We start from the raw sequence: 57,671 nt of genomic DNA on the forward strand, positions 1-57,671 counted from the left end.
CGGGTCATGCCCATGAAGCCCAGTGCATAGAGCGGCATGAACGCGACGAAGAAGCCCGAGATCCAGAACCAGAACGCTGCTTTACCCCAGCCTTCGTGCAGCTTGAAGCCGAACGCTTTCGGGAAGTAGAACGCGAAACCAGCGATGTAACCGAATACCGCGCCGCCGATGATCACGTTGTGGAAGTGCGCAATCACGAACAGGCTGTTGTGCAGAACGAAGTCAGCACCCGGGATGGCCAGCAGTACGCCGGTCATGCCGCCGATGGCGAAGGTCACCATGAAGCCCAGAGTCCACAGAACCTGGCTGGTGAAACGCAGACGGCCCTGGTAGATGGTGAACAGCCAGTTGAATAGCTTCACACCCGTCGGGATGGAAATCAGCATCGTCGCCAGACCGAAGAAGGCGTTGACGCTTGCACCCGAACCCATGGTGAAGAAGTGGTGCAGCCAAACCATGAAGCCCAGGACCGAGATCGCGCCCGAGGCGTAGATCATCGAGTGGTGGCCGAACAGTTTCTTGCCGGTGAAGGCCGAGATCACTTCCGAGAAGATGCCGAATGCCGGCAGGATCAGGATGTAAACCTCAGGGTGGCCCCACGCCCAGAACAGGTTGACGTACATCATTGGATTGCCACCAAGTTCATTGGTGAAAATGTGGAAATCCATGTAACGGTCAAGGGTCAGCAGTGCCAGGGTAGCGGTCAGGATCGGGAACGAAGCCACGATCAGAACGTTTGCCCAGGTGCAGGTCCAGGTGAAGATCGGCATGTCCATCAGTTTCATGCCTGGGGTACGCATTTTCAGTACGGTCGCGAGGAAGTTAACCCCCGTCAGCGTCGTACCTAACCCGGATAGCTGTAGCGCCCAGATGTAGTAGTCCATACCCACGCCAGGGCTGTATTGCAGACCCGACAATGGTGGATAGGCAACCCAACCGGTCTTGGCGAATTCGCCGACGCCCAAGGACAGGTTGATCAGTACTACGCCGGATACCAGCAGCCAGAAGCTCAGGGAGTTCAGGAACGGGAACGCAACGTCACGCGCGCCGATCTGCAGCGGCACTGCAAGGTTCATCAGGCCGGTGAAGAATGGCATCGCCATGAAGATGATCATGATCACACCGTGAGCGGTGAAGATCTGGTCATAGTGTTCAGGTGGCAGGTAGCCAGGCGAACCCTCGGTGGCCATGGCCAACTGGGTACGCATCATGATGGCGTCGGCAAAACCGCGCAGCAGCATGACCATGGCGACGATGATGTACATCACGCCGATTTTCTTGTGGTCAACCGAGGTCAACCACTCGGTCCACAAGTAGGTCCACTTCTTGAAGTAGGTGATTGCAGCGAACAGCGCCAGACCACCGAGGGCGATCATGGCGATGGTCACCATCACGATCGGCTCGTGGAATGGGACTGCTTCCCAACTTAATTTACCAAACATCGTTTACTCCTCTGCCCCGGCAGCTGAATGCGAACTCGAGTCAATTTCCGTGGCCGCCACTTCTTTCTCTTTCTTCTCGTGCTTCAGCGGCTTGCCCGGCTTCATACCTTCGTACTTGTCGACGATGATCTGGAACTGGTTCGGCGTGACCGAGGAGTAGAGCTCGACTGGGTTGTTCTGGCTCGGTTTGGCAAGGGCCGCGTATTCAGCTTGATCAAGCTGTTTAGGTGACTTCTTGACTTCACTTACCCAGGCGTCGAAATCTTCCTGAGTGGTGGAGATAGCCTTGAATTTCATACCGGTGAAACCCGCGCCGCTGTAGTTGGCGGAAATACCGTCCATTTCAGCGTTACGGTCAGCGATCAGGTGCAGCTTGGTCTGCATGCCCGCCATCGCGTAGATCTGGCCGCCCAGACCCGGGATGAAGAACGAGTTCATCACAGCGTCAGAGGTGATCTTGAAGTTGATTGGCGTGTGCGCCGGGAACACGATCTTGTTGACCGTGGCAATGCCTTGTTCCGGGTAGATGAACAGCCACTTCCAGTCCAGCGCGACCACTTCGATGGTCACAGGCTTGACGTCGGACTGGATCGGACGATACGGGTCCAGTTCGTGGGTCGAAATGTAGGTGATGTAACCCAGGGCAATGATGATCAGGACCGGGATGGTCCAGACTGCCACTTCGATTTTGGTCGAGTGCGACCATTTCGGGGTGTAGACGGCGTTCTTGTTCGACGCGCGGTACTTCCAGGCGAACAGGAAGGTCATGACGATAACCGGCACGACGACCAACAGCATCAGCAGGGTCGCGGTGATGATCAGGTTTCGCTGTTCCAGGCCAACCTGGCCCGTTGGATTGAGCAAGGTCATGTTGCAGCCTCCCAGCAACAACGTGCCGAGCAGCGGCACTAGGCCTAGTAATCTGGGGTACCTGTTTTTACTCATCTCACGACCTCTAAAGCAGCTTGCGCAATGCAGTTGGGTTTTGATCGCCAACACTTCACCCTGCCAAGGGTTGGCATTTTCTTTGGATTGAATAAGGGCCGCCCGTCGCGCGTCAGACGCTCGACAAAACCTGGGACAGCGGTCAGTTCTTATTCGAATTCGTGGTCAAAGGCCTTGTTACAGACCAATTCCATTTGGTGCGGAAAGTTGGAAGGCACCGACACCTGGGTGTCTTGAAAGCCTTTCGACTCACTCGACACCCGACTTCCTGCTCGCCTCCTTAATAAAGGCTGAACAGTGCCGGGAATTCAGTGCGGGCGATTGTAGATAGGTAGCGCCCTATACACCATGTCTTATCCCGAAATAATTTTTATCCGTTCGAGCAACAATCCATCGCCATTTTTGCAAAAGTTCCGCATCTTATCGAAATCAATTCTCAACTAAAACACCAAAAAATGTAGGTGTACCCGCGTCAGTTCAGACAGCTCTGAAGGCTTTTTCCGAACGCTGGAACAGCGCAAAGCCCGATAACCCAAGGCTTTTAGCCATCTGCCAGCGCTTGTTAAAACTGCCTGCTCTGGCACTCGCGTGCTAAAGCCGAAAAACCCCGAATCAGACCAATCCTTTTTTGTAACAACGGCCGATTCCGCGTCACTGAGGAGCCCTGCGACACGGCGCGTGTGACAACATGTCGCACACCTGCCGCACCCTGCCTTGCCGTCCGTCACGGTGTTTTCACAAACACTCTGAAATGCAAAACGCCCCGATTGGCTGATCCGCAAATCGAGGCGTTTTCTGTATCGGCCAGACTGCCGAATAGTTGACTCAGCGCAGTGCTTTTCGGTTACGCGAGGTCAGCAGCGGCACCAGGATCACCACCAGCACGAACGCCACCAGCGCCCACTGTGCCAGCGACAGACCGAGGATCGGCGGGTACGGCGTCGAGCAGAAACCGTCGACCTGGAAGCCCAGCGGGAAGATCTTCGCCAGCGGCAGATCATCGACAATCGGCTGCAGCACATCGATGCCGCAGCTCACCGCCGGATAGAACTGGGTGTACACGTGATGCCCGGCCACACCGGCCCCGGCAATCGCACAAATCACCACCAGCACTTCGAACACGGTGATGCTGCGCTTGGTCCGCATGGCCGCGCCGATAAACGCGAACAGCGCGATCAGCAGCAACGCATAGCGCTGCAAAATGCACAGTGGGCACGGTGCTTCGCCGAGCACGATCTGCATGTACAGCGCACCGCCGATCAGTGCCAGGCAGATGATGCCCAGCAGCACCAGAAAGCGCCGCTCACGTCCCAGTCGAATCGTTTCCTCGCTCATCGCGTTTCCCTTATATGTCCATGGTTCAACCGGCTCGCGGCTGAAAGTTGTCGCAAGTTTACACCGGGGGAATAAACGATAAAGCGGTTAAGGAACCATTAACCTTGGATCATATTTCACAAATTCAGACCGCATAACGGCCTTCGCGAGCAAGCTCGCTCCCACATTGGATCTGCGTCAAACAAAGATCCTGTGGGAGCGAGCCTGCTCGCGAATGAAGGTGACTCGGTTCTGGATTATTCCAAAGCCGAAGCCGGCCCGAAGAACTCATAACGGCTCTGCTTTTCCGGCACACCCAACGCTTTCAAATGCCGTTTGATCGCGCCCATGAAACCCTTCGGCCCAAGGAAGTAAGCATCGACATCACGCTGCTGCGGCAACCATTCGCCAAGCAGTGCCTGATCGAGCATCCCGACCTTGTCCGCCGCCGGACTGACACCGTCATCTTCGGCGTAGCAGTAAAACCGCTTGAGTTGCGGATGACGCTCAGCCAGATCATCAATCCAGTCACGGAACGCATGCACGCTGCCATTACGCGCGCAGTGAATAAAGTGCACCGGACGCTCGGTTTCCAGCGCCGCTTCAAGCATCGCCAGAGTCGGCGTGATGCCGACACCACCGCTGATCAGCACCAGTGGCTTATCGCTTGCAGTCAAGGTGAACTCCCCCGATGGCGGAAACAGTTGAATGCTCGCGCCGACCTGCAGTTGATCGTGCAAGTGGTTGGACGCCCGGCCACCCGGTTCGCGTTTGACGCTGATGCGGTACTGACCGTTATTCGCCAGGGCCGACAACGAGTAATTGCGGCGGATTTCTTCACCGTCGAGGATCAGCTTCATGCCGATGTACTGGCCCGGTTCGGCGGCCAGAATCGGGCCTTTGTCTGCCGGCTCGAAGTAGAACGAAATGATTTCCGCGCTCTCCTCGACCTTGGCCGCGACGATGAACTCCCGCGCACCGCGCCAGCCGCCGACGGCTTGTTCTTTCTGGTCGTAGATCGCGGTTTCGGCGCCTATCAGAATGTCCGCCAATTGGCCGTAGGCCGCACCCCAGGCGCTCATCACTTCCGGGGTGGCGATCTCTTCGCCGAGCACTTCGGAAATCGCCCGCAGCAGGCAGGCACCGACAATCGGGTAATGTTCCGGGAGGATCTGCAGGGCGACGTGCTTGTTGATGATTTTCGCCACCAGATCGCCCAACTGGTCGAGCTGATCGATGTGCCGCGCATACATCAATACGCCGTTAGCCAAGGCCCGTGGCTGGTCACCGCTGGCCTGGTGCGCCTGGTTGAACAGCGGGCGAACTTCCGGGTATTCAGAGAGCATCATGCGGTAGAAGTGAGTGATCAGCGCTTCACCGCCGCTTTCCAGCAGAGGCACGGTGGATTTGACGATGGCACGATCCTGGACGCTAAGCATAAGCATGACTCCTGAGCTTTCTTGAAAAGTTACCTTAGGATTATCAGGTTCCGTGCCAACTTATTTATCCATAAAAATCAATAGTTTGAGAATATCGTAGTCATAAAGACTCAAAGAGCTTTATAGTCATCCAGACTACATCTTGTCTCTTTGACTACAAGACCATGACCGCCAAATCCCTGCTCACCGCCCTGCTCCCTCTCGTCTCCGACCTGTCCCGCGAATTGCCCGAGGGCGAGCGTTATCGACGTTTGCTCGAAGCCATGCGCGCCCTGCTGCCCTGCGATGCGGCGGCGTTATTGCGCCTCGACGGCGAATCGCTGGTGCCGCTGGCGGTGGACGGTTTAAGCGCCGACACCCTCGGCCGGCGCTTCAAGGTCAGCGAACACCCGCGCTTCGAAATACTCCTCAGCGGCGCCGGACCCACGCGGTTCGCCGCCGACAGCGACTTGCCTGATCCTTATGACGGTTTGGTCGACGGCCTCGACGAGCATCTGGAAGTTCACGATTGCCTCGGCTGTCCTTTATTCGTCGATGAAAAGCTCTGGGGCTTGATCACCCTCGACGCCCTCGATCCCGAGCGTTTCGAGCCGATCGAACTCGATGCCTTGCAAGCTTTCGCCAGCCTCGCCTCGGCCACGGTCAACGCCGCCGAACGCATTCAACGCCTGGCCAATCGCGCAGAAGATGAACATCAGCGCGCCGAGGTCTATCGTCAGGCCAGCGGCCAGCAGAACCGCGAAATGATCGGCCAGAGCAAGACGCTGAAGAAGTTAGTAGAAGAAATCAATCTGGTCGGCGGCAGCGATCTGACCGTGTTGATCACCGGCGAAACCGGGGTCGGCAAAGAACTGGTCGCCCAAGCGATCCACGCCGCGTCACCGCGCGCCGACAAACCGATCATCAGCCTCAACTGCGCCGCACTGCCGGATACGCTGGTCGAAAGCGAACTGTTCGGCCACGTGCGCGGCGCCTTCACCGGTGCCACCAGCGACCGTCGCGGCAAGTTCGAACTGGCCAATGGCGGCACGCTGTTTCTCGATGAGGTCGGCGAGTTGTCGCTGACCGTGCAGGCGAAATTGCTGCGTGTTTTGCAGAGCGGCCAGTTACAACGTTTGGGCTCGGACAAGGAGCATCAGGTCGATGTGCGCCTGATTGCCGCGACCAATCGCGACCTGGCCGAAGAAGTGCGCAGCGGTCGCTATCGTGCCGACTTCTATCATCGCCTCAGCGTCTACCCGCTGCGCGTGCCGGCGCTGCGTGATCGCGGCCGCGACGTGTTGTTGCTCAGCGGTTTTTTCCTCGAACAGAACCGCTCGCGCATCGGCCTCAACAGCCTGCGCCTGAACAGCGACGCCCAGGAAGCGCTGCTCGCCTACACTTGGCCGGGCAACGTGCGCGAGCTTGAGCACTTGATCGGCCGCAGTGCGTTGAAGGCGTTAGGCAATTGCAAGGTGCGGCCGAAGATTCTCAGTTTGAGCGCGGCGGATCTGGATTTACCGCGCGAGGTTGTGGATAACTCGGTTGAGGCTGTTGCCGGTGTCGTGGCTGAGATGCCATTGATCAGTGGGGATTTGCGCAGTGCGACCGAGCAGTATCAGCGGCGTTTGATCAGTGCTGCGCTGGAGCGTAATCAGGATAACTGGGCGAGTGCGGCGCGGGAGTTGGGGCTGGATCGGGCGAATCTTGGGCGCATGGCCAAACGACTAGGCATGAAGAGCTAAAAGCACACCCTCACCCTAGCCCTCTCCCAGAGGGAGAGGGGACTGACCGAGGTGTTTTGCGTAATACGCCGACCTGAAACATCGAGGCGATTATGGACTCGGCAGAGCAGGTTCAGGTCGGTGAATTACTACAATATTCCCCAATCGGCCCCCTCTCCCTCGGGGAGAGGGCTGGGGTGAGGGGCTTTGGCTTTGGCTTTTGATCTGCACGCCACCCGACAACTAACCTAAAGCCCAACCTTTTGACGCCGATAACCCGGCATCAATAGTTTCTGGCGATTTCCACCCTCGCCCACCACCTTTCCACAGAAGGTTCATATGTCCTCCACCAAAGCCCGCGCAGACTCACTTTCGCTTCTGCTGTTTACCTTGCGCAGCGGCAAGCTGATGGCGATCAACCTGCTGAAAGTCAGTGAAATCATTCCCTGCCCGCCGCTGACCAAACTGCCGGAGTCGCACCCGCACGTGAAAGGCATCGCCACGTTGCGCGGCGCCTCGCTGTCGGTCATCGATCTCAGCCGTGCCATCGGCGAGCGCCCGCTGGAAGACCCGAACGGCGGCTGCCTGATCGTCACCGACGTCAGCCGCTCGAAGCAGGGCCTGCACGTGCAGGCGGTGAGCAAAATCGTTCACTGCCTGACCACCGACATCAAACCACCGCCGTTCGGCTCCGGCGGCTCGCGCGCCTACATCACTGGCGTAACCTCGGTGGACGGCACGCTGGTGCAGGTGCTGGACATCGAAAAGGTTATCCACAGCATCGCTCCGGCACAGATCGAAATGGCCCCGACCGACCTGAGCATGGAAGACGCTGATGTGCTCGGCAACGCACGCATTCTGGTGGTCGACGACAGCCAGGTGGCGCTGCAGCAATCGGTGCACACCCTGCGCAACCTCGGCCTGCAATGCCACACCGCACGCAGCGCCAAGGAAGCCATCGACTGCCTGCTCGACCTGCAAGGCACGGCGCAGCAGATCAACCTGATCGTTTCCGACATCGAGATGTCCGAGATGGACGGGTACGCCTTCACCCGCACCCTGCGTGAAACGCCGGACTTCGCCCATCTGTACGTGCTGCTGCACACCTCGCTCGACAGCGCGATGAACAGCGAAAAAGCGCGGCTGGCCGGGGCGAACGGCGTGCTGACCAAGTTCTCCTCGCCGGAACTGACCCACTGCCTGATCGAAGCGGCCAAACACGTCGCCGCCCACGGGCACTGAGTCTTGGCCGAGACGTATTGTTTTTTGATGCGGCGCGACCTCGGTAAGGACGCGCCGGATGCACCTTGGCCACAAGACATTGAACTGTGCACGTACTCCGTCGAACTGGCGGCGGACGTGCATCATTTGATGCAACTCGGTTATCGCGAAGGCGGCGGCCGGGTGCCAGCGCTGGACGCCTGGCAGCAGCAGTTCGAAACCGATCCTGAATATGATCCGACGCTGTGTTTCATTGCCCGCGATGGCGAAGCTGTCGTCGGCGTGGCGCAATGCTGGACCAGCGCCTATATCAAGAATCTGGTGGTGCATCCGCGCATGCAGGGTCGCGGACTGGGTCGGGCGTTGCTGTTCAATGCATTCAAGGTGTTTCAGCAACGGCGCGAAGGGTTTGTTGATCTGAAGGTGCTGGAAGACAACCGGCGGGCGCAGCGCTTGTATGAAAGTGCCGGGATGTATGTGGTCCGCCGCGAGCTGGTGCCGGACTGATCGACCGTCTTCGCGAGCAGGCTCGCTCCCACCCTGGAATGCATTTCAAACTGTGGGAGCGAGCCTGCTCGCGAAAGGGCCGGCACAGGCAACTTCTAACACTCAGGCAGACTCCAACCTTGGCCACCCACGACCAAGGATGCCCCCCATGAAAGCCATCACCTTAAGCCTGCTCTGCCTCACCGCCCTCACCTCCCAGGCCCACGCCTCCAGCCCCGACGCCTGGGCCGCTTACGACAAAACAGTACTCGCCAGTTGCACCAAAGCCAGTGGCCTGAAAAACGCCAAACCCGTCGGCACCCCCGCACAATTCGATGACCGCGTCGGCTACACCGCCGTTCTGCTGCAAGGCCAGTACCCACAAAAACACATGAAAGGCCAGCAAGGCACCGAACTGTGTCTGTACAACAAACAGTCGAAAACCGCCTTCGTCACCGAGTGGGACTCGATCCGTCCGAGCGCCAAATCCCAGTGAGTGGCGCATAACTTGCTTCGATCCGCGTCTGTGCGGTGGTTTTCCGCCACCGTTTCACACCCTGATTGAAGACAGATCGCTCAATGAATACGACGTTTTCCTGCGTAGGCTGCGGCAAATGCTGCACCGATCACCATGTCCCGCTGACCCTGGCCGAAGCCCGCATGTGGGCGGCGGATGGCGGTCAGGTGATCGTGCTGGTCGAGGCCTTTCTTGGTAATGGCCTGGGTTTGCCGGCGCAGCAGCGGGAACATGCCGAACGACGTTCGGTGGTCGTTCGCAGCGGCGCGACAGACGCCCATGTGGCGATCACCTTTGCCGCGTACAACGTCGGCCCCTGCCGGAATCTTGACGAAGACAAGCTGTGCCGGATCTACGAGCGGCGGCCGCTGGTATGTCGCATTTATCCGGCGGAAATCAACCCGCATATCCCGCTCAATCCTGCGGCCAAGGACTGCCCGCCGGAGTCCTGGGAACAGGGGCCGGTGTTGATTGCCGGCGGTGAGTTGGTGGATCAGGAACTGGTGGAATTGATTCAACGCTCGCGCCAGGCGGATCGGGATGACATCGGCATCAAGGATGCGATTTGCGCGATGCTCGGGATTCGTACCACAGCGCTGAAGGGTGACGGGTTTACCGCGTATTTGCCGAATATGAGCGCGTTTGCAGCAGTGATTGATCAGGTCACTGCGCAACCGCTGACGACGGCACCGAGTGAGTGGGTGTTTCATGTGTCCGGGGATGATGTGGCCGGGCAAGTGTTGGCCGCTGGGGCACAGGTGGTGACTGAACCGGCGCAGACGTATGCGTTTATTTCGCTGCGGGCGGCTTGATCCAGATTCTTTAGCGTCCGCCCGGGCCTCATCGCTGGCAAGCCAGCGAAAGGTCCGGCACAGGCAGTATCAATCGCCGCGTTGAGCGCAGGCGGGATTAAAACTCAGCGTTTGCCCATCGAACGACGGGTGCCCGGCGGCGCCATGCCCGGGGTCTTGGTGTGGCCGTTCTTGGCGCCGTTCTTGTACCACGGCTGGTTCGAGCCTTTGGCAGAGGCCAGCTCGCCCGGCTTGAACGGAAATTTGAACGCCGGGATTTCGGCTTTGGTATCGCTGGTTTCGGCCAGTTCAGCCGGGACATCGCTCACAGCGTCGTCAACCGGCGGCAGGGTCGGGGAAGTCATAAAAGCTCCGGAAAGCAAAAAGTCGGGCCCGATCAGTGAGCCGCGAAGGCGCGCAGTATACCTGTGCGCCTTGACTCGGCACCTGAAGATTTTGCAGCGCACGCCGAACGGTTTACAGGTAAGTGATGGTAACGATGCCTTTGTCGGTCGAGGTCTTCAGCGCTTCGTAGCGCATGGAAATCGGCAGCGACTGATGACTGCAAGCGTTGCGATCGGTGTCGACATCGACTTTCACGCCGGGCTTGATTTCGATCTGGCGAGACTCACGAGACGCAAACGCCCCGACCGGTCCGACCTGACAGCCCGAATCAACGATTTGCCCGGTAAAGCGGATCTCGCCGGATTGACTGGCCGGCGCTGCAAACGTAGTGAGTGGAAGCAAGAGGAGTACAGATGGCAGAGCGGTTTTCAGCTTCATTTCAAGACACTCCCGAAGTGGACGGCCCAGAGAGATTTGGGCCGCGCGCAGCCTGAGCCATACAAGCTGTATCCGCTCATAGAGGCGGATCTTTAAGAGATTAGTCAGGATCGCAAGCCGTACCGGATGTCAGTTCATTCGTTGCTGGACGTTACTCAACAATTGCGAGGCGCTTTCCAACAACTGCGCCAGAAGCGCGTCATCCTCATCCATATACCCTTCGTATTCCGCGAGATTGCGCCGCTCATGACACAACGCGAACAATCGCACCTGAACCTTGCTGATATGCGCCGTATGCACCAGACACTGAAAGACCAGATAGCGTTTATCCGATCGATAGCCACTCAATCGAAGCGCCGTCAGCGCCAACGCGTGCGCTGCGTTATAAGCCAAGTCGAAACGGCTGGAAAAAGACAACGTAGAAGTTTGCGCATCCTTGAGCCGATCCACGGCCGAGCGCATCAAGCCCTCGCACTCCTTGCGATCCGGCGGCTCCGCTTTCAGCCCACCGCTACGTAGAAGATTCTCCAGACTCTCGTTGCTGCCCATCCTTGGACTCCAAAGGGTTTGCCCCTAACAGATCGATTTTTTCCTGCTGCACCACCCGCACGACAAAGCTGTTGTGCGCAGCCAGTTTCGCCGCCCAGTCTTGCGGGGTGTAAAGCGTCGGGTTGATGGGACGACCCAATTGCTCCTCCATGGGCATGAGCCGTTCCATGACGTCACTGTAGTGCAGGCCTTCGCCGATCAGCATGAGATCAATGTCACTGAGTGTGTTTGCTGTGTCCTTGGCGATGGAGCCATAGACAAACGCCCAGGTGATCTGCTCGGTAAATGGCTGCAATGCCTGACGCAGAGGCTCGGCGATACCAAACGTCTTGCGGGCGATACCCAGTAGTTCGGCATAGATGGGACAGGTGGGATTGGCCTGGTAATGGTTCTGATTGCCCACCCTTGTCATGCGCAACACGCCGGCTCGCTGCAGACGGTCGAGTTCACGCATGAGACTGCCTTTGCCAACACACGCCCAGCGCGCGATCTCATTGGCATAGAAAGTCTGGTCAGGCTTACCGAACAGCAGACCCAACACTTTTTGTTGAGTGGTGGTAAACAGCGCTTCGCTTAGAGAGATAGTTTCCACTGTGAAGGCCAAAGAGTCCCAAAAAGGGAACGATAGGTCCCTTTTTGGGACTTATCAACCTTGAGAATATTTCCAGAGACAGCGGCCACAGACCAATCGCCATCGCGAACAGGCTCACACCTACATTTGGAGTGCGATCCCCTTGTAGAAGCGAGCCTGCTCGCGAAGAACGATGACGCGGTGTTCGAACGAATTAAGTCTGCGGATCAACCCGATCCAGCGCCCGGTTTACCGCCAGCTCGGCGAGCATGACGATCTGCTGGATCGCCAGCGCCGTACTGCGCTGCGGGCGACTGAGCTGATCAGCCAGATCAGCGGCCATGACATTGGCTGAAGCCAGTGATTCGCAGGCGTGGGCCAGCAGGCTTTCGGTGTCGATGTTCGGGTGGATGAGGAACATCGTACTGGGCTGACGCGGTTTGACCGGTTCGGGGCAGAGGTAGAAATCGAGAGCGCGCTTGATGGCTTCGCGGGTTTTGATCTGGTCGTCGGCGCGGATGGCGTCTTCGAGTGGGGTGGTGGGATCGATGGGTGGATCGGGTACGGGCTTAGTCATTTACTCAGTCCTCACTGATTGGAGCCAACAATTACCGTTTCTCACGCGGCGAATTGGGTGGCAGCTACGTACGGGGTGAGAAACCGGGCAAGGACCAGTACAACCTCCGGCCGGACCGAAGTCCGCCCGTACATAGCCGCCATAAAAATGTAGGCAGCAATCAGCTGGCGCCGATTATGACGGTACTGGTATTGGAATAATACTTAGCCCGGGTTCTCACACCCGATCACCGAGTTTTCGGCGACAGCCAAAGACTAGAGAGCGCACGTCCGACGGACAACCTGAAAACATTGTGGGAAGGTTCTGGTTATTTGACACAAATTTAAACAGCCAAAAGCCAACCCTCACCCTAGCCCTCTCCCAGAGGGAGAGGGGACTGATCGGGGTGTTTGGCAGAGCTACGCCGACGTGCGATACCGTGTTGAACTCAGGTTTTGAAACAGATCAAAAGCCCCTCACCCTAGCCCTCTCCCGGAGGGAGAGGGGACTGATCGTGGTGTTTGGGAGAGCTACGCCGACGTGCGATACCGTGTTGAACTCAGGTTTTGAAACAGATCAAAAGCCCCTCACCCTAGCCCTCTCCCGGAGGGAGAGGGGACTGATCGTGGTGTTTGGGAGAGCTACGCCGACGTGCGATACCGCGTTGAACTCAGATTCTGAAAAGCTCACAAATCGGCTCCCTCTCCCTCGGGAGAGGGCTGGGGTGAGGGGCAGCCCCACCACAGAATCAAAGCCCAGCACGCTGTGCTCCTCACCACTCAACAGGATGAGCGTTAGCTCGGCTGCAGCTCTTGATCTGTAAGGCGACGTCGGAAGGCTGAGTGGAGGGATTGATCCGGGCGTGGGAGCGCAGCGACCGTTTGGCGAAGCCAAACACAGCGAGAGGAGGTGCAGCGAAGCAAACCGTAGGCGCTGCGCCCGGATCGATCCCGCAGCGAAGGAACCCCGAGCCCCAGCGAGCGGGCCGCACGCAGGAGCAAGCCTTTTTGGTTACTTTTTCGGCGTCTGGAAAAAGTGACCCGCCGTAAGGGCGGAACCCTAAGCCGCCGTTACCGCAGCAACGGATATGCACCCAACGAAACTGACAGCGCTGACAGCTAGCCGTCACCCTACTGACCCGCAGACAGGTTTATAAAGACAACAACCCTGCCCAAACTCCGTCCGGCGCCCACCCCGCATGCGAATCCAAAAGAACAAAGCCCTGCTCGCCACCCTATTGATCGTCCTCGCAGGCGCAGGTCTGTGGTACGCCCTGAAACCCGCCCCGACCAAACTCGCCACGCCCACCGCCATCCCCGTGCGAGTCATAGCGGTCAGCGAAAAAGACGTCCCCCGCTACACCAGCGGCATCGGCTCCGTACTCTCATTACACAGCGTCGTAGTGCGCCCACAAATAGACGGCACCCTCACCAAAATCCTCGTCAAAGAAGGCCAACTCGTCAAAACAGGCGACCTGCTGGCCACCATCGACGACCGCTCCATCCGCGCCAGCCTCGACCAGGCCCGCGCCCAACTGGGCGAAAGCCAGGCGCAACTGCAAGTCGCCCTGGTCAACCTCAAACGCTACAAACTGCTCACCGTCGACGACGGCATCTCGAAACAGACCTACGACCAGCAACAAGCCTTGGTCAACCAACTCAAAGCCACCGCCCAAGGCAACCAGGCGTCGATTGACGCGGCGCAGGTACAACTTTCCTACACACAGATCCGCTCCCCGGTCACCGGCCGCGTCGGTATTCGCACAGTCGACGAAGGCAACTTCCTGCGCATGACCGACACCACCGGCCTGTTCACCGTCACCCAGATCGACCCGATCGCCGTCGAATTCTCCCTGCCGCAGCAAATGCTGCCGACCCTGCAAGGCCTGATCACCGATCCGCAGCGCGCATCAGTCAAGGCCTACATCGGCGCCGACACCGACGGCGAAACCGGCAACCTGCTCGGCGAAGGGCATCTGACCCTGATCGACAACCAGGTCAACGCCAACACTGGCACCATCCGCGCCAAGGCCGAATTCGCCAACGCCAGCCAGAAGCTCTGGCCCGGTCTGCTGGTCACGGTAAAAATTCAGACAGCCCTCGACAAAGATGCGCTGGTCGTCCCGCCGACAGTCGTACAACGCGGTCTCGACCAACACTTCGTTTACCGGGTGAACGGCGACAAGGTCGAAGCCGTGCAAGTGCAGATGGTTTATCAAGGCAGCGGCCAGGACATCATCAAAGGCGTGAAGGCCGGTGACGTGCTGGTCACCGATGGCCAGTCGCGGCTTAAACCGGGCTCCACGGTGCAAGTCATGACCGAACCGGCGCAGGTGGTGCAAGCGGAGCCGAAACCATGAAGGCGCACAAAGGCGTCTCCACGTGGTGCATCGATCACCCGGTCGCGACGATTCTGCTGACCATCGCGCTGGTGCTGGTCGGCGCGATTGCCTTCCCGCGCCTGCCAATCGCCCCACTGCCGGAAGCGGAATTTCCGACGATTCAGGTTTCCGCGCAGTTGCCCGGCGCCAGCCCCGACACCATGGCCTCGTCCGTGGCCACGCCGCTGGAGGTGCAATTCAGCGCCATCCCCGGCATGACCCAGATGACCTCCAGCAGTGCCTTGGGCTCCAGCCTTTTGACCCTGCAGTTCACCCTCGATAAAAGCATCGACACCGCCGCGCAGGAAGTCCAGGCGGCGATCAACACCGCCGCCGGCAAACTGCCCAAGGACATGCCGACGCTGCCAACGTGGAAGAAGGTCAACCCGGCCGACAGCCCGGTGCTGATCCTCAGCGTCAGCTCGACGCAGATGCCCGGCACCGAACTCAGCGACCTGGTGGAAACCCTGCTCTCGCGTCAGATCAGCCAGATCGACGGCGTAGGCCAAATCAACATCACCGGTCAGCAACGTCCGGCGATCCGCGTACAAGCCTCGGCGGACAAACTCGCGGCGATCGGCCTGACCCTCGCCGACATCCGACTGGCGATCCAGCAGACCAGCCTCAACCTCGCCAAAGGTGCGCTGTACGGCGAATCGAGCATTTCCACACTGTCGACCAACGACCAGTTGTTCCATCCCGAGGACTACAGCCAGCTCATCGTTTCCTACAAGGATGGCGCCCCGGTTCACCTGCGCGATGTCGCCAAAGTCGTCAACGGTTCGGAAGATGCCTACGTGCAAGCGTGGGCCGGTGACCAACCCGGTGTGAACCTGGTGATCTCGCGCCAGCCCGGCGCCAACATCGTTGAAACCGTGGACCGTATTCAAGCCGCCCTGCCCGGCCTCGAAGCGATGCTGCCGGCGTCGGTGCAGGTGAAGACCTTGATCGACCGCACCCAGACCATTCGTGCCTCGCTGCATGAAGTCGAGATCACCCTGTTGATCGCGATCCTGCTGGTGGTCGCGGTGATGGCGCTGTTCTTGCGCCAATTGTCGGCAACCCTGATTGTTTCGGCCGTTCTCGGCGTGTCGCTGATCGCCAGTTTCGCCCTGATGTACCTCCTCGGTTTCAGCCTGAACAACCTGACGCTGGTGGCGATCGTCGTCGCGGTCGGCTTCGTCGTCGACGACGCGATTGTGGTGGTGGAAAACATCCACCGCCATCTGGAGGCCGGCGACGACATGCGCAAAGCGGCGATCAAGGGCGCCGGCGAGATTGGCTTTACCGTGGTCTCGATCAGTTTCTCGCTGGTGGCGGCATTCATTCCGCTGCTGTTCATGGGCGGTGTGGTCGGGCGACTGTTCAAGGAATTCGCCCTGACCGCGACCTCGACCATCATGATTTCCGTGGTGGTGTCGCTGACCCTCGCGCCGACGCTGGCGGCGCTGTTCATGCGCAAACCGGTGCACCACGCCCACACAAAACCGGGCTTCAGCGAACGTTTGCTCGGCTGGTACGAGAAAGGTCTGCGTCGCGCCCTCGCCCATCAGAAATTGATGATTGGCGTGTTCGGTCTGTCGCTGGCGCTGGCCATCGGCGGTTACATCTTTATCCCCAAAGGTTTCTTCCCGGTGCAGGACACCGGTTTCGTCCTCGGCACCACTGAAGCAGCTGCGGATATTTCCTACGGCGACATGGTGAAAAAACACTTGGCCATGGCCGAAATCGTCGCCGCCGACCCGGCGGTGCAGGCGTTTTCCCACTCGGTGGGTGTCTCCGGCAGTAACCAGACCATCGCCAACGGCCGCTTCTGGATCGCCCTGAAAAAACGCGGCGACCGCGACGTCAGCGCCAGCCAGTTTATCGACCGCATCCGCCCACAGCTGATGAAAGTCCCCGGCATCGTTCTCTATCTGCGCGCAGGGCAAGACATCAACCTCAGCTCTGGCCCGAGCCGTGCGCAGTACCAATACGTGCTGAAGAGTAACGACGGCGCGACCCTCGCCACATGGACGCAACGCCTCACCGAAAAACTGCGCAGCAACCCGGCGTTCCGCGACATTTCCAACGACCTGCAACTGGGCGGCAGCATCACCCATATCAGCATCGACCGCAGCGCCGCCGCCCGTTTCGGCCTGACCGCCAGCGATGTTGACGAGGCGTTGTACGACGCCTTCGGCCAGCGGCAGATCAACGAATTCCAGACTCAGGTCAATCAGTACAACGTGATTCTGGAGCTGGACACCAAACAACGCGGCAAGGCCGAAAGCCTCAACTATTTCTACCTGCGTTCGCCACTGAGTGGCGAGATGGTGCCGCTGTCGGCGCTGGCCAAATTCGACGCGCCGACCATTGGCCCGTTGTCGATTGCCCACGACGGGATGTTCCCGGCGGCCAACCTGTCGTTCAACCTGGCGCCCGGCGTGGCGTTGGGTGATGCGGTGATTCTGCTCAATCAGGCCAAGGCCGAGATCGGCATGCCGACAGCGATCAGCGGCAATTTCCAGGGTGCAGCGCAGGCGTTCCAGAGTTCGCTGGCCAGTCAGCCGTGGCTGATTCTCGCGGCACTGGTGGCGGTGTACATCATTCTTGGCGTGCTTTATGAAAGCTTCGTACATCCGCTGACGATCATTTCGACGTTGCCGGCGGCGGGTTTGGGTGCGGTGATCATGCTGTGGATCTGCGGTCAGGACTTTTCGATCATGGCCTTGATCGGCCTGGTGTTGCTGATCGGTATCGTCAAGAAGAACGGCATCCTGATGATCGACTTCGCGCTCGAAGCGCAGCGCCACCGAGGCCTGTCGCCGCAGGATGCGATTTTCGAAGCATGCATCACGCGGTTCCGGCCGATCATCATGACCACCCTCGCCGCCCTGCTTGGCGCGCTGCCGCTGATGCTCGGTTACGGCACCGGCGCCGAACTGCGCCAACCGCTGGGCATCGCGGTGGTGGGCGGTTTGCTGGTCAGCCAGATGCTGACGTTGTTTACCACTCCAGTCATATACTTGTGGCTTGAGCGGCTGTTCCACCGGCCCAAACCGATGCCCTCGCCGGCATTGGCGACCACAGACTGAGGCAGGGTCATGCGCGTTCTGATTATCGAAGACGAGGAAAAAACCGCGGACTATCTGCACCGCGGTCTGACGGAACAGGGTTACACCGTGGATCTGGCTCGCGACGGCGTCGAAGGCCTGCATCTGGCGCTGGAAAGCGACTACGCGGTGATCGTCCTCGACGTCATGCTGCCGGGCCTCGATGGCTTCGGCGTGCTGCGCGCATTGCGTGCGCGCAAGCAAACCCCAGTGATCATGCTCACCGCCCGCGAGCGCGTCGAAGACCGCATCAAAGGCCTGCGCGACGGTGCCGACGATTACCTCGGCAAACCGTTTTCCTTCCTTGAACTGGTCGCGCGCCTGCAAGCGCTGACCCGTCGCAGCGGCGGCCATGAACCGGTGCAAGTGAGCATTGCCGACCTGTGGATAGATCTGATCAGCCGCAAGGCCACTCGCGCCGGCACACGCTTGGATCTGACCGCTAAAGAGTTCTCGTTGTTGAGCGTGTTGGCCCGCCGGCAAGGTGAAATCCTTTCGAAAACCGCGATTGCCGAGATGGTCTGGGACATCAATTTCGACAGTGACGCCAACGTCGTCGAAGTGGCAATCAAACGCCTGCGCGCCAAGCTCGACGGGCCGTTCGACGAGAAACTGCTGCACACCATTCGCGGTATGGGTTATGTGCTGGAGAGCCGTGGTGTCCAGTAATTCCATTGCCCTGCGCCTGAGCGGCATGTTCACCTTGGTGGCGCTGCTGGTGTTTCTGTTGATCGGCGGCGCGCTGTATCAGCAGGTCGACAAAGGCCTGGGATTACTGCCGGAAGCCGAGCTGGATGCGCGTTACAGCGTGCTCGAATCGGCGCTCAATCGCTTCGGTACGCCCGAGCACTGGGTGAAGATAAACGCCAAGTTGAAGCTGCTCGGCGAAGAGGACAAACGTATTCGGTTCTGGGTGGTGAGTGGTGATCCGGGTTACGAATATGGTCAGCCGGACGCCGCGATTCGCGCCTTCGCCCAAGGCCCGTTGGGCATGCATGACCTGCAGTTGGCTGACCATCCTTATCCGCTGAAAGTGTTGCTGACCGAGCTGCCGGCCAAGGATCAGCGCCCGCCGCTGCGCTTCATGATCGGCATTGATACCGAGACGTTTCATGAGACTCAGCACAATTTGCTGATCGCGCTGATCGGGCTGGCGATTGTCGGTGTACTGATGGCTTCTGCACTGGGTTATTGGGTTGCCCGAATTGGTTTGAAGCCGTTGATCAAACTGTCCCACGAGGCTCAGCGATTGGCGCCACCACTACGCGCCGGGCGCTTGCGTTTGTCACCGCTGCCACCGGAGCTGGAGCAGTTTGTCGACTCATTCAACTCGACGCTGGAACGGGTCGAGCAGGCCTACTCGCGGCTGGAATCGTTCAACGCCGATGTCGCCCACGAGTTGCGCTCGCCGCTGACCAATCTGATCGGGCAGACGCAGGTGGCGCTGACTCGCGGGCGCTCAGCCGAACACTATTTCGAGGTGCTGCAATCCAATCTTGAAGAGCTGGAACGGCTGCGTTCAATCATCAATGACATGTTGTTTCTGGCCAGTGCCGATCAGGGCAACAAGGCGACCAAACTCACGTCCACTTCGCTGGCGGATGAGGTGGCGACGACGCTGGAATATCTGGATTTCATTCTTGAAGACGCACAGGTTGAAGTGCAGGTCAGCGGTGATGCGCTGGTGCAGATCGAGGTCGCGCATCTGCGTCGGGCGTTGATCAATCTGTTGAGCAACGCGGTTCAGCACACCGGCGCGGGTCAGGTGATCGAGGTGCGGATTGAGGTTGAAGAGCATCAGGTGAGTATTGGTGTGGCCAACCCCGGCTCGCCGATTGCCAGTGAGCATTTGCCACGGTTGTTCGAGCGCTTTTATCGGGTTGATGCGTCGCGTAGCAACAGTGGCAATAACCATGGGTTGGGGCTGGCGATCGTCAAGGCGATTGCGCTGATGCATGGCGGGGATGTGTTTGTGCGCAGTGATCGGGGGATGAATACGTTCGGGATTTATTTGCCGGTCTGAAAAGCCCCTCACCCTAACCCTCTCCCGGAGGGAGAGGGGACTGATTGGGGGATGCTGCAAATGTGCACCGACCTGATCTTGATTCACCGAATCCATAATCGACTCGATCTTCCAGGTCGATGTACAACGCCAGACACCTCGGTCAGCTCCCTCTCCCTCCGGGAGAGGGTTGGGGTGAGGGGCTTTTGACTGACATTGAAATATCGAGTCGAACTCAGGCTTTGAAAAGCCCCCAATCTGCTCCCTGTCCCCCTTGCCCCATTGGGGGAGAGGGCTGGGGTGAGGGGGTGATTTTTGCTCTTGCTGTAACAGTCATTTATGAAAATCACGCTGTTTCCCAACGCCCGGCAACCTTATCTTTGCCCGCACCAAACAGCACTCGCCAAGCGAGAAGGTTTTCAAGATGTCCAACAGTATGGGTATTGCCAGCGCGTTCGTTTTGTCCTCATTGATCCTGTCGCCGATGGCGATGGCTGAAGAATCGCAGTCGTTCGTGGCGCATAATGTCGCTCGCGCTCAGGCATTCGATCAGCATCAGGCCGAAGTGATGGCCAAGGCTCAGGACGCCTCGCAAGCCCCGCAGGCTGCCACTTCCCAGGCTCAAGCAAGCGAGACAGACAGCTGAGCCGCGCACCGCGCCAACGTTTCCCTCGACGCGGTTGTTTGGCTCTTCCCGTTCAACCGTCGTCATTCCAGGCCGCTGCCTTTCAGCGGCCTTTTTTCGTTGTGGTCTGAAAGCCGTTTGGTTCGTCTGTAACAACAAGAAACATCGAGCGCCTCAAAATATAGAGGCGCCAGTTGACCCAAGGAGCTCCATTGCACGTGCGTTACCCAGTCCGCTTCACCCCGCTGTTCATTGCAATTGCCGCAACGATTGCCCCTGCCGCTCACGCTGACGAGCCTGCCAAACAAGGCTTTGTCGAGGGTTCGAGCCTCAACCTCAACGCCCGCAACTACTACATGAATCGCAACCGCTTGCAGAAAGCGGACGACAACATCGAGTGGGGCCAGGGGTTTCTCGGGATTTTCAAGTCGGGTTACACCGAAGGCACGGTCGGTTTCGGCGTTGATGCCCACGCCATGCTCGGGTTGAAGCTGGATGGCGGTGGCGGCACGGACGGTTCGAGCATCCTGCCGGTCAGGGAGAGCGGCGGCAAAGCGCCGGGGGCTTTTTCCACAGCAGGTGGCACGCTGAAAATGCGCGCGTTCGATACCGAATTGAAGGCCGGTGATCTGTTCCTCACCAACCCGGTAATTGCCGGCGGTGAAACGCGCATGCTGCCGCAGACCTTTCGGGGTGTGAGCCTGACCAACCACAGCTTCGATGGCTGGTTGATTGAAGGCGGCCAGGCCAGTTTCACCAAGCCTTACAACCAGAGTGGCCACACGCGCATCGGCACTTCCTACGGGACATTGGCCGATGGCGACGAGAGCCAGCACCTGAACTGGGCCGGTGTGGCCTGGAGCGGCGTCGAAGGTCTGACCAGCAGCCTCTACGCTTCCGAGCTGAAGGACATCTGGAACCAGTACTACTACGACCTCGACTACACGTGGCAGTTGAATGATCTGGTCAGCCTCAACCCGGGCGTGCATTTCTATCACACGCAAGACACCGGCGATGCGCTGCTGGGCAATATCGACAACAACACCTACAGCGTGCATTTCACCGTTGGCGTCGGTAATCACAGCGTTACTGCCGCGTATCAGCGGGTCAACGGCAACACGCCGTTCGACTACATCAGCCAGGGCGACAGCGTTTACCTCGACAACTCCCAGCAGTATTCCGACTTCAACGGCCCGAACGAGCGCTCGTGGAAGCTCAAATACGCCTACGACTTCGCCGGTGTCGGCGTACCGGGGCTGACCTCGGCAGTCTCCTATTCGCGCGGTACGGTGGACCTGACCAAGGTGGATCCGAACAGCAAAGGCTATTCCAACTGGTACAGCGCCGACGGCCGCAACGCCAAGCACTGGGAGCGCGATCTCGATTTGCAGTACGTTGTGCAGAGCGGCCAGGCCAAAGATCTGGCGGTGCACCTGCAATGGGCGACCAACCGTGGCGGCAACGGTTACGGCGCGATTGATTCGGATACAGATGAATACCGCGTCATCATCGACTACCCGATCAACGTCTTCTAAGATCGGCGCCATAACACCGTCTTGAATTCAGTGATGCCCGCCCTGTGGGAGCGAGCCTGCTCGCGAAAGCGGTCTACCATTCGACATCCAGGTTGAATGACACTGCGCTTTCGCGAGCAGGCTCGCTCCCACATTGGGAATGGTTTCTGGTTTTGGCAGCAGTGTTTGTGCAACTACTCTTATAAGACTTCCCCCCAACCGACAGCCCAATCATGATCGCGAGCCGTACCCCACCCGTTGCGGGCAAGACCGGACGCCCCGAGCTGCTGCTGATCTGCGGCAGTTCGCTGACCGTGATCGCGATTCTGTGCATCGTCACGTTCCTGCTGATCCGCGAGCACGCCAACGCTCAGGAATCGGCGACCCGCAGCGCCACCACCATCGCGCAACTGATCGACGCCGATGTGCTGCGCACGGTCGAGCTGTATGACTTGACGTTGCAAGGCCTGATCGCCGCCGCCCAGCGGGATGACCTGCAGGATGTCTCGCCGCAGATCCGTCATCTGGCGCTGTTCGACCGCTCCACCACGGCGCGCTTCAAGGGCGACATTCTGTTGCTCGACAAACACGGCGATGTGGTCGCCGACTCTTCGCGGGTCGAGCCGAAACCGGGCAACTTTGCCGACCGCGATTATTTCCTCGCCCACGCGTTCAATCGCGATGTCGGCATGTTTATCAGCCGCCCGTTCAAGACCCGTTGCGACTGCGATGAAGCCAATCAGTGGCGCATCAGCTTCAGCCGACGGATTTCCTCGGACACCGGTGAGTTCGCCGGTGTGGCCGTGGCGTCGATGAAACTCGACTACTTCGATCGGTTGTTCAACAGCCTCGACATCGGTAAAGACAGCACGTTGAACATCATCGACAACGACGGCGTCCTGCTGGCGCAAAAGCCCTATTTGCAAAGCGACTCCATCGGCAAAAGCTTCGGCAACCGGCCCAACGTCATACGGATACTGCGCGACAGGAGTGGCAATGGCAGTTTCAACAGCGTTTCGAGCATCGACCATCAACAACGTCTCTATACCTATTCGCGGGTTGGCAATCTGCCGTTGATCGTGATGGTCGCGCTATCCAGCGACGAGGTGTTCGGCACGTGGCGTCGTACCGCCCTGTTGATCAGCGGCGCCACGGGGGTGTTGTGCGTGGGGTTGCTGTGGCTGACCTGGCTGCTGGCCCGCGAGTTGCGCCGACGTCAGCGCGCCGAGCACGAACTGGCGCAATTGGCCGCCACCGACGCGCTGACGGGGGTGGCCAACCGGCGAATGCTCGATCAAGCACTGCGTCACGAATGGTTCCGCGCCCAGCGCTCGGGCAAAGCGATGTCGGTGATGATGATCGATGCCGATCACTTCAAGGCCTTCAATGACCGGCATGGACATCAGGCTGGAGATCAGGCGCTGAAGACGCTGGCCCGTGTCATCACTGAAAATGTGCGGCGACCGGCGGATCTGGTTGCGCGTTATGGCGGAGAGGAGTTTTCGGTGATTCTCGCCGAGACTGACGGTCATGGCGCGCAGCAGATTGCCGAGCATATTCGCCAATCGGTGGAGCAGTTGCCGTTGGTAGACGGGGCCGAGCGGCCGATGACGGTGAGCATTGGCATCGCCACATGGACGGCGGCGAGTGAGATGACGCTGGAGCAGTTGCTGTTTGCGGCGGACAAGGCGTTGTATCAGGCCAAGGAAGGTGGGCGTAATCGGGTGGTGGTGGCTTCCTGATAGATGTAGTGGCTTCACCGGCCCTATCGCGAGCAGGCTCACTCCTACAGGGGAATGCATTTCAAATGTAGGAGTGAGCCTGCTCGCGATGGGGCCGGCCCAGGCAACACAAAAACCACAGGCATAAAAAAAGGCCATCCGGGGATGGCCTTCAAAAAACTAGAGAGGTTTTTTACTTACACTGCCGCAACCGGGCGCATGTAAGAGATTGGTGCGGTGCTGGCGTCTTCGAACGTCACCACTTCCCAGGCATCTGTCTGCTCAATCAACTTGCGCAGCAGCTGGTTGTTCAGTGCGTGGCCGGACTTGAAGCCCTTGAACTCACCAATCAGGCTGTTACCCAGCAGATACAGGTCGCCAATGGCATCGAGGATCTTGTGCTTCACGAATTCGTCTTCATAGCGAAGGCCGTCTTCGTTCAACACGCCATCGGCATCGACCACGATTGCGTTTTCAACGCTGCCGCCGAGTGCGAGGTTGTGCTTGCGCAGGTACTCGATATCACTCATGAAACCAAAGGTACGGGCGCGGCTGACTTCTTTTACGAACGAAGTGCTGGAAAAATCCACGCTTGCACTTTGGGTGCGGTCCCGGAATACCGGGTGATCGAAATCGATCTCGAAGCTCACCTTGAACCCTTCGAAAGGGACGAAAGTGGCGCGCTTGTCGCCGTCTTCCACTGTCACTTCACGCAGGATGCGGATGAATTTCTTGGCGGCGTCCTGTTCTTCCAGGCCTGCCGATTGAATCAGGAATACGAAGGGTCCAGCGCTGCCATCCATGATCGGGACTTCGGACGCGGAGAGCTCGACGTAGGCGTTATCGATGCCCAGGCCAGCCATGGCCGAGAGCAAGTGCTCTACCGTGTCCACTTTCACGTCGCCGTTAATCAGCGTCGTCGACATAGTGGTTTCACCGACGTTTTCCGCGCGGGCAGGAATCTGCACCACAGGGTCGAGGTCAGCGCGACAAAACACAATGCCAGTGTCGACAGGCGCAGGCTTGAGGGTCAGATAGACCTTCTCACCGGAGTGCAGGCCTACACCTGTGGCACGGATAATATTTTTCAGTGTGCGTTGTTTAATCATGGCTTGGGCCGCTTCAGCGCAAATTGCGAACTGGTATCAACAAAGGCTGGCGATGATAGCAGACCATGCCTTTGCTGAACACCAATCACCTTCATAGCCCTGATACATTCCATCAATCGGCCTGACGACGCAGGAAAGCCGGGATGTCCAGGTAGTCCAGATCATCTTGCGGATTCATCTTCGCGGCAGCCGCAGCACCGGCCTGAGCCTGGTTGCGCATGACGGTCGGACGGTCCAGATCACGGTAGTTGACCGCTGGCGCTTCCTGACGGGCCGCAGCCGGTTGTTGCACCTGGGCGGAAGCCATGGAGGTGTGAACGGTGTTGTCGATGACCTTTACAGGCTTCTCGATTTTCGCGCCCAGACCGGTGGCAACCACAGTCACGTGCAGCTCGTCGCGCATGTCCGGATCGATAACGGTACCGACCTTGACCATGGCGTGCTCGGAAGCGAAGGCTTCGATGATGCTACCCACGTCGGAGTACTCACCCAGAGACAGGTCAGGACCGGCGGTGATGTTCACCAGGATGCCGCGTGCGCCTTGCAGGTTCACGTCTTCCAGCAACGGGTTGCGGATCGCCGCTTCAGTGGCTTCACGTGCACGGTTCGGACCGCTGGCGCAGCCAGTGCCCATCATCGCCATGCCCATTTCGCTCATCACGGTGCGCACGTCAGCGAAGTCGACGTTGATCATGCCCGGACGCTTGATGATGTCGGAGATACCGCGAACGGCACCGGCCAGTACATCGTCAGCCTTGGCGAAAGCCGACAAGAGGCTTGCGTCTTTACCGAGGATGGTCAGCAGCTTCTCGTTAGGAATGGTGATCAACGAGTCGACGCTTTCCGAGAGCATGCGGATGCCTTCATCGGCGATCTGCATACGCTTGCGGCCTTCGAACGGGAACGGACGCGTTACGACAGCAACGGTCAGAATGCCCATTTCCTTGGCCACTTCGGCGATGATCGGCGCAGCACCGGTACCGGTACCGCCGCCCATGCCAGTGGTGATGAACACCATGTTGGTGCCCTGCAGGACTTCGGCAATGCGCTCACGGTCTTCGAGAGCGGCCTGACGACCTACTTCAGGGTTGGCGCCGGCGCCCAGACCTTTGGTCACGCCGGTGCCCAGTTGCAGAATGGTGCGCGCGCCGATGTTTTTCAGCGCTTGAGCATCAGTGTTGGCGCAGATGAACTCAACGCCTTCGATGTTGCTCTTGACCATGTGATTGACAGCGTTGCCGCCGCCACCGCCAACACCGATAACTTTGATTACCGGGCTTGCGGGGATGTTGTCTACGAGTTCGAACATTTTCCCTCTCCTTACATTCTCTAGTTTTTTCGCCTACTGCATTTTTGTCGCGGTGCATCTACTGCTACTGCTTGCCGCTCGAAGCTTGACGCTTCGAACTGCTCTTAAAAGTTGCCTTGAACCCACTTCTTCAATCGGTCCAGCAACGGCGCCTGTGGCTCTTCGTTGCTGTAACTGTCGCGGCTGCCGATGCCGGAGAACGAAACCCCGTCGGACTGCTTTTGCAGGCCGTACATCAACAAGCCAACGCCAGTGGAATAAATCGGGTTGCGCACCACGTCATCCAGGCCTTTCACACCGTGCGGCACACCGAGGCGTACCGGCATGTGGAAGATTTCTTCGGCCAGTTCAGTGGCGCCTTCCATCTTCGACGTACCGCCGGTCAGGACGATGCCGGCCGGGATCAGGTCTTCGTAGCCGCTGCGACGCAGCTCGGCCTGGATCAGCGTGAACAGTTCGTCGTAACGCGGCTCGACCACTTCGGCCAGGGCCTGACGCGACAGTTCGCGTGGTGGACGATCGCCAACGCTCGGCACCTTGATGGTTTCACCGGCGCCGGCCAGTTTGGCCAGGGCGCAGGCGTAACGGATCTTGATTTCTTCGGCGTACTGGGTCGGGGTGCGCAACGCCATGGCGATGTCATTGGTCACCTGATCACCGGCAATCGGGATCACCGCGGTGTGGCGGATCGCGCCTTCAGTGAAGATCGCGATGTCGGTGGTGCCGCCGCCGATGTCGACCAGGCACACGCCCAGTTCTTTCTCGTCGTCGGTCAGCACCGAGTACGCGGACGCCAGCTGCTCGAGAATGATGTCGTCGATTTCCAGACCGCAGCGACGCACGCATTTTTCAATGTTCTGTGCAGCGTTGACGGCGCAGGTGACAACGTGAACCTTGGCTTCCAGACGCACGCCGGACATGCCCAGAGGCTCGCGCACGCCTTCCTGGTTATCGATCACGTAATCCTGCGGCAGGGTGTGCAGCACGCGCTGGTCAGCCGGGATCGCCACGGCCTGGGCGGCATCGAGCACGCGCTCAAGGTCGGCCGAGCTGACTTCACGATCACGGATCGCGACGATGCCGTGGGAGTTCAGGCTGCGGATGTGATTGCCCGCCACGCCGACGAACGCCGAGTGAATGCGGCAGCCCGCCATCAGTTGGGCTTCTTCGATCGCGCGCTGGATCGATTGCACGGTGGACTCGATGTTGACCACCACGCCCTTCTTCAGGCCACGGGACGGATGGGTACCGATCCCGACGATTTCCAGCGAGCCGTCGTCGGAAACCTCGCCGACCAGCGCCACCACCTTGGAGGTGCCGATATCGAGACCGACGATCATTTTGCCGCTTTGCACGTTTGCCATGGGTCCTGCCTCTTCTTAATTCTTTGCGACAGCGGGTTGGGCTGTCGTCGGCGCTACAGGTTCCCGCCAGCCAACAGCGAGGCCGTTGGCGTAGCGCAGATCGATGCGCGCAATGTTCGTAATCTGGTCTTTAAGCGTCTTGTCATAGATGGCGATAAAACGGCGCATCTTTTCCACCAGGTTGCCGCGTCCCAGCAGCAACTCGATGCCGGGGCCAGAACTGCCGGCACCGGTGGTCAGGAACCAGCTTCCGCGTTCACGCAGTTCCAGGCGTGCGATCGAGAAGCCCAACGGCCGCAGCATCTGGCTCAGCACCTGATACTGCTGCATCACTTGCTGCTGGGCCCGCTGTGGGCCGAACAGCTGTGGCAGGTGTTCGTAGTTCGCCAGTTCCTTGGGCGTAAATGCCTGGCCCTGGTTGTTCAGTAACGACTCGTCGCCCCAACGCGCCACCGGCAGTTGTTCTTCGAGGCGGATCACCACTTGGTCCGGCCATACCCGACGTACTTCGGCATGGGCAATCCACGGCATTTGTTCAAGCTCGGTGCGCATGCCGGCCAGGTCGATGGTGAAGAAGCTCGACGCCACAAACGGGGCGATCCGCTGCTGCACCGCTTGCTGGCTGATGTAGCTCAGGTCGCCCTGCACGGCGATCTTGGTGATCGGCCGGTCGGCGTACGGCAGCAGACGCGTTGCACCTTCGTAAGTACCGAAGCCCAGCGCGACCAGCAGCACCGGCCAGAACAGACTTTTCAGAAAACCAAAATTGGCTTTCGGCAGGCGTGCGGACATCGGCTCTTTCGCCACCATGCGGCTGGCACCCCGCGGCACCGGCTTGCGGCCGGGTGCGGGAGGCTGATGTCGGAGCTGAGCGCCTTGCATCGTCTTAACCTCGAGCGTCTTCAACACTGGCGGCCAGAATGGCCAGAACCAGTTGCTGGAAATCCAGACCGGCCGCACGCGCGGCCATCGGCACCAGACTGTGATCGGTCATGCCCGGAGCGGTATTCACTTCCAGAAACCAGAACTGCCCGTCAGCGTCCTGCATCACGTCCGCCCTGCCCCAACCGGCAATACCCAGCGCCTCACAGGCCTTGGCCGTGAGATCCATGAGTTGCTGTTCCTTGGCGGCATCCAGCCCGCACGGAATGCGGTACTGGGTATCGTTGGCGATGTACTTGGCGTCGTAGTCGTAGAACGTGTGCGGTGTACCCAGGGCGATAGGAGGCAACACCTGGTCACGCAGGGTGGCGATGGTGAACTCCGGACCTTGAATCCATTGCTCAACCAAGACTTGCGAATCGTAGGTACTGGCCGCTTTCCATGCGTCGATCAACTCGGACGCAGAACTCACTTTGGCCATCCCGATACTTGAACCTTCATGCGCCGGTTTGACGATCAAAGGGAAGCCCAGTTCCGTCGCCGCCGAAATACAATCGGCTTCGCTGCACAGCACGGCGTGACGCGGCGTCGGAATCCCGAGGCTGTGCCAGACCTGCTTGGTGCGCAGTTTGTCCATCGCCAGGGCCGAAGCCAGAATGCCACTGCCGGTGTACGGAATGCCCGCTACTTCGAGCAGGCCCTGCATGGAGCCGTCTTCACCGCCACGACCGTGGAGAATGATGAACGCGCGGTCGATCTTTTCGCTGAGCAGACGTTGCAGAATGTCCTCGCCAACGTCGATGCCGAACGCGTCCACGCCAGCGCTTTGCAGCGCCTCGAGCACGGCGTTACCGGATTTCAGCGAAACCTCACGCTCGGCACTCAGGCCGCCGAAGAGCACGGCGACGCGGCCGAAGTCTTTCGGCGCGATCGTGGAAAACAGCTTGGCGTAGGCAGCAGTCATTTCAACTTCCCCTCGACCGGCGCCGCCACGGCGCCAGCGAACAATTCACTTTTCAACAGCTTCGGCGCGAGACCGCCGATATCACCAGCGCCCTGACACAACAGGATGTCGCCGGCACGCAGCAGCGGCTTGACCAGCGGCGCCAGATCGACGCCACGCTCGATGTAGATCGGGTCGAGCTGACCGCGCTGGCGGATGCTGTTGCACAGCTTGCGGCTGTCGGCACCGGGGATCGGCTCTTCGCCGGCCGGATAGACTTCCATCAACAGCAGCACGTTGGCGTCGGCCAGGACATTGACGAAATCGTCGTACAGATCGCGGGTGCGGCTGTAACGGTGCGGCTGATACACCATCACCAGACGGCGCTCCGGCCAGCCACCGCGTACGGCTTTGATCACCGCGGCGACTTCGGTCGGGTGGTGACCGTAGTCATCGACCAGCATCACGTTGCCGCCGTCCACCGGCAGTTCGCCGTAGACCTGGAAGCGTCGACCGACGCCCTGGAAACCCGACAGGCCCTGGACGATGGCTTCATCGCTGACGCCTTCGTCGGTGGCGATGCAGATGGTCGCCAGCGAGTTGAGTACGTTGTGGTTGCCCGGCATGTTCACGGACACGTCCAGCGGCTCGCGGTCAGGACGCAGCACGGTGAAGAAGGTCTGCATGCCTTGCTGACGAACATTGATCGCGCGCACGTCAGCGTCTTCGCTGAAGCCGTAGGTCACGGTCGGACGCTTCACCAGCGGGAGGATTTCGCGCACTACAGGATCGTCCAGGCACATCACTGCCAAACCGTAGAACGGCAGGTTGTGCAGGAACTCGACGAAGGTTTTCTTCAGTTTGTTGAAGTCACCGTCGTAGGTCGCCATGTGGTCGGCGTCGATGTTGGTGACCACGGCCACCAGCGGTTGCAGGTGCAGGAAGCTCGCATCGCTTTCATCGGCTTCGGCGATCAGGTAACGGCTGGTGCCGAGCTGGGCATTGGTGCCCGCGGCATTCAGACGACCACCAATCACGAAGGTCGGGTCCAGACCACCCGCCGCGAACACCGAAGCGATCAGGCTGGTGGTGGTGGTTTTGCCGTGCGTGCCGGCGACGGCGATGCCGTGGCGATAACGCATCAGTTCAGCGAGCATCTCGGCACGCGGCACCACCGGAATACGACGCTCAAGGGCAGTCGCGACTTCCGGGTTGGAGGTGTTCACAGCGCTCGACACCACCAGCACATCGGCAGTCGCGGCGTTCTCGGCACGGTGGCCGATATAGATCTGTGCGCCGAACGATTCCAGACGCTCGGTGACCGGCGAAGCTTTCAGGTCGGAACCGGAGACTTCATAACCCAGGTTCAACAACACTTCGGCAATGCCGCACATGCCCACGCCGCCGATGCCGACGAAGTGGATGCGACGGATGCGGCGCATTTCCGGTTGCGGCATGGCTTTCTGATTCTCAACCATGGGCCACCTCCAGACAGGTATCGACCACGCTACGGGTGGCATCGGGTTTCGCCAGACGGCGGGCCGCTTGGGCCATATCTTCGAGTCGTTGCGGTTGCATCAAGACCTCTGTCAGGCGCGCGGCAAGGTCCGCGGCACCAGTCGTTCTTTGCGGCATCAGGAAGGCAGCGCCTTCACGGGCCAAATAATCGGCGTTGCGGGTCTGGTGATCGTCGATCGCGTGGGGCAAAGGCACCAGCATCGAGGGCAGACCGGCGGCAGCCAGCTCACTGATGGTCAACGCGCCTGCGCGGCACACCACCAGGTCAGCCCAGCCATAGGCCTGGGCCATGTCTTTGATGAACGGCTGCACCTGCGCATCGACGCCGGCGGCGCGGTAGCGCTCTGCAGTCACTTCATCGTGGTTTTTGCCGGCCTGATGGAACACTTCCGGGCGCAAATCGGCAGCGACTTGGGCCAGGGCTTCAGGCAGCAACTTGTTCAACGGTTCTGCGCCCAGGCTTCCGCCGAGGATCAGCAAACGCGCTTTGCGACCGGCCAGAGCAGGTCGCGATGTGTCGAGGAACAGCTCGCTGCGCACCGGGTTTCCGGTGGTACGGCGGGTGTCCGACAGAGTAAAGGTGTCGGGGAACGCTTCACACACCCGGGCGGCGAACGGCACCAGCAACCGATTGGCGGTGCCGGCCACGGCGTTCTGCTCGTGAACGATCACCGGCACGCCAGCCAGTTTCGCGGCAAGGCCACCGGGACCAGTCACATAACCACCGAAGCCGACCACACACACTGGCTTCAAGCGACGAATGATCGCCCGCGCCTGCCATACCGATTTCAGCAGCATGAACGGCGCCTTGAGCAGCGACAGCTTGCCCTTGCCGCGCAGGCCGGTGGCGTTGATGCGGTGCAGTTCAAGACCTGCCGCGGGCACCAGTTCGTTTTCGATTCCGCGTGGCGTGCCGAGCCAGTGCACGGTGTAGCCGCGCGCCTGAAACTCGCGGGCACAAGCCAGCGCCGGGAACACGTGGCCGCCGGTGCCGCCGGCCATGATCAATACGTTAGCGCCCATGATTCGGCTCCTCGGCGAAGTCGCTCTCATGGAATTCCATCTCTTCACTGCCCAGGTGGGTTCGACTCTCCCACTCAATCCTCAATAACAAACCGAGGCAGGCACAGCAGATCACCAACGAGCTGCCGCCATAACTGAGGAACGGTAAGGTCAGACCTTTGGTTGGCAGCAGGCCGACGTTCACCCCGATGTTGATCAGGAACTGACCAATCCACAGGAACGACAGGCCGTAGGCCACATAAGCGGCAAAGAACTGCTTGGCTTTCTCGGCCCACAAGCCGATGTACATGCCACGAATACACACGAACACGAACAGCGCCACGGTGCACAGCGAACCCACCGCGCCGAGTTCTTCAGCCAATACCGAGAACACGAAGTCGGTGTGCGCTTCCGGCAGGTAGAACTGCTTCTGCACGCTGTTGCCCAGACCGACGCCGAGCCATTCACCGCGACCGAAGGCGATCAACGCTTGCGACAACTGATAGCCGGCGCCGAACTGGTCAGCCCACGGGTCGGCGAAGTTGGTCAGACGCGCCATACGATACGGCTGCATTTGAATCAGCAAGACCACGGCCCCGACCGCCAATACCACCATCAGCGAGAAGCGGAACAGCCCGACCCCGCCAAGAAATAGCATGGCCGCCGCAGCGCCCATCATCACGACGGTGGCACCGAAGTCCGGCTCCATCAGCAGCAGGCCCGCCATCGGCAGCAGCACGATGAACGGCTTGAAGAAGCCCATCCAGCTCTCGCGCACTTCCTTTTGACGGCGCACCAGATAACCCGCGAGGTAGATCACCACGAACACTTTGGCGATCTCGGACGGCTGCACGTTGAAGAAGCTGAAACCGATCCAGCGCATCGAACCGTTCACTTCGCGCCCGATGCCGGGGATGATCACCATCACCAGCAAGCCGAACGCACCGATCAGCATCAGCCACCCGAGACGCTGCCAGGTGGCGATCGGAATCATCATGGTGACGATGCACGCGCCCAATCCGAGCACCACATAAATAAGGTGGCGAATCATGTAATACAGCGGACTGCCCGACTGCGCGGCCGCGACTTCCGTGGAAGCCGAGGCGATCATGATCAAACCGAGACCGAGCAGCGCCAGGCAACCGGCGAGCATCGGAAAATCGAGATCGATGCCGCGCCCGGTGATGATCGGCGACGGATACGGCTTGATGATATTGAACAGACTCATGCCAGTTCCTCCACAGCGCGGACGAACTGGTGACCACGGTCTTCATAGTTCTTGAACATGTCGAAACTGGCGCAGGCCGGCGACAGCAGCACCACATCACCCGGCTGGGCGGCGGCGCGGCATTGCGCAACGGCGTCGACCAGCGAGGTCGCGCGAATCAGCGGCACGGCATCACCGATGGCCTCCCCGATCTTGTCGGAGTCACGGCCCATCAGGATCACCGCGCGGCAGTTGGCCGCCACCGGATCACGTAGATCGTTGAATTCGGCGCCCTTGCCATCGCCACCGGCGATCAGGATGACCTTGCCGTCGATGTCCGCGCCCAAGCCTTCGATGGCGGCCAGAGCGGCGCCGACGTTGGTGGCTTTCGAATCGTTGTAATACGCCACGCCGTCGAGATCACGTACCCATTGGCAGCGATGTTCGAGGCCGGCAAACGTGCGCAGGGCCGAGAGCATGGCGTCGAACGGCAAGCCCACGGCATGCCCCAGCGCCAATGCCGCGAGGGCGTTGGACTGGTTATGTGCGCCGCGAATCTTCAGCTCACGCACCGGCATCAGGTTCTGGAATTCGAAGGCCAGGTATTTCTCGCCGTCTTCTTCGCGGATACCGAAGGCTTTGAAATCCGGTTTGGTCAGACCGAAGGTCCAGCACGGCTGGCCCTCGCCCATCAACGGACGGGTCAGCGCATCCTGACGGTTGACCACAAACTGCTTCGCGCCACGGAAAATCCGATGCTTGGCCAAGTGGTACGCCGGCAGACCGCTGTAGCGATCCATGTGGTCTTCGCTGATATTCAGCACGGTGGCCACTTCAGCGTTGAGCTGGTCGGTGGTTTCCAGCTGGAAACTCGACAGCTCCATCACGTACAGCTCGACGTCGTCGCTGAGCAGATCCAGCGCCGGGGTGCCAAGGTTGCCGCCGACGGCGACGCGTTTGCCGGCCGCAGCCGCCATCTCGCCAACCAGGGTGGTGACGGTGCTCTTCGCGTTGGAACCGCTGATGGCGACGATCGGCGCCCGCGCGTTACGCGCGAACAGCTCGATGTCGCCGGACAGTTTCACGCCACGGGCCGCGGCGGCTTGCAGGGCCGGGGTCGCCAGCGCCAGGCCGGGGCTCACGTAGAGCTCGTCGGCGCGGCACAGGAATTCGACGTCCAGCTCGCCACAACGCACTTCCACGTGCGGATAGTCACGCTTGAGCGTGGCCAGTTCCGGTGGATTTTCCCGCGTGTCTGCCACGGCAAACGACGTGCCCCGGTTCGCCAGGAAGCGAACCAGGGACATGCCGCTCTTGCCGAGGCCGACAACGATGCGGAAGTGGTCAGAAGCGATCAGAGACACTCGTTCTACCTCAGCTTCAGGGTGGCAAGGCCGATCAGCACGAGAATCACGGTGATGATCCAGAAGCGGACAATCACGCGCGGCTCGGGCCAGCCCTTGAGTTCAAAATGGTGGTGGATCGGTGCCATGCGGAACACACGGCGACCGGTCAGCTTAAAGGACGCAACCTGAATGACGACTGACAGGGTTTCCATCACGAACACGCCGCCCATGATGAACAGGACGATTTCCTGACGGACGATCACGGCGATGGTGCCCAGTGCCGCACCGAGTGCCAGCGCACCGACGTCACCCATGAACACTTGCGCCGGATAGGTGTTGAACCACAGGAAACCGAGACCGGCACCGATCAGCGCGCCGCAGAACACGATCAGCTCACCCGCGCCCGGCACGTAGGGAATCAGCAGGTACTCAGCGAATTTCACGTTACCCGACAGGTAGCAGAAAATGCCGAGGCCGCCGCCAACCATCACGGTCGGCATGATCGCCAGACCGTCGAGGCCATCAGTCAGGTTGACCGCGTTGCTCGAACCGACGATCACAAAGTAAGTCAGCACGATGAAACCGAGGCCCAGCGGAATGCTGTAGTCCTTGAGCATTGGCAGAATCAGCGTGGTTTCCACCGGCGTGGAAGCAGTCATATAAAGGAAGATCGCTGCGCCGAGGCCGAACACCGACTGCCAGAAATACTTCCAGCGACTTGGCAGGCCACGGGAGTTCTTCTCGATGACTTTGCGGTAATCGTCGACCCAGCCAATGGCGCCGAACAGCAAGGTCACCAGCAAAACAGTCCAGACGTAGCGGTTGCTCAGGTCAGCCCAAAGCAAGGTGCTGACGCCGATCGAAGACAGAATCAGTGCGCCGCCCATGGTCGGGGTGCCCGACTTGGACAGGTGCGATTGCGGACCATCGTTACGAACGGACTGGCCGATCTGACGGTTCTGCAGGGTGCGGATCATCCACGGGCCATAGCACAGCGACAAAACCAGCGCGGTCAGCACACCGAGAATCCCGCGCAGGGTCAGGTACTGAAAGACCGCGAAGCCTTTGTAGAACTGTTGCAGATACTCCGCTAGCAGCAGCAGCATTAATGTTTCTCCAGACTGGACCCGCACAGAGCCGCTACGATGTTTTCCATCGCTGCACTGCGCGAACCCTTGATCAAAATGGTGGTGTTTGTGTCCTGCTCGGCGTCGAGGGCCTGAATCAGTTCGGCTTGGCTGCCGAAGTGATGCGCCTGTTCACCGAAAGCGTTTACGGCGTGAACCATGTTTGGCCCGACGGCATAAAGCGCGGAAACCTTGCCCCGGGCGTACTCGCCCACGTCGCGGTGCCCCTGCTCCGCCCAATCGCCCAACTCGCCGATATCTCCGAGCACCAGGACGGTGCGGCCGGAAAAGCCGGCGAGTATATCAACGGCCGCGCACATCGAGGTGGGGTTTGCGTTGTAAGTGTCATCGATCACGCGCATACCGTTTTTCGCCAGTTGCGCGACGGTGCGACCCTTGACCGGTTGCACGGCGCCAAGCCCGGTGGCGATGCCGAACAGCGACACGCCCAAGGCGTGAGCGGCAGCGGCGGCGGCCATGGAATTGGCGACGTTGTGCGTGCCGAGCAGATTCAGTTGAACGCGCTCGACACCTTCAGGTGTGTGCAGATTGAAGGCCGGGCAACCACGAGCATCGGTGCTCAGGTCGCTGGCGTAGAAGTCCGCCTGAGTGTTGCTCAGGGCGAAAGTCAGCACCTTGCGAGCGCCCGCACGGGTCTTCCAGATACCGAAGGCTTTGTCATCGAGGTTGAGTACGGCGACGCCATCCGCCGCCAGGCCGTCGATGATTTCGCCTTTGGCTTCGACGATTTTTTCCGGCCCGCCAAACTCACCGACGTGCGCGGTGCCGGCGTTATTCAAAATCGCCACGTGCGGCTTGGTCAGGCCGACGGTATAAGCGATTTCACCCAGACGCGAGGCGCCCAGTTCGATCACCGCCGAAGTGTGTTCCGGGGCCAGTTCGAGCAGGGTCAGCGGTGCGCCGAGGTCGTTGTTCAGATTGCCACGGGTCGCCAGCACCGGACCGCGCGTGCGCAGGATGCTCGCGAGCATTTCCTTGACCGTGGTCTTGCCGCTGGAGCCAGTGATGGCAGCGACTGGCTGAGTGAACGCGGCACGGTTCAAGGCCCCCAATTGGCCGAGGGCCTGACGGGTGTCTTTGACCAGCAGTTGCGGCAGCGTGCTGTCGGCGACTTCACGCTCGACCAGCGCGGCAACGGCGCCTTTGCCAGCGACATCGTTCAAATAGTCATGACCGTCGAAGCGCGGCCCGGTCAACGCAATAAACAGTTGGCCTGGCTGGATCGCGCGACTGTCGATGCTGACGCCGTCGAAGCTGGCATCGGCGGCGATCAAACGGGCGTCGAGCGCGTTGGTCAGTTCGCTGAGTTTGAGGGCCTTAAGCATGGGCCACCTCCCAAGCGGTCAGGGCGTGATCGGCCTCGACCAGATCAGAGAAGGCATGACGCACGCCGTTGATTTCCTGATAGTCCTCGTGACCTTTACCGGCCAGGACAATCACGTCTTCGGCGGACGCGCCAGCGACCAGTTGCGCAATCGCCTGACCACGGCCGGCGACGAAGGTGACTTTATCCACAGCCGCGAAACCGGCGCGGATGTCATCGAAAATCACTGCGGGGTCTTCAGTACGCGGGTTGTCGTCGGTGACCAGCACTTGATCGGCCAGACGCTCGACCACTTCGGCCATCAATGGACGTTTGCCACGATCACGATCACCGCCGCAGCCGAACAGGCACAGCAGCTGACCTTTGACGTGCGGGCGCAACGCGGTCAGTACTTTTTCCAGCGCGTCCGGGGTGTGGGCGTAATCGACCACTACCAACGGCTGCGTACCACCACCCAGACGCTGCATGCGACCGGCCGGGCCTTCGAGTTTCGGCAGTACTTTGAGAATTTCGTCGAGCGCGTAATCCAGACCGAGCAGCGCGCCGACTGCCGCCAGAACGTTGCTCAGGTTGAAGCGACCGAGCAGTGTGCTGCGCAGATGATGCTCGCCCTGCGGCGTCACCAATGTGGCGCGCACACCGTGGTCGTCAAACTGCGCTTCGCGGCAGAACAGGTACGCACTGCTGTCGAGCAGGCTGTAGGTGATCAGCCGCGACTCACGTTTTTCAGCGGCCAGTTGCCGGCCGAAATCGTCGTCGAGGTTGACCACGCGGCACTTCAGATCATTCCAGGCGAACAGCTTGGCCTTGGCCTCGGCGTACGCCTCCATGCTGCCGTGATAATCCAGATGATCGCGGGACAGGTTGGTCATCACCGCGACATCGAATGCCAAGGCAGTGACGCGGCCCTGATCGAGACCGTGGGACGACACTTCCATGGCCACGGCTTTGGCGCCGGCCTTTTTCAGGTCGCCCAGGGTCGCTTGCACGGCGATCGGATTCGGTGTGGTGTGCAGACCGCTTTGCAGTGCGCCATAGAAGCCGGAACCCAAGGTGCCGACGATGCCGCAATGCTGGCCGAGCAAATCCAGCGCCTGCGCGACCAATTGGGTCACGCTGGTCTTGCCGTTGGTGCCGGTCACGCCGATCAGATTCAGGTGATGACTTGGCTCGCCGTAAAAACGCCCGGCAATGTCCGACAGCTGCGCTGCCAGGCCTTTGACCGGAATCAGCGGCACGTCAGTGATCGGCAGCACGGTGGCGCCTTCGACTTCATAAGCTACAGCCGCCGCGCCACGTTGCAGGGCATCGGCAATGTGCGCACGGCCATCGAATTTGCCGCCAGGCACGGCGAGGAACAGGTCGCCCGCGCGTACGTTGCGGCTGTCCAGCGCCAATTCACGGATCAACAGATCGTGGCCGGCGTGTGGGAATATCTTGTTCAGACTTAATGACATCAGCCGCGCCCTCCATTGGCTTTCAGCGGAACGACCGGGGTAGCGTTGGCTTGTTGCGTCGTCGGCAGGTTGTCCGGCGTTACGTTCATCAGGCGCAGGGTGCCGGACATCACACGGCTGAACACCGGCGCGGAAACCAGACCACCGAAGTAACCGGCCTTGGACGGCTCATCGATCACCACAACAATCGCGTATCGCGGATCGCTCATCGGACCGAAACCGGCGAACAGCGAGCGGTAAGAGTTTTCCGCGTAGCCCTTGGTGCCCACCGAAGTCTTACGCGCGGTACCCGACTTGCCCGCCACGTGATACGCCGGCACCTGCGCACGGAACACGCCGCGCGGCGCTTCGATCACCTGGGTGAGCATGCCTTGCAGGGTTTTCGCCACGGCTTCCGGCAGCACTTGCGTGGTCTGCGGTGGCTTGTCGGTTTTGATCAGGGTCAGCGGTGCGAGACGACCGTTGTTGGCCAGTGCCGAGAACGCGTGGACGAGTTGAATCGCGGTCACGGAAATACCGTAGCCGTAAGAAAGCGTTGCGGTTTCAGCCTTGCGCCAATCGCGGTAGTTCGGCAGGTTGCCGACACGTTCGCCCGGGAAGCCGAGGCCGGTGTCCTGGCCGAGGCCGACTTTCTGCGCGAGGCGGAAAATCGTTTCGCCGCCGATATCGAACGCGACCTTACTCATGCCGACGTTACTGGAATTGATCAGGATGCCGGTCAGGTCGAGCACCGGACCTTCGCTCTTGGAGACGTCCTTGATCGTGTACTTGCCGATCTGCAGGGAGCCCGGATACACCTCGACGGTGTCGCTCGGTTTCCAGCGGCCGGTTTCGATTGCAGCGGCCATCGAGATGGCTTTCATGGTCGAACCCGGTTCGAACACGTCGATCATCGCGCGGTTACGCATCATTGCCGGCTGCAGGTTGCGACGGTTGTTCGGGTTGTAGGTCGGCTGGTTGACCATGGCCAGAATCTCGCCGGTCTTGACGTCCATGATCACCAGACTGCCGGCCTTGGCGCCGTTCTCGATGATCGCGTTACGCAGTTCGCGGTTAGCCAGGTATTGCAGGCGCAGGTCAATGGACAACGCCAAGGGCTTGCCGGCCTTGGCGTTTTTGGTGACCTGGACATCCTTGATCAGCCGACCGCGCCGATCCTTGATGACCTGTCGTTTGCCCGGTACCCCCGCGAGCCATTCGTCATAGGCCAGTTCGACACCTTCACGACCGTGGTCATCGATGTCGGTAAAACCGACCATGTGTGCGGTGACTTCACCGGCCGGGTAGAACCGGCGGAATTCTTCGATGCCATAAACGCCCGGCACTTTCAGATCGAGCACAGCCTGGCCCTGCTCGGGGGTCAGCCCGCGCACCAGATAAATGAATTCTTTGTTGGCCTGGGCTTCGAGGCGTTCGGTCAGGGCTTTCGGATCCTGACCCAGCGCGGCGGCGAGTGCCGGCCACTTCTCTTTCGCCGTTTGCATTTCCTTGGCGTTGGCCCACAGCGTGGTCACCGGGGTACTCACGGCCAACGGCTCGCCGTTACGGTCGGTGATCAGACCACGGTGAGCGGGAATGGGAATGTGACGCAGGCTGCGCGCGTCGCCCTGACCTTTGAGGAAGTCACGGTCAACCACTTGCAAGTCGATGATGCGCCAGCAGATCGCCGCGACCATGATGCCGAGCAGCGCCACCATCAGGCGGAAGCGCCATGGGAACAGTGCACCTTCGAGTTTCATCATGGCGCCACCATCTTCACGTCAGCCGCGCCAGGGATATGCATTTTCAGTTGTTCGGTGGCCAGCACTTCGATACGGCTGTGCGCGGTCCAGGTGCTCTGTTCGAGAATCAGACGACCCCACTCGGCCTGCGCCTTGTCGCGCACGCTGAGTTCGTTATAAAGGGTGTTGAGCAACTGCCGGTTCCAGTGCGCGCTGTACGACACGGCGATGGCCGAGACGAGCACGCCGACAAACAGCAGCAGCATCAGAAAGCTGCCGCCGGGCAATGGCTTGGCGAAAAGCTTGCTCACCGCAGCTTCTCCGCGACGCGCATGACGGCGCTACGGGAACGTGGGTTGGCTTTGAGTTCGGCGTCGGAGGCCGTCTGCGCTTTGCCATGGACTTTGATTTTCGGTTCGAACGCGACATGGCGAACCGGCAGGTTGCGCGGCAGGTTGTCGGCTTCGCCTTTCACCAGCTTGCGCATGAACAGTTTGACGATGCGGTCTTCCAGCGAGTGGAAGCTGATCACGACCAGACGGCCGCCGATTTCCAGTGCGTCCAGCGCGGCTTCGAGGCCGGCTTCCAGATCGCCCAATTCGTTGTTGACGTGAATGCGCAAACCCTGGAACGCACGGGTGGCCGGGTTCTTGCCCTTTTCCCATGCCGGGTTGGCGACTTTCAATACTTCGGCCAGATCGGCAGTGCGCTCGAACGGTTTGATATCGCGGCGCTCGGCGACGGCGCGCGCCATGCGACCGGAGAAACGTTCTTCGCCATATTCCTTGAACACCCGGGCGATTTCCTCAGCCGGCGCGGTGTTGACGAATTCGGCAGCGCTGATGCCACGGGACGGATCCATGCGCATGTCCAGCGGGCCATCGTTGAGGAAACTGAAGCCGCGTTCAGCGTCGTCGAGCTGCGGCGAAGACACGCCGAGGTCGAGCAGAATGCCGCTGACCTTGCCGCTCAGACCTTGCTCGGCAACCACCGAACCGAGCTCGGCAAAGCTGCGCTGCACAACGACAAAGCGGCCGTCTTCGGCCGCTAGCGTTTGCCCGGTGGCAATCGCTTGTGGATCTTTGTCGAATCCGATGAGCCGACCGTCCGTGCCGAGCTGGCTGAGGATCAGCCGGCTGTGTCCGCCGCGCCCGAACGTACCGTCCAGATAGCAGCCATCAGGACGTACGGCGAGAGCCTCGACGGCTTCGTCAAGCAGTACGGTGATGTGGTTAAAGCCGCTATCAATAGTCACAGGATCAAATCACGCAGTTCATCAGGCATCGCGCCCGGTTGTTGAATGGCAGCAAGGTCAGCGGCAGATACCGCGTTCCATGCATCCTCGTCCCACAATTGGAACTTGTTCAGTTGGCCTACCAGCATCGCGCGCTTATCGAGCTTGGCGTATTCGCGCAGACGCGGTGGAACCAGAAAACGACCACTGCCATCGAGTTCGAGGTCGACGGCATTACCAATCAGCAAACGTTGCAAGCGACGGTTCTCTTCGCGAAGCGAAGGAAGCGCGCGCAACTTGGTTTCAATAATTTCCCACTCGTCGAGCGGATAGACACACAGACACGGATCAACGGCATCAATGGTCACGATCAATTGGCCAGAACTGCGCGAATCGAGCTCGTCACGGTACCGGCTCGGCATGGCGAGACGGCCCTTTGCGTCGAGACTGATAGCGTTAGCTCCGCGAAACACGTCTGCGTTTCTCCAATTTTTATCGTTTTGAGCTCAAAAAACCCACTTCATGCCACTTTCCGCCACTTGCGCACACTATAGGAATGCGCCCACCACACCGTCAAGGCGCGGATTAAAGGAAAACCCTTACAGAACGGAGATTTAGGAGCTTAAAAGGAGGAGTAACGACAATCTGGCGGAGAGTTTCGACCCATAACTTGATGCAGCACTGACAGCTGCGCTCGAAAGTTAAAGTAATTTGTTAAGAGTAAGATTTTTTCGGTATTACAAAAGCGCTTCTGCTGTTGATTGAAGCGAGGTGGGAAATGGCTATTACTGGCATTTGCCGCTGCCGAACTTTCAGAGCAGGCCTGCTGATATTACACAGCCCTGTTGCCAATGATTCAAGCAGGGAAAGAAAAAGGTGGAGAGCCGATCTGTAAGCCGGGTTCTGTCTTGAACAGTCATTCGTCTACGATGGCCATCACTGGACATCTTTAGCAACCTACCCGGTCCCAGCGCGGGCCACGCCTTGGGACCCTATTTGGTCTTGCTCCAAGTGGGGTTTACCTAGCCACGAACTGTTGCCAGACGTGCGGTGCGCTCTTACCGCACCTTTTCACCCTTACCGGCGCCGAAGCGCTTAGGCGGTTATTTTCTGTGGCACTTTCCGTAGGCTCACGCCTCCCAGGCATTACCTGGCACTTCGCCCTATGGAGCCCGGACTTTCCTCCCCCCTAATTTTCATAGAGGGCAGCGACTGTCCGATCGACTCTCCGCCGCGAAGGTTAACGGCAGAGCGCCCGAAGAACAAGCGCTAAAAGCCTCAAGACCGCTATGGGCGACGGCTTACACGCCTTTCTGTTTATCCAGCGCGACCTGATACAGGACGTTTTTACGCTCACCGGTGATCTGCGCTGCCAACGCGGCGGCACGCTTGAGCGGCATTTCTTCGAGGAGCAGATCGAGGATGCGCATCGCTTCGCTGCTGACTGCGTCTTCGGACTCCGGCGCAGTCCAGCCTGCCACCAACACGACACATTCGCCGCGCTGCTGATTGCTGTCGGATTCGACGAACGCGCGCAACTCAGCCAGCGGCAGACCTTTTAGCGTCTCAAAGGTTTTGGTGATTTCCCGGGCGAGCAATGCCTGACGCTCAGCGCCGAACACTGCTTCCATATCCTGCAGGCATTCAAGAATGCGGTGCGGTGCTTCATAGAAGATCAGCGTGCGCGACTCTTCTTTAACCGCTTCCAGTCGCGCTTTGCGTCCGACCGATTTGGCCGGCAGAAAACCTTCGAAGATGAAACGGTCAGACGGCAGACCGGCCGCCGACAACGCCGCGATAAGCGCACAGGCGCCGGGCACCGGGACTACATTGATTCCGGCCGCACGGGCCTGACGCACGAGGTGATAACCCGGATCGGAAATCAGTGGCGTACCGGCATCGGAAATCAGCGCGACGTTATCGCCCGCCAGCAGACGGGTAATAAAGCGGCTACCTTCATCTCGTTCATTGTGTTCGTGACAGGCAGCCAGCGGCGTGCCAATCCCGAAGTGCTGCATCAGCCGCGCCGAGTGGCGGGTGTCTTCGGCAGCGATCAATGCCACTTCACGAAGAATCTTCAATGCCCGGGCGCTGATGTCGTCCAGGTTGCCGATGGGCGTCGCCACCACATAAAGCGAGCCAGCAGCGGAATTCAGGGAACCTGGAGCAGTCAAAGCGCACACCTCGTGATCGGTAAAAGCGGCCATTGTAGCGCGTCACGAGGCTTGCGATGCGCTCAAGCCGAGCCCGGTTTTGCACGCCGTTGTGCGCCGCCGCAACATTTACTCCAGCTAAATTGTCCGATTCACGCCAGTAACATCGCGCCCCGGCCAGTGCTTGGGTACAATTCGACGCTAATTTGATCGAGTATCAGGAACACTTACATGATCGCTTGCCTGCGGCTGTTCACTGCCCTCTGCCTCGCTGCCTTGTTGGCGGCTTGCGCCAGCTCCCCTTCCTCCAGCCTTGGCGAACTTCCACGGACCCCGGATGCCAGCATCGAGCAATTGCTCGAACAGGCTAGCCAGGCGAAAACCCCGGAAAAAGCCGCCCTGCTGCGCCTCAGCGCTGCGGACCTGGCTTATCGTCAGGGCAACGCCGGACAGTCCGCGCAAATCCTGCAACAAGTGCCGATGGAGCAACTCAAGCCCGGCCAGCAGATTTTCGCCAGCACCTTGAATGCCGAGCTGGCCATGACCCGCAATCAGCCGAAAGCCGCGCTGACTGCCCTGAGCCATCCAAGCCTGCAACATTTGGGCGAGATGCCTGAAGAGCAGCAAGTGCGCACCGGCACCGTACACGCCCGCGCCCTTGAAGCCGATGGCCAGACTTTGGCTGCCGCCCGCGAGCGCGTGTTTATCGCGCCGATGCTGCAAGGCGAAGCCGCGAGCAAGAACCACGAAGCGATCTGGACCCTGATTGGCTCGCTGCCAACCGATCAACTGCAACCGAACAGCACCGACGATCTCGGCGGCTGGATGGGCCTGGCCATGGCGGTAAAATCCGCTGGCACTCTGGAACAGCAGCAAGCCGCGATCGACACCTGGCGCGCGCAGAATCCAAAGCACCCGGCGGCGATCAACCTGCCGTTGCCACTGACCAAACTCAAGGAACTGGCCAGCCAGCCACTGAGCAAGATCGCCCTGCTGCTGCCACAGGACGGCCAATTGGCAGCGGTCGGTAAAGCACTGCGCGAAGGCTTCATGGCTGCGCACTACCAGGCTCAACAGGCCGGGCAGAAACCGCCAGCTATCGAGTTCTACGACAGTTCCAAGCTGACTTCGATGGACGAGTTCTACCGCAAGGCTCAGGCTGATGGCGTGCAACTGGTCGTCGGTCCGCTGGAAAAACCACTGGTCAAACAGCTGAGCACCCGTCCGCAACTGCCGATCACCACCCTGGCGCTGAACTACAGCGAAGGCGATCAAGGCCCGGCGCAACTGTTCCAGTTCGGTCTGGCTGCTGAAGACGAAGCTCGCGAAGTCTCGCGTCGTGCCCGTGCCGATGGCCTGCACCGCGCCGCCATCATGGTGCCGAAAGGCGAATGGGGCGACCGCGTACTGCGCGCGTTCAGCCAGGACTGGCAGGCTAACGGCGGCAGCATCGTAGCGACCGAACGCGTTGATCAGCCGGTGCAACTGGCTCAGCAGATTGCCGACATGTTCCAGCTGCGTCAGAGCGAAGCCCGCGCCAAGAGCCTGCAGAACGCCGCCGGCACCAACGTAGCCGCGCAGCCTTCGCGCCGTCAGGACATCGAATTCATCTTCCTTGCTGCCACGCCGCAACAGGCACAGCAGATCAAGCCGACCCTGAACTTCCAGTATGCCGGTGACGTTCCGGTTTACGCGACCTCGCACGTTTACAGCGCCAGCGGCGACATCAACCAGTACAACGACATGAACGGCATTCGCTTCTGCGAAACCCCGTGGCTGCTAGACAGCAGCGACCCACTGCGCCAGCAAGTGGTTGCGCAGTGGCCGCAAGCCGCCGGCAGCCTCGGCCGTCTGTACGCCATGGGCGTGGACGCCTATCGTCTGGCACCGCGCCTGGGCCAGCTCAAAGCACTGCCGGACAGCCGTATCGACGGTGAGTCGGGCAGCCTCGGCATGACCCAGACCCAACGCGTTGTGCGTCAGTTGCCTTGGGCGCAGTTCGTCAGCGGTCAGGTGCAGCGCCTGCCGGACACCCCGCGCTGATGCCCGACAGGTCACGCTCGCAAAGCGGCAAGGATGCCGAGCGCCAGGCGCTCGAGCATCTGCAACAACAAGGTCTGCGCCTGCTGGCGCAGAACTGGTTTTGTAAACGCGGCGAGCTTGATCTGGTCATGCTTGATGGCGATACAGTAGTATTCGTTGAAGTTCGCTACAGAAAAAACACTCAATGGGGTGGCGCGCTCGCTAGCATCGATGAGCGCAAGCAGCAGAAACTGATTTTCGCTGCGCAGTATTTTCTTCAGCGCGAGTCGCGTTGGGCCAATTCCCCCTGCCGCTTCGACGTGGTGGCCATCGACAGCCATCCGGATCAGCTGAACTGGTTGCAGAATGCTTTCGACAGTTGATCGTCGGCGTTGCGACCCGGACAATTCCACCGACAAATTTTGCTCTTTGCTTTGCGGGCTGCACATTCATGTGCCGGACAGCCGCGCTACTTAAGGTCACACAGATGGACATGCAATCCCGAATTCGCCAGCTTTTCCAGGCCAGTATCGACACCAAGCAACAGGCGATGGACGTACTTGCACCGCACATCGAGCAAGCCAGCCAGATCATGGTCAACGCCCTGCTCAACGAAGGCAAAATGCTTTCGTGCGGCAATGGCGGCTCGGCCGGCGATGCCCAGCACTTCTCTTCCGAGCTGCTCAACCGCTTCGAGCGCGAGCGCCCGAGCCTGCCGGCGATCGCCCTGACCACCGACACCTCGACGATCACTTCGATCGCCAACGACTACAGCTACAACGAAGTGTTCTCCAAACAGATCCGCGCACTCGGTCAGCCAGGCGATGTCTTGCTGGCGATTTCGACCAGCGGCAACTCGGCGAACATTATTCAAGCGATCCAGGCCGCACATGATCGCGAAATGATTGTCGTAGCTATGACCGGTCGCGATGGCGGCGGCATGGCGTCGCTGCTGCTGCCCGAGGACGTCGAGATTCGCGTACCGGCCAACGTCACCGCACGTATTCAAGAAGTCCACTTGCTGGCGATCCATTGCCTTTGCGATCTGATCGACAGCCAACTGTTCGGGAGTGAAGAATGACCCCTAATCGCCTTGGCCTTCTGGCCTTGACCCTGTGCCTCGGCATCAGCGGCTGCACCTCGGTGGTGAACGCCAGCCGTGAAGCACCGATCGACGACGATCGTGGCACCCGCACCTTCGGCAGCAAGATCGACGACTCGTTGATTGAAACCAAAGTGGGCGTGAACGTAGCCAAAGCCGACCCGGCCCTGGACAACGATTCGCACATCGTCGTCACCAGCTTCAACGGTGTCGTACTGCTGGCCGGCCAGACACCTCGCGCAGACCTGAAAGCCAAAGCCGAACAGGCAGCAGCGGCGGTCCAACGGGTAAAAACCGTTCATAACGAACTGCAAGTCATACCGCCGTCCGGCTTCCTGGCGCGCCAGAACGACACCTGGCTGACGTCCAAGATCAAGACGCAGATGCTCACCGACGCCAGCATCCCTGGCTCGCGCATCAAGGTCGTGACCGAGAACGGTATCGTCTACCTGCTGGGCTTGCTGACCAAACAGGAAGCCACCCAGGCAACCAATCTGGTGCAGGGTGTTTCCGGCGTGCAGAAAATCGTCAAGCTGTTCGAATACATCGACTGACAGCCGAAACGCGCACACAAAAAAGGCGATCCATCCGGATCGCCTTTTTTATTACTTCACCACTTTCAAACTAGGCCGGCCGCTAGGGCGCGGCGGTTCGCTGTCCGGTGGCGGCAAGTCGTCATCCGACTCGATCTCTTCTTCGTCATCCATCGGCGACTCGAGATCGAACACCATGCCTTGACCGTTCTCCCGGGCGTAGATCCCCAGGATCGCGCTGATCGGTACGTACAAGCTGTGCGGGACACCACCGAAGCGACCTTCGAAGGTCACCACGTCGTTGTCCATGTGCAGATGACGCACGGCACTCGGAGAAATGTTCAGGACAATCTGCCCGTCACTGGCGAAACCCTGCGGCACTTGCACTGCCGGGTACTCGGAATTGACCAGCATGTGCGGGGTGCAATCGTTATCAACAATCCACTCATAGAGCGCGCGGACCAGATAAGGTCGACTGGAGTTCATAGCGGCTCCTTAAGCCTTAGCGCATATCGCGTTCGACACCAGACAGACTCGCCTGGAAAGCCTCACGCGCAAACGAGCGCTCCATATAATCAAGCAGCGGCTTGGCTGGCCGCGGCAGTTCAATACCCAGAATCGGCAAACGCCAGAGTATTGGCAATAGGCAGCAATCCACCAGACTTTGTTCCTCACTGAGGAAAAACGGCTTGTCGGCAAACAGCGGCGACACGCCCGTCAGGCTTTCACGCAATTCCTTGCGCGCCACGACACGCGCAGCCTCCTTGGACTTGGGATCCAGAATCAGATCCACCAGACCACACCAGTCGCGCTGAATGCGGTGAATCAGCAAACGGCTGTTGGCACGCGCCACCGGGTAAACCGGCATCAACGGCGGGTGCGGGTAACGCTCATCCAGATATTCCATCACCACGGTCGACTCCCACAACGCCAGGTCACGATCGACCAGCGTCGGCAGACTGCCGTAAGGGTTTACCTCAATCAGTTTAGGCGGCTGGCGACCAGCTTCCACATAAATGATCTCGGCGCTGACACCCTTCTCTGCAAGCACAATGCGCACTCGGTGGGAATAGTGGTCGGCGGGGTCGGAGTAACAGGCCAACCGATTGGTCACGCCCATGGCGATCCTCCTCGCTTGTTGAATTTGTCGGAACCGGAAAAACGCGCGCGCCCAGAGGGCGCCTCCCACAACACCTGGCGAGCCAGATCTTGCGTTACCGGAGGCGCCCTTGGGCGCGCGCGATTAACAGCAATGCTTGAAGCGTATCAGTGCACGTCTTTCCAGTATTCACGCTTGAGCAGGTAGGCGAACACAAAGAAGAACGCCAGGTACAGCAAGACGTAAGTACCGATGCGCTGATGTTGCAGCTTAACCGGGTTAGCCGAGTAAGCCAGGAAGGTTACCAGATTCTTGACCTTCTCATCGAACTGCTCTTCGTTCAGAGCACCGGATTTCGGCACGATGGTCAGTTGATCGCACGCTTCATGGGTCAGAGGCGTACCGGTCAGCGGATCATATTGCTTCTTGCCGTCTTCGACGATCTGCACCTGTTTGCAACCCACGACCTGACGACCTTGCAGGCCGACCAGCACGTTAGGCATGCCGACGTTCGGGAAGACCTTGTTGTTCACACCCCATGGGCGTGCCGGATCTTCGTAGAACGACTTGAGGTAACCGTAGAGCCAGTCGGTGCCACGCACGCGAGCAACCAGGGTCAGATCCGGTGGTGCCGCGCCGAACCAGGTCTTGGCGTCCGCCGGCTGCATGCCGATGGTCATGTGATCACCGATCTTGGCACCGGTGAACACCAGCTTCTCCAGCATCAGTTCGTGCGGCACACCGAGGTCATCGGCGACGCGCTCATAACGCTGGAACTTGGCACTGTGGCAGCCCATGCAATAGTTGGCAAAGGTGCGCGCACCGTCCTGCAGGGCAGCTTTGTCGGAGACATCGATGTCGACTTTTTCCAGCTCCGGACCACCGTGTTCAGCAGCGAACGACAAGACAGGCAACGCAGCAAAAATCAGAGCAAAAAATAACTTTTTCATCAGCCAGTCACCCTTTCCGGAACCGGTTTGGTCTTCTCGAGCCGGGTGTAGAACGGCATCAGAATGAAGTAGGCGAAGTACAGGAAGGTGCAGACCTGCGACAACAGGGTTCGCCCCGGGGTCGGCGCAAGCACACCGAGAATACCCAGAATCACGAACGAAATGCAGAACACCACCAGCCAGATTTTGCTCATCCAGCCTTTATAGCGCATCGATTTCACCGGACTGCGATCAAGCCACGGCAGCACGAACAACACCGCAATCGCCGCCCCCATGGCGATAACGCCCATGAGCTTGTCCGGGATCGCACGCAAGATGGCGTAGAACGGTGTGAAGTACCAAACCGGCGCGATATGCTCTGGTGTCTTGAACGGGTTGGCTTGCTCGAAGTTTGGTTTTTCGAGGAAGTAGCCGCCCATTTCCGGGAAGAAGAACACAATGAAGCAGAAGATAAACAGGAACACTACAACGCCGACAATGTCTTTCACGGTGTAGTACGGGTGGAAGGCAATGCCGTCCAGCGGGATGCCGTTTTCGTCTTTGTGCTTCTTGATGTCGACGCCGTCAGGGTTGTTCGAACCGACTTCGTGCAGCGCCAGAATGTGCAGCACCACCAGACCGAGAATCACGATCGGCAGCGCGACAACGTGCAAGGCGAAGAAGCGGTTCAGGGTGATCCCGGAGATCAGGTAGTCACCACGAATCCACTGGGTCAGGTCGTTGCCGATGACCGGAATCGCACCGAACAGCGAGATGATCACCTGGGCCCCCCAGTAAGACATCTGACCCCACGGCAGCAGATAACCCATGAACGCTTCGGCCATCAGCGCCAGATAAATCAGCATGCCGAAGACCCAGACCAGCTCGCGCGGTTTCTGGTACGAACCGTAGAGCAAGCCACGGAACATGTGCAGATAAACCACGATGAAGAACGCCGAAGCGCCAGTCGAGTGCAGCAGACGCAAGATCGAGCCGTACTCGACGTCGCGCATGATGTACTCGACGGAAGCGAAGGCTTCTTCCGCCGACGGCGTGTAACTCATCGTCAGCCAGACACCGGTGACGATCTGATTGACCAGAACCAGCAGCGCCAGAGAGCCGAAGAAATAGAAGAAGTTGAAGTTTTTTGGAGCGTAATACTTGCTGAGATGGTCTTCCCACATTTTTGTCGCAGGAAAGCGCGCATCAACCCAATCCATGAACTTGCTCATCACGCTTTCTCCGGATCAGTACCAATGATGATCAGGTCATCGGTCTCATAGGAATGCGGCGGAACTGGCAGGTTCAAAGGCGCAGGTTGCGACTTGTAGACGCGGCCAGCCAGATCGTAATGGGAGCCGTGGCAAGGGCAGAAATAGCCACCGACCCAGTCTTTGCCCAGATCCGCAGGTGCCACTTCGGGACGGAAAGTTGGTGAGCAACCCAGGTGTGTGCAGATCCCGATCAGCAGCAGAATTTCCGGCTTGATCGAACGCACTTCAGGGTCGACATAGGTAGGTTGCGTGGAGTTTTTGGAGGTTGGATCGGAGAGCTGGCCCTCGATCTTTTTGAGATTCCCCAGGATTTCCTCGGTACGGCGGACAATGAACACCGGCTGGCCGCGCCACTCAGCAATCATCTGCTGTCCTGGCTCGATTTTGCTGACATTCACTTTCACCGGTGCACCGGCGGCTTTCGCCTTGGCACTGGGAAACCATGACCCCACGAACGGGACCGCAGCCCCCACCGCTCCTGCAGCACCCACCACGGATGTGGCTGCTACCAAGAAGCGACGCCGGCCTGCATTCACGCCGTCATTGCTCATTCAGTCCTCTCCCATCAGCTTTTGTGGCCTGTTAAATCAGGCATCTACTAAATAAATCAATGTTACTTATAAAAATTTTGCCGAATGGTAATGAAAAGCCCCAATTCTGACAAGGGAATTACCCGGAGCTCTTACCCTCAAGCCTTGCAGTATAGGGGGTCTACGGAAGTGGCAAGTTGTCGCAGCGCAATTCTTTGATAAATCACAGGCATAAAAAAACGCCCGCTTCCGTGAGGAGGCGGGCGTTCTTTTTGAACGCGGAAGCGGAATTAACGCTTCGAGTACTGCGGACGCTTACGCGCTTTACGCAGACCAACTTTCTTACGTTCAACTTCACGGGCGTCGCGAGTAACGAAGCCAGCTTTGCGCAGAGCGCCACGCAGGGTTTCGTCGTAGTCCATCAGAGCGCGAGTGATGCCGTGGCGGATTGCGCCAGCTTGACCACTTACACCACCACCGATCACGGTGACGTAGATGTCGAACTTCTCGACAGTCTCAGTCAGCTCCAGCGGCTGGCGAACTACCATGCGGGCAGTTTCACGGCCGAAGAAGTTTTCCAGCGAACGGTTGTTGATGGAGATGTTACCAGTACCCGGACGCAGGAAAACGCGTGCGGTTGCGGTCTTGCGACGGCCAGTGCCGTAATTTTGAGTCGCCGACATAATGTACTATTCCGTTAAAACTTCAGTTCTTGGGGCTGCTGAGCAGTATGTGGGTGTGCAGCGCCCGCATAGACTTTCAGCTTACGGTACATGTCGCGACCCAGTGGGTTTTTAGGCAGCATGCCTTTAACCGCGGTCTCGATCACGCGCTCAGGGGCTTTAGCGATCAGCTTTTCAAAGTTGATCGACTTGATGCCGCCCGGGAAACCGGAGTGGGAGTAGTACATTTTGTCAGTGGTTTTAGCACCGGTAACACGAATCTGCTCAGCGTTGATTACGACGATGTAGTCGCCGGTGTCAACGTGAGGAGTGTACTCAGGCTTGTGCTTGCCACGCAGACGGCTCGCGATTTCGGTGGCCAGACGACCCAGGGTCTGACCAGCAGCGTCGACGACAAACCAGTCGCGCTTTACTGTTTCCGGTTTAGCAGTAAAAGTTTTCATTCTTTATAGCCTCAGGGGCCGCCCTGTAAATTAGACGGCGGATCTTACTGAATAGTGCGTACTTTGACAAGTCAAAGGCAGCCGGATACAGACGCTTTCGGGGGCTCGGGTCGGCGCGTCCGTTCAACGGCAAGATTCTTCGGCGGCGGCGCATCACTTCCACTGCAGAAAGAGGTCGGCAATTATGCAGATTGCGAAAAATATTTCAACCTGCTTTTATGATTGTTTTGCCCAAGGAGCACCCGATGGACTATCGCCAGCTAGGCCGTACCGACCTGAACGTGAGTGCAATCTGCCTCGGCACCATGACCTGGGGCGAGCAAAACACTGAAGCTGAAGCCTTCGCCCAGATCGAACGGGCCAAGGAAGCCGGGATCAATTTCATCGACACCGCCGAGATGTACCCGGTGCCGCCAAAAGCCGAAACCTACGCTACCACCGAGCGCTACATCGGCAATTACTTCAAAAGTCGCGGCGACCGCGCCGACTGGATCCTCGCCAGCAAGATCGCCGGCCCCGGCAACACCATCGACTACATCCGCGACAAAAACCTGCGCCACAACCGCCAGCACATCACCGCAGCGGTGGATGCCAGCCTCGAGCGCCTGCGGACCGACTACATCGATCTATACCAATTGCACTGGCCGGAACGCAGCACCAACTTTTTCGGACAGCTGGGCTACAAGCACAAGATCGAAGCGAACCTGACCCCACTGGAAGATACCCTCGAAGCGCTCGACGAACAGGTGAAGGCCGGCAAGATCCGCCACATCGGTCTGTCCAACGAAACGCCGTGGGGCACCATGCGTTTTCTCGCCTTGGCCGAAGCCCGTGGCTGGCCGCGCGCGGTGTCGATCCAGAACCCGTACAACCTGCTTAACCGCAGTTTTGAAGTGGGTCTGGCGGAAATCGCCATCCGCGAACAATGCGGCCTGCTGGCCTATTCGCCGCTGGCGTTTGGTTTCCTGTCGGGTAAATACGAAGGTGGCGCGCGTCCGCCGAAAGGTCGTCTGAGTCTCTACAGTCGCTTCAGCCGCTATTTCAATGCGCAGTCGGAAGCAGCATGCAGCCGCTATGTGGCGCTGGCCCGTGAACACGGTCTGGATCCAGCGCAAATGGCGTTGGCGTTCGTGACGCAGCAGCCGTTTGTCACCAGCAATATCATTGGTGCGACCACGCTTGAACAACTGGACAGCAACATTGCCAGCTTCGATCTGAAGCTCTCGGATGAAGTGCTGGAAGGGATCGAGGCGATTCACAAGGATCACCCGAACCCAGCGCCTTGATTGAACGCTAAAAGCTTCGCGAGCAGGCTCGCTCCCACAGGTACGGTGATCCCCTGTGGGAGCGAGCCTGCTCGCGAAGAGGCCGATCAGATCACCACCAAAGCGGAACGCGGAGCGTCCCCGGCGGCATTCCCACGCAGAGCGTGGGAACGATCATCAAAGCGACCGCGCAATGATCTCCTTCATGATTTCATTGGTACCGGCGTAAATCCGCTGCACCCGCGCATCCGCCCACGCCCGGGCCACCGGGTATTCCCACATGAAGCCGTAGCCGCCATGCAATTGCACGCATTCGTCGAGCACCTTGCATTGCAGGTCGGTGCCCCAATACTTGGCCATCGCCGCTGTCGGCACATCCAGCTTGCCTTGCAGGTGCAACTCCAGACACTTGTCGACGAACACTCGGCCGATCTGGATTTCCGTGGCCATCTCGGCCAGCTTGAAGCGCGTGTTCTGGAAGTCGGCAATCGCCTTGCCGAACGCTTTGCGATCACGGGTGTAATCGAGCGTCCACTGCAACGCTGCTTCGGCTGAGGCGAGGCCACCGATCGCCACGGTCAGACGCTCCTGCGGCAACTCCTGCATCAGATAAGCAAACCCTGCCCCAGCCTGCCCGAGCAGGTTTTCCTTGGGCACGCGCACATCCTGGAAGAACAACTCGGAGGTGTCCTGCGCCTTCATGCCGACCTTCTCCAGGCGCTTGCCCTTGTCGAAGCCCGGCGTATTCGCTTCCACCAGAAACAGGCTGGTGCCCTTGGCGCCGGCCTTTGGATCGGTCTTGGCGACCACGATCACCAGGTCCGCGAGAAAGCCGTTGGTGATAAAGGTTTTCGAACCGTTGATCACATACTCGTCACCGTCCAGCACGGCGGTGGTCTTCACGCCTTGCAGGTCGGAACCGGCACCCGGCTCGGTCATGGCGATGGCCGTGACCATCTCGCCCGAAACCAGTTTCGGCAGGTATTTGTGCTTCAGCGCTTCGCTGCCGTAATGCAGGATGTACGGCGCGACAATGTCCGAGTGCAGCGAAAAGCCGATCCCGGTCAAACCCAATCTACCGACCTCTTCGATCACCACGGCACTGTAGAGAAAATCTGCCCCCAGCCCGCCGTACTCTTCCGGCAGGTGCGAGCAGAGCATTCCCGCCTCGCCTGCCTTGTTCCAGAGTTTGCGGTCGATATAGCCTTGTTTCTCCCATTGCGCATGAAACGGCACGGCCTCTTTTTCGAGGAAGGTTCGTACGCTGTCGCGAAACAATTCGTGCTCGGAGCTGAACAAGGTTCTGGGGATCATGCGGCACCTTTCTTTCTTGTTGGAGGGAGATGACCTTCAGAGACTAAGCCTCCCCTCCGACACAGGACACTGGACACATCCGACAAAAAATAAGACGATCCAGCCGTCTGGTGACCACTTTCCCTTATAAAAACAAAACAAAAGTTGAATTATGTCCAAGCAAGTCTCCACGCCCTTGCGGCGCGTCAGCATCCTGGCAATCGACCGGGTTTTCGCTTCCACTCTCATGCAAGCCAAGGATTTCTTCCATCTGGCCAGCCTGCGTTATGGCAAACAACTGGGCCACGGCCTGACTCCGGCGTTCGAAACACGCCTGGTCAGCCCCGACGGCAAACCGGTGAACAGCTTCAGTGACGTCGTGATGCCGGTCGACGGCGGCCTGGAAAACGCCGATGTCATTATCCTCCCGGCGTTCTGGGACGATTTCGACACACTGTGCGGCCGTTATCCACAAGTCCTGCCGTGGCTGCGCGAACAGCACTCACGCGGCGCCGTGTTGTGCGGCGAAGCCACCGGGGTGTTCTGGCTGGCCGAGGCCGGCCTGCTCAACGGCAAGGAAGCGACCACCTACTGGCGTTTCTTCAATGCCTTTGCCGAGCGTTTTCCGAAGGTCTATCTGAATCAGGACAAGCACCTGACCGATGCCGACAACTTGTATTGCGCCGGCGGCACCACGTCAGCCTGCGACCTTTACATCTACTTGATCGAACGCTTCTGCGGAGCCAACGTCGCGCAAGCCGTGGCCCGCGACATCCTTTACGAAGTGCAGCGCAGCTATTCGCCGGGACGCATCGGGTTCGGTGGGCAGAAACTGCACCAGGACGTGATCATTCTGCAGATCCAGCACTGGCTCGAAGAGCATTTCGCCGACAAGTTCCGCTTCGAAGACGTCGCTCGCGAGCATGGCATGAGCATCCGCAATTTCATGCGGCGCTTCCAGACGGCCACCGGTGACAAGCCACTGCATTACTTGCAACGCCTGCGTATCGAGACGGCGAAAGGCTTGTTGTCCGGCAGCCGCAAAAGCATCAAGACCATCAGTTATGAGGTCGGTTACGACGATGCGAGCTTCTTTGCGCGGTTGTTCCGCCAGCATACTGAATTGTCGCCGAATCAGTATCGGCAGCAGTTTCAGCAGGCTGCGTAGCCCTCTGCCCATACACAAACCCATGTAGGAGTGAGCCTGCTCGCGATTGCGTCCGTCCATGCAGCATTTATGTGACTGATCCACCGCTATCGCGAGCAGGCTCACTCCTACAGGGTATTGCGGTGAATTCTGGACATAAAAAAGGGCCTGCAGTTGCAGGCCCTTTTTTGTTTCGCGATTCTGTTTAAGGCTTGTGAGCCCGCGACAGGAATTCGTGCGATTGCATCTCCAGCAAACGGCTCAGCGTGCGCTGGAACTCGAAGTTCAGACGGCCGCCGGTGTACAGATCCTTCAGCTCGACTTCAGCGGAAATGATCAGCTTGACGTTGCGGTCGTAGAACTCGTCGACCATGTTGATGAAACGGCGGGCGATGTCGTCGGTGGTGACGCTCATCTGCTCGACACCGCTGAGCAACACAGCGTGGAAGATCTTGCCCAGTTCGATGTAGTCGTTCTGGCTACGCGGGCCGTCGCACAGTTCGCGGAAGTCGAACCAGGCCACGTCGTCGCACGTGCGCAGGGCACGGATTTCGCGATTTTCGATGATCAGCACATCGTTTTCGACTGCGGCAGTGCATTCCGGCGTCAGTGCCTTGAAGCTCTTGCGCAGGCTTTCGTGAGCGGCTTCGTCGAGCGGATAGTGGAACAGCTCCGCTTGTTCGAGGTGACGCAGACGATAGTCGACGCCGCTGTCGACGTTGACGATCTCGGTGTTCTGCTTGATCAGGGCAATGGCCGGCATGAAGCGCGCGCGTTGCAGACCGTCCTTGTACAGACCGTCCGGAACGATGTTCGAGGTCGCGACCAGGGTCACGCCGTTCTTGAACAGTTCTTCCATCAGCGTGCCGAGGATCATCGCGTCAGTGATGTCGGAGACAAAGAATTCATCGAAGCAAATCACCCGCGACTCGGTCGCGAAACGCTTGGCGATGATGGTCAGCGGGTTTTTCTCGCCGCCGAGGGTTTTCATTTCTTCGTGTACACGCTTCATGAAGCGGTGGAAGTGGGTGCGGGTCTTTTCCTTGAACGGCAGCGCTTCGAAGAAGGTGTCGACCAGGTAAGTTTTGCCGCGACCTACGCCGCCCCAGAAATACAGGCCCTTGACCGGCGTCTGATCTTTTTTGCCGAACAGTTTGCTCAGCAGACCCGGCTTGTTCTGATCGGCGGCGATCAGATCCTCGTACAGACGCTGCAAATGACGCACAGCAGTTTCCTGCGCGGCGTCATGGAAGAAGTCCGGGCGTTTCAGATCAGCTTGGTATCGTTCTAGGGGCGTCATAATTCGTTAGCAAGGCAACAAAAACGGGCCGTCACTGTAGCGACGGCCCGTGGGAATGGCAATCGGCCCTTGGTCGGACCGTGCCGCCGATTAGTCCTGAACCGGGGTCAGCGCGATGCGCAAAGCCTCGATGGCCGCGTGCCGCGCTGCAGAGTCAGCGAATGCCGGGCTGTCGCCAACGCATTCGCCTTCCAGCCACACGCTGAAACTCAGGTCTTCGCTGCGCACGTCCAGCGGTTGACCGGATTGCAGTTGCTTGGTCACCTGCCCGGCGGTTTTGCCGTCAGCGAAGTTGCGCGACAACAGCAGTTGCTCGCCATCGGCCGCCAGCAGACGGAAACGGAAGCTGCCGTCGTCTTCACGGAAGCTGACGAAACGCGCGGCTTTCGCGGCTTTCTTCTTGGTCGTCGCGGCAACCTGAACCTGATTGACGAAAGAGCGCAGGCCAACGGCTTCGCGCAGTTCATTGAGGAACGGCGTTGCCACCGCACGGGCCTTCTTGGCGCCGATCTGCAGGATGTCTTCCAGATCCGCCGGGCGCTCGATCAACTGGTGATACTTGTCGCGAGCCTCGCCGAGATCGTTGTCGAGCAACTGGAACAGACGGCTCTTCGCCTCGCCCCAACCCAGACCACCCAACAATTCGCTACGGAATTCGTCAGCCTGCGCCGGTGTGGCAA

General features: G+C 59.4%; 54 protein-coding genes and 1 other RNA gene (2 of these 55 only partly in view). 18 read left to right on the forward strand and 37 right to left on the reverse strand.

The features are described 5' to 3' along the window. The 4 genes from cyoB to hmpA all read right to left on the reverse strand — a co-directional run. Positions 1-1,442 carry the 5' portion of a cytochrome o ubiquinol oxidase subunit I gene (gene cyoB / locus AB4N44_RS11855; RefSeq protein WP_042560959.1) on the reverse strand. The gene continues 589 nt to the left of window position 1, outside the view, so the window shows 1,442 of its 2,031 coding nt (coding positions 1-1,442); the start codon lies at positions 1,440-1,442; the stop codon falls past the left edge of the window. Between the two features lie 3 nt (positions 1,443-1,445). Further along, positions 1,446-2,387 (reverse strand): ubiquinol oxidase subunit II, encoded by a 942-nt coding sequence (cyoA, locus tag AB4N44_RS11860; protein WP_007916947.1) that lies wholly within the window; start codon positions 2,385-2,387, stop codon positions 1,446-1,448. A gap of 825 nt (positions 2,388-3,212) precedes the next feature. Next, positions 3,213-3,722, reverse strand: coding sequence for a disulfide bond formation protein B (locus AB4N44_RS11865; protein WP_127929690.1), 510 nt, complete (start codon positions 3,720-3,722; stop codon positions 3,213-3,215). Positions 3,723-3,958: 236 nt separating this feature from the next. Next, on the reverse strand, positions 3,959-5,140 hold the full coding sequence (gene hmpA / locus AB4N44_RS11870; protein ID WP_371042833.1) for an NO-inducible flavohemoprotein: 1,182 nt from the start codon (positions 5,138-5,140) through the stop codon (positions 3,959-3,961). 164 nt (positions 5,141-5,304) lie between these two features. Here hmpA and norR point away from each other — a divergent pair, with 164 nt between their 5' ends. The 5 genes from norR (at position 5,305) to AB4N44_RS11895 (ending at position 9,879) form a co-directional block, all read left to right on the forward strand. Next, positions 5,305-6,864: a nitric oxide reductase transcriptional regulator NorR gene (norR, locus tag AB4N44_RS11875; RefSeq protein WP_460108835.1), complete on the forward strand. Its 1,560-nt coding sequence runs from the start codon at positions 5,305-5,307 to the stop codon at positions 6,862-6,864. A 318-nt stretch (positions 6,865-7,182) separates the two neighbouring features. Next, positions 7,183-8,085 (forward strand): chemotaxis protein CheV, encoded by a 903-nt coding sequence (locus AB4N44_RS11880; protein ID WP_007916955.1) that lies wholly within the window; start codon positions 7,183-7,185, stop codon positions 8,083-8,085. Positions 8,086-8,112: 27 nt separating this feature from the next. Further along, positions 8,113-8,571: a GNAT family N-acetyltransferase gene (locus AB4N44_RS11885; RefSeq protein WP_160041748.1), complete on the forward strand. Its 459-nt coding sequence runs from the start codon at positions 8,113-8,115 to the stop codon at positions 8,569-8,571. A gap of 148 nt (positions 8,572-8,719) precedes the next feature. Next, positions 8,720-9,046: a hypothetical protein gene (locus AB4N44_RS11890; protein WP_460108833.1), complete on the forward strand. Its 327-nt coding sequence runs from the start codon at positions 8,720-8,722 to the stop codon at positions 9,044-9,046. 83 nt (positions 9,047-9,129) lie between these two features. Then, entirely contained in the window at positions 9,130-9,879 is a 750-nt protein-coding gene (locus AB4N44_RS11895) for a YkgJ family cysteine cluster protein (RefSeq protein ID WP_127929695.1), read from the forward strand. A 104-nt stretch (positions 9,880-9,983) separates the two neighbouring features. On the opposite strand, the gene AB4N44_RS11900 is transcribed toward AB4N44_RS11895, so the two are convergent. The 5 genes from AB4N44_RS11900 to AB4N44_RS11920 form a co-directional block, all read right to left on the reverse strand. Next, entirely contained in the window at positions 9,984-10,223 is a 240-nt protein-coding gene (locus AB4N44_RS11900) for a hypothetical protein (protein WP_034156076.1), read from the reverse strand. Positions 10,224-10,335: 112 nt separating this feature from the next. Beyond that, positions 10,336-10,641, reverse strand: coding sequence for a type 1 fimbrial protein (locus AB4N44_RS11905; protein ID WP_150774945.1), 306 nt, complete (start codon positions 10,639-10,641; stop codon positions 10,336-10,338). Between the two features lie 129 nt (positions 10,642-10,770). Further along, positions 10,771-11,190 (reverse strand): hypothetical protein, encoded by a 420-nt coding sequence (locus tag AB4N44_RS11910; RefSeq protein ID WP_038362864.1) that lies wholly within the window; start codon positions 11,188-11,190, stop codon positions 10,771-10,773. Continuing rightward, complete coding sequence (locus AB4N44_RS11915; protein WP_150750468.1) at positions 11,153-11,782, reverse strand: nucleotidyltransferase domain-containing protein; 630 nt, start codon at positions 11,780-11,782, stop codon at positions 11,153-11,155. The genes AB4N44_RS11910 and AB4N44_RS11915 overlap by 38 nt, the downstream gene beginning before the upstream one ends. 193 nt (positions 11,783-11,975) lie before the next feature. Continuing rightward, entirely contained in the window at positions 11,976-12,338 is a 363-nt protein-coding gene (locus AB4N44_RS11920) for a DUF6124 family protein (RefSeq protein ID WP_150750469.1), read from the reverse strand. A 1,177-nt stretch (positions 12,339-13,515) separates the two neighbouring features. On the opposite strand from AB4N44_RS11920, the gene AB4N44_RS11925 reads away from it, so the two are divergent. From AB4N44_RS11925 to AB4N44_RS11955, 7 genes are all read left to right on the forward strand, one after another. After that, positions 13,516-14,676: an efflux RND transporter periplasmic adaptor subunit gene (locus tag AB4N44_RS11925; RefSeq protein WP_460108831.1), complete on the forward strand. Its 1,161-nt coding sequence runs from the start codon at positions 13,516-13,518 to the stop codon at positions 14,674-14,676. Beyond that, a complete protein-coding gene (locus AB4N44_RS11930) occupies positions 14,673-17,774 on the forward strand; it encodes a multidrug efflux RND transporter permease subunit (protein ID WP_150750471.1) in 3,102 nt (1,033 codons plus the stop codon). The genes AB4N44_RS11925 and AB4N44_RS11930 overlap by 4 nt, the downstream gene beginning before the upstream one ends. A 9-nt stretch (positions 17,775-17,783) precedes the next feature. Further along, complete coding sequence (locus tag AB4N44_RS11935; RefSeq protein ID WP_007916978.1) at positions 17,784-18,461, forward strand: heavy metal response regulator transcription factor; 678 nt, start codon at positions 17,784-17,786, stop codon at positions 18,459-18,461. Next, on the forward strand, positions 18,451-19,815 hold the full coding sequence (locus AB4N44_RS11940) for a heavy metal sensor histidine kinase (RefSeq protein ID WP_460108830.1): 1,365 nt from the start codon (positions 18,451-18,453) through the stop codon (positions 19,813-19,815). The genes AB4N44_RS11935 and AB4N44_RS11940 overlap by 11 nt, the downstream gene beginning before the upstream one ends. A gap of 403 nt (positions 19,816-20,218) precedes the next feature. Beyond that, positions 20,219-20,440 (forward strand): hypothetical protein, encoded by a 222-nt coding sequence (locus AB4N44_RS11945; RefSeq protein WP_460108828.1) that lies wholly within the window; start codon positions 20,219-20,221, stop codon positions 20,438-20,440. 197 nt (positions 20,441-20,637) lie between these two features. Beyond that, a complete protein-coding gene (locus AB4N44_RS11950; RefSeq protein ID WP_460108826.1) occupies positions 20,638-21,954 on the forward strand; it encodes an OprD family porin in 1,317 nt (438 codons plus the stop codon). 212 nt (positions 21,955-22,166) lie between these two features. Further along, positions 22,167-23,675: a sensor domain-containing diguanylate cyclase gene (locus AB4N44_RS11955; RefSeq protein ID WP_460108825.1), complete on the forward strand. Its 1,509-nt coding sequence runs from the start codon at positions 22,167-22,169 to the stop codon at positions 23,673-23,675. A gap of 176 nt (positions 23,676-23,851) precedes the next feature. Here AB4N44_RS11955 and lpxC read toward each other — a convergent pair whose 3' ends face one another. From lpxC to rsmI, 18 genes are all read right to left on the reverse strand, one after another. Further along, a complete protein-coding gene (gene lpxC / locus AB4N44_RS11960; RefSeq protein WP_007916984.1) occupies positions 23,852-24,763 on the reverse strand; it encodes a UDP-3-O-acyl-N-acetylglucosamine deacetylase in 912 nt (303 codons plus the stop codon). A 112-nt stretch (positions 24,764-24,875) separates the two neighbouring features. Next, positions 24,876-26,072, reverse strand: a complete 1,197-nt coding sequence (ftsZ, locus tag AB4N44_RS11965; RefSeq protein ID WP_007916986.1) for a cell division protein FtsZ — start codon at positions 26,070-26,072, stop codon at positions 24,876-24,878. A 104-nt stretch (positions 26,073-26,176) separates the two neighbouring features. Continuing rightward, positions 26,177-27,436, reverse strand: a complete 1,260-nt coding sequence (gene ftsA, locus AB4N44_RS11970; RefSeq protein ID WP_007916987.1) for a cell division protein FtsA — start codon at positions 27,434-27,436, stop codon at positions 26,177-26,179. Between the two features lie 15 nt (positions 27,437-27,451). Then, positions 27,452-28,318, reverse strand: a complete 867-nt coding sequence (locus tag AB4N44_RS11975) for a cell division protein FtsQ/DivIB (protein WP_127929706.1) — start codon at positions 28,316-28,318, stop codon at positions 27,452-27,454. A 4-nt stretch (positions 28,319-28,322) separates the two neighbouring features. Beyond that, positions 28,323-29,282, reverse strand: a complete 960-nt coding sequence (locus AB4N44_RS11980) for a D-alanine--D-alanine ligase (protein WP_127929707.1) — start codon at positions 29,280-29,282, stop codon at positions 28,323-28,325. Further along, positions 29,279-30,739, reverse strand: a complete 1,461-nt coding sequence (gene murC, locus AB4N44_RS11985; RefSeq protein WP_127929708.1) for a UDP-N-acetylmuramate--L-alanine ligase — start codon at positions 30,737-30,739, stop codon at positions 29,279-29,281. The genes AB4N44_RS11980 and murC overlap by 4 nt, the downstream gene beginning before the upstream one ends. After that, entirely contained in the window at positions 30,732-31,802 is a 1,071-nt protein-coding gene (murG, locus tag AB4N44_RS11990; protein ID WP_064392864.1) for an undecaprenyldiphospho-muramoylpentapeptide beta-N-acetylglucosaminyltransferase, read from the reverse strand. The genes murC and murG overlap by 8 nt, the downstream gene beginning before the upstream one ends. After that, positions 31,792-33,009 carry a putative lipid II flippase FtsW gene (gene ftsW, locus AB4N44_RS11995; protein ID WP_016987575.1) on the reverse strand — a complete coding sequence of 406 codons (1,218 nt, stop codon included), beginning with the start codon at positions 33,007-33,009 and terminating at the stop codon, positions 31,792-31,794. Before ftsW ends, murG begins: the two co-directional genes overlap by 11 nt. Next, complete coding sequence (gene murD, locus AB4N44_RS12000; RefSeq protein WP_460108823.1) at positions 33,006-34,352, reverse strand: UDP-N-acetylmuramoyl-L-alanine--D-glutamate ligase; 1,347 nt, start codon at positions 34,350-34,352, stop codon at positions 33,006-33,008. The genes ftsW and murD overlap by 4 nt, the downstream gene beginning before the upstream one ends. A 5-nt stretch (positions 34,353-34,357) precedes the next feature. Further along, a complete protein-coding gene (gene mraY, locus AB4N44_RS12005; protein WP_007917000.1) occupies positions 34,358-35,440 on the reverse strand; it encodes a phospho-N-acetylmuramoyl-pentapeptide-transferase in 1,083 nt (360 codons plus the stop codon). Further along, complete coding sequence (locus AB4N44_RS12010) at positions 35,440-36,807, reverse strand: UDP-N-acetylmuramoyl-tripeptide--D-alanyl-D-alanine ligase (protein WP_160041770.1); 1,368 nt, start codon at positions 36,805-36,807, stop codon at positions 35,440-35,442. The genes mraY and AB4N44_RS12010 overlap by 1 nt, the downstream gene beginning before the upstream one ends. Continuing rightward, complete coding sequence (locus AB4N44_RS12015; protein WP_460108821.1) at positions 36,800-38,263, reverse strand: UDP-N-acetylmuramoyl-L-alanyl-D-glutamate--2,6-diaminopimelate ligase; 1,464 nt, start codon at positions 38,261-38,263, stop codon at positions 36,800-36,802. Before AB4N44_RS12015 ends, AB4N44_RS12010 begins: the two co-directional genes overlap by 8 nt. After that, on the reverse strand, positions 38,263-40,002 hold the full coding sequence (locus AB4N44_RS12020) for a peptidoglycan D,D-transpeptidase FtsI family protein (protein ID WP_174245137.1): 1,740 nt from the start codon (positions 40,000-40,002) through the stop codon (positions 38,263-38,265). Before AB4N44_RS12020 ends, AB4N44_RS12015 begins: the two co-directional genes overlap by 1 nt. Further along, entirely contained in the window at positions 40,002-40,295 is a 294-nt protein-coding gene (gene ftsL, locus AB4N44_RS12025; protein WP_095123194.1) for a cell division protein FtsL, read from the reverse strand. The genes AB4N44_RS12020 and ftsL overlap by 1 nt, the downstream gene beginning before the upstream one ends. Then, positions 40,292-41,239, reverse strand: a complete 948-nt coding sequence (rsmH, locus tag AB4N44_RS12030) for a 16S rRNA (cytosine(1402)-N(4))-methyltransferase RsmH (protein ID WP_008082779.1) — start codon at positions 41,237-41,239, stop codon at positions 40,292-40,294. Before rsmH ends, ftsL begins: the two co-directional genes overlap by 4 nt. Then, positions 41,236-41,691, reverse strand: coding sequence for a division/cell wall cluster transcriptional repressor MraZ (mraZ, locus tag AB4N44_RS12035; RefSeq protein WP_007917012.1), 456 nt, complete (start codon positions 41,689-41,691; stop codon positions 41,236-41,238). Before mraZ ends, rsmH begins: the two co-directional genes overlap by 4 nt. 403 nt (positions 41,692-42,094) lie before the next feature. After that, positions 42,095-42,446, reverse strand: an RNA gene (gene rnpB / locus AB4N44_RS12040) — RNase P RNA component class A. Between the two features lie 73 nt (positions 42,447-42,519). Further along, positions 42,520-43,425 (reverse strand): 16S rRNA (cytidine(1402)-2'-O)-methyltransferase, encoded by a 906-nt coding sequence (rsmI, locus tag AB4N44_RS12045; protein WP_460108820.1) that lies wholly within the window; start codon positions 43,423-43,425, stop codon positions 42,520-42,522. A gap of 177 nt (positions 43,426-43,602) precedes the next feature. Here rsmI and AB4N44_RS12050 point away from each other — a divergent pair, with 177 nt between their 5' ends. The 4 genes from AB4N44_RS12050 (at position 43,603) to AB4N44_RS12065 (ending at position 47,049) form a co-directional block, all read left to right on the forward strand. Continuing rightward, on the forward strand, positions 43,603-45,414 hold the full coding sequence (locus AB4N44_RS12050; protein ID WP_127929714.1) for a penicillin-binding protein activator: 1,812 nt from the start codon (positions 43,603-43,605) through the stop codon (positions 45,412-45,414). Next, complete coding sequence (locus AB4N44_RS12055) at positions 45,414-45,776, forward strand: YraN family protein (protein ID WP_127929715.1); 363 nt, start codon at positions 45,414-45,416, stop codon at positions 45,774-45,776. The genes AB4N44_RS12050 and AB4N44_RS12055 overlap by 1 nt, the downstream gene beginning before the upstream one ends. Positions 45,777-45,880: 104 nt before the next feature. Then, positions 45,881-46,474, forward strand: coding sequence for a phosphoheptose isomerase (locus tag AB4N44_RS12060; RefSeq protein ID WP_007917022.1), 594 nt, complete (start codon positions 45,881-45,883; stop codon positions 46,472-46,474). After that, positions 46,471-47,049 carry a BON domain-containing protein gene (locus AB4N44_RS12065; RefSeq protein ID WP_007917023.1) on the forward strand — a complete coding sequence of 193 codons (579 nt, stop codon included), beginning with the start codon at positions 46,471-46,473 and terminating at the stop codon, positions 47,047-47,049. The genes AB4N44_RS12060 and AB4N44_RS12065 overlap by 4 nt, the downstream gene beginning before the upstream one ends. Positions 47,050-47,100: 51 nt before the next feature. On the opposite strand, the gene AB4N44_RS12070 is transcribed toward AB4N44_RS12065, so the two are convergent. The 7 genes from AB4N44_RS12070 to rplM form a co-directional block, all read right to left on the reverse strand. After that, positions 47,101-47,514, reverse strand: a complete 414-nt coding sequence (locus AB4N44_RS12070; RefSeq protein WP_007917024.1) for a ClpXP protease specificity-enhancing factor — start codon at positions 47,512-47,514, stop codon at positions 47,101-47,103. Positions 47,515-47,530: 16 nt separating this feature from the next. Next, a complete protein-coding gene (locus AB4N44_RS12075; protein ID WP_007917025.1) occupies positions 47,531-48,148 on the reverse strand; it encodes a glutathione S-transferase N-terminal domain-containing protein in 618 nt (205 codons plus the stop codon). A gap of 146 nt (positions 48,149-48,294) precedes the next feature. Then, positions 48,295-49,077 (reverse strand): cytochrome c1, encoded by a 783-nt coding sequence (locus AB4N44_RS12080; RefSeq protein WP_008080280.1) that lies wholly within the window; start codon positions 49,075-49,077, stop codon positions 48,295-48,297. Beyond that, the gene (locus AB4N44_RS12085) at positions 49,077-50,288 is read right to left on the reverse strand and encodes a cytochrome b (RefSeq protein WP_038361054.1); all 1,212 of its coding nucleotides are present in this window, start codon (positions 50,286-50,288) and stop codon (positions 49,077-49,079) included. The genes AB4N44_RS12080 and AB4N44_RS12085 overlap by 1 nt, the downstream gene beginning before the upstream one ends. Next, entirely contained in the window at positions 50,288-50,881 is a 594-nt protein-coding gene (gene petA / locus AB4N44_RS12090) for a ubiquinol-cytochrome c reductase iron-sulfur subunit (protein WP_127929717.1), read from the reverse strand. Before petA ends, AB4N44_RS12085 begins: the two co-directional genes overlap by 1 nt. 269 nt (positions 50,882-51,150) lie before the next feature. Further along, positions 51,151-51,543 carry a 30S ribosomal protein S9 gene (gene rpsI / locus AB4N44_RS12095; RefSeq protein WP_008080273.1) on the reverse strand — a complete coding sequence of 131 codons (393 nt, stop codon included), beginning with the start codon at positions 51,541-51,543 and terminating at the stop codon, positions 51,151-51,153. Positions 51,544-51,557: 14 nt separating this feature from the next. Continuing rightward, on the reverse strand, positions 51,558-51,986 hold the full coding sequence (gene rplM / locus AB4N44_RS12100; RefSeq protein ID WP_007917032.1) for a 50S ribosomal protein L13: 429 nt from the start codon (positions 51,984-51,986) through the stop codon (positions 51,558-51,560). A gap of 245 nt (positions 51,987-52,231) precedes the next feature. Here rplM and AB4N44_RS12105 point away from each other — a divergent pair, with 245 nt between their 5' ends. Further along, on the forward strand, positions 52,232-53,272 hold the full coding sequence (locus AB4N44_RS12105) for an NADP(H)-dependent aldo-keto reductase (protein WP_127929718.1): 1,041 nt from the start codon (positions 52,232-52,234) through the stop codon (positions 53,270-53,272). Between the two features lie 156 nt (positions 53,273-53,428). On the opposite strand, the gene AB4N44_RS12110 is transcribed toward AB4N44_RS12105, so the two are convergent. Further along, positions 53,429-54,565, reverse strand: coding sequence for an acyl-CoA dehydrogenase family protein (locus AB4N44_RS12110; RefSeq protein ID WP_007917034.1), 1,137 nt, complete (start codon positions 54,563-54,565; stop codon positions 53,429-53,431). Positions 54,566-54,815: 250 nt separating this feature from the next. Between AB4N44_RS12110 and AB4N44_RS12115 the strand changes: the two genes are divergently transcribed. Beyond that, on the forward strand, positions 54,816-55,712 hold the full coding sequence (locus AB4N44_RS12115; protein WP_174245138.1) for a GlxA family transcriptional regulator: 897 nt from the start codon (positions 54,816-54,818) through the stop codon (positions 55,710-55,712). Positions 55,713-55,896: 184 nt separating this feature from the next. Here AB4N44_RS12115 and zapE read toward each other — a convergent pair whose 3' ends face one another. After that, on the reverse strand, positions 55,897-56,991 hold the full coding sequence (zapE, locus tag AB4N44_RS12120) for a cell division protein ZapE (RefSeq protein ID WP_127929720.1): 1,095 nt from the start codon (positions 56,989-56,991) through the stop codon (positions 55,897-55,899). 90 nt (positions 56,992-57,081) lie between these two features. Continuing rightward, positions 57,082-57,671, reverse strand: partial view of a tryptophan--tRNA ligase gene (locus AB4N44_RS12125; RefSeq protein ID WP_460108819.1) — the 3' end only. 766 nt of this gene lie beyond the right edge of the window; 590 of the gene's 1,356 nt are visible here — the last part of the coding sequence; the start codon falls outside the window, past its right edge — the gene reads right to left on this strand; its stop codon occupies positions 57,082-57,084.

This window comes from Pseudomonas sp. S3_C06 (assembly GCF_054667675.1).

Coding starts and splice junctions, on each gene's coding strand:
- cyoA (WP_007916947.1), bottom strand. CDS start 2,387: ATGAGTAAAAACAGGTACCCCAGATTACTAGGCCTAGTGCCGCTGCTC.
- AB4N44_RS11865 (WP_127929690.1), bottom strand. CDS start 3,722: ATGAGCGAGGAAACGATTCGACTGGGACGTGAGCGGCGCTTTCTGGTG.
- hmpA (WP_371042833.1), bottom strand. CDS start 5,140: ATGCTTAGCGTCCAGGATCGTGCCATCGTCAAATCCACCGTGCCTCTG.
- norR (WP_460108835.1), top strand. CDS start 5,305: ATGACCGCCAAATCCCTGCTCACCGCCCTGCTCCCTCTCGTCTCCGAC.
- AB4N44_RS11880 (WP_007916955.1), top strand. CDS start 7,183: ATGTCCTCCACCAAAGCCCGCGCAGACTCACTTTCGCTTCTGCTGTTT.
- AB4N44_RS11885 (WP_160041748.1), top strand. CDS start 8,113: ATGCGGCGCGACCTCGGTAAGGACGCGCCGGATGCACCTTGGCCACAA.
- AB4N44_RS11890 (WP_460108833.1), top strand. CDS start 8,720: ATGAAAGCCATCACCTTAAGCCTGCTCTGCCTCACCGCCCTCACCTCC.
- AB4N44_RS11895 (WP_127929695.1), top strand. CDS start 9,130: ATGAATACGACGTTTTCCTGCGTAGGCTGCGGCAAATGCTGCACCGAT.
- AB4N44_RS11900 (WP_034156076.1), bottom strand. CDS start 10,223: ATGACTTCCCCGACCCTGCCGCCGGTTGACGACGCTGTGAGCGATGTC.
- AB4N44_RS11905 (WP_150774945.1), bottom strand. CDS start 10,641: ATGAAGCTGAAAACCGCTCTGCCATCTGTACTCCTCTTGCTTCCACTC.
- AB4N44_RS11910 (WP_038362864.1), bottom strand. CDS start 11,190: ATGGGCAGCAACGAGAGTCTGGAGAATCTTCTACGTAGCGGTGGGCTG.
- AB4N44_RS11920 (WP_150750469.1), bottom strand. CDS start 12,338: ATGACTAAGCCCGTACCCGATCCACCCATCGATCCCACCACCCCACTC.
- AB4N44_RS11925 (WP_460108831.1), top strand. CDS start 13,516: ATGCGAATCCAAAAGAACAAAGCCCTGCTCGCCACCCTATTGATCGTC.
- AB4N44_RS11930 (WP_150750471.1), top strand. CDS start 14,673: ATGAAGGCGCACAAAGGCGTCTCCACGTGGTGCATCGATCACCCGGTC.
- AB4N44_RS11935 (WP_007916978.1), top strand. CDS start 17,784: ATGCGCGTTCTGATTATCGAAGACGAGGAAAAAACCGCGGACTATCTG.
- AB4N44_RS11945 (WP_460108828.1), top strand. CDS start 20,219: ATGTCCAACAGTATGGGTATTGCCAGCGCGTTCGTTTTGTCCTCATTG.
- AB4N44_RS11955 (WP_460108825.1), top strand. CDS start 22,167: ATGATCGCGAGCCGTACCCCACCCGTTGCGGGCAAGACCGGACGCCCC.
- lpxC (WP_007916984.1), bottom strand. CDS start 24,763: ATGATTAAACAACGCACACTGAAAAATATTATCCGTGCCACAGGTGTA.
- ftsZ (WP_007916986.1), bottom strand. CDS start 26,072: ATGTTCGAACTCGTAGACAACATCCCCGCAAGCCCGGTAATCAAAGTT.
- ftsA (WP_007916987.1), bottom strand. CDS start 27,436: ATGGCAAACGTGCAAAGCGGCAAAATGATCGTCGGTCTCGATATCGGC.
- AB4N44_RS11975 (WP_127929706.1), bottom strand. CDS start 28,318: ATGCAAGGCGCTCAGCTCCGACATCAGCCTCCCGCACCCGGCCGCAAG.
- AB4N44_RS11980 (WP_127929707.1), bottom strand. CDS start 29,282: ATGACTGCTGCCTACGCCAAGCTGTTTTCCACGATCGCGCCGAAAGAC.
- murC (WP_127929708.1), bottom strand. CDS start 30,739: ATGGTTGAGAATCAGAAAGCCATGCCGCAACCGGAAATGCGCCGCATC.
- murG (WP_064392864.1), bottom strand. CDS start 31,802: ATGGGCGCTAACGTATTGATCATGGCCGGCGGCACCGGCGGCCACGTG.
- ftsW (WP_016987575.1), bottom strand. CDS start 33,009: ATGAGTCTGTTCAATATCATCAAGCCGTATCCGTCGCCGATCATCACC.
- mraY (WP_007917000.1), bottom strand. CDS start 35,440: ATGCTGCTGCTGCTAGCGGAGTATCTGCAACAGTTCTACAAAGGCTTC.
- AB4N44_RS12010 (WP_160041770.1), bottom strand. CDS start 36,807: ATGCTTAAGGCCCTCAAACTCAGCGAACTGACCAACGCGCTCGACGCC.
- AB4N44_RS12015 (WP_460108821.1), bottom strand. CDS start 38,263: ATGTCATTAAGTCTGAACAAGATATTCCCACACGCCGGCCACGATCTG.
- AB4N44_RS12020 (WP_174245137.1), bottom strand. CDS start 40,002: ATGAAACTCGAAGGTGCACTGTTCCCATGGCGCTTCCGCCTGATGGTG.
- rsmI (WP_460108820.1), bottom strand. CDS start 43,425: ATGGCCGCTTTTACCGATCACGAGGTGTGCGCTTTGACTGCTCCAGGT.
- AB4N44_RS12050 (WP_127929714.1), top strand. CDS start 43,603: ATGATCGCTTGCCTGCGGCTGTTCACTGCCCTCTGCCTCGCTGCCTTG.
- AB4N44_RS12055 (WP_127929715.1), top strand. CDS start 45,414: ATGCCCGACAGGTCACGCTCGCAAAGCGGCAAGGATGCCGAGCGCCAG.
- AB4N44_RS12060 (WP_007917022.1), top strand. CDS start 45,881: ATGGACATGCAATCCCGAATTCGCCAGCTTTTCCAGGCCAGTATCGAC.
- AB4N44_RS12065 (WP_007917023.1), top strand. CDS start 46,471: ATGACCCCTAATCGCCTTGGCCTTCTGGCCTTGACCCTGTGCCTCGGC.
- AB4N44_RS12070 (WP_007917024.1), bottom strand. CDS start 47,514: ATGAACTCCAGTCGACCTTATCTGGTCCGCGCGCTCTATGAGTGGATT.
- AB4N44_RS12075 (WP_007917025.1), bottom strand. CDS start 48,148: ATGGGCGTGACCAATCGGTTGGCCTGTTACTCCGACCCCGCCGACCAC.
- AB4N44_RS12080 (WP_008080280.1), bottom strand. CDS start 49,077: ATGAAAAAGTTATTTTTTGCTCTGATTTTTGCTGCGTTGCCTGTCTTG.
- AB4N44_RS12085 (WP_038361054.1), bottom strand. CDS start 50,288: ATGAGCAAGTTCATGGATTGGGTTGATGCGCGCTTTCCTGCGACAAAA.
- petA (WP_127929717.1), bottom strand. CDS start 50,881: ATGAGCAATGACGGCGTGAATGCAGGCCGGCGTCGCTTCTTGGTAGCA.
- rpsI (WP_008080273.1), bottom strand. CDS start 51,543: ATGTCGGCGACTCAAAATTACGGCACTGGCCGTCGCAAGACCGCAACC.
- rplM (WP_007917032.1), bottom strand. CDS start 51,986: ATGAAAACTTTTACTGCTAAACCGGAAACAGTAAAGCGCGACTGGTTT.
- AB4N44_RS12105 (WP_127929718.1), top strand. CDS start 52,232: ATGGACTATCGCCAGCTAGGCCGTACCGACCTGAACGTGAGTGCAATC.
- AB4N44_RS12110 (WP_007917034.1), bottom strand. CDS start 54,565: ATGATCCCCAGAACCTTGTTCAGCTCCGAGCACGAATTGTTTCGCGAC.
- zapE (WP_127929720.1), bottom strand. CDS start 56,991: ATGACGCCCCTAGAACGATACCAAGCTGATCTGAAACGCCCGGACTTC.